This window comes from Caulobacter sp., from assembly GCF_017744445.1.
Lineage (GTDB): Bacteria > Pseudomonadota > Alphaproteobacteria > Caulobacterales > Caulobacteraceae > Caulobacter.
Genome location: NZ_JAGIBH010000011.1, coordinates 55,053 through 108,343 on the forward strand (window position 1 = coordinate 55,053; position 53,291 = coordinate 108,343).

Annotated in this window: 62 protein-coding genes and 2 pseudogenes (2 of these 64 cut by a window edge); 30 read left to right on the plus strand and 34 right to left on the minus strand. The window is 67.9% G+C overall.

Translation table 11 applies throughout. The features are described 5' to 3' along the window. A protein-coding gene (locus J7528_RS16415; protein ID WP_291876506.1) for a DNA translocase FtsK crosses the window boundary here: on the minus strand, nucleotides 1–240 show its start. The gene continues 2,250 nt to the left of window position 1, outside the view; only the first 240 of its 2,490 coding nucleotides appear in the window; its start codon is at nucleotides 238–240; its stop codon lies off the left edge, out of view. A gap of 251 nt (nucleotides 241–491) precedes the next feature. Then, on the minus strand, nucleotides 492–1,340 hold the full coding sequence (locus J7528_RS16420; RefSeq protein WP_291876507.1) for an aspartate/glutamate racemase family protein: 849 nt from the start codon (nucleotides 1,338–1,340) through the stop codon (nucleotides 492–494). A gap of 122 nt (nucleotides 1,341–1,462) precedes the next feature. Between J7528_RS16420 and J7528_RS16425 the strand changes: the two genes are divergently transcribed. After that, nucleotides 1,463–3,589: a M3 family metallopeptidase gene (locus tag J7528_RS16425; RefSeq protein ID WP_291876508.1), complete on the plus strand. Its 2,127-nt coding sequence runs from the start codon at nucleotides 1,463–1,465 to the stop codon at nucleotides 3,587–3,589. Between the two features lie 4 nt (nucleotides 3,590–3,593). Here J7528_RS16425 and J7528_RS16430 read toward each other — a convergent pair. Further along, nucleotides 3,594–3,709: pseudogene (locus J7528_RS16430) on the minus strand (hypothetical protein). Between the two features lie 39 nt (nucleotides 3,710–3,748). On the opposite strand from J7528_RS16430, the gene J7528_RS16435 reads away from it, so the two are divergent. After that, nucleotides 3,749–4,723 (plus strand): TraB/GumN family protein, encoded by a 975-nt coding sequence (locus J7528_RS16435; RefSeq protein WP_291876510.1) that lies wholly within the window; start codon nucleotides 3,749–3,751, stop codon nucleotides 4,721–4,723. Between the two features lie 76 nt (nucleotides 4,724–4,799). Further along, on the plus strand, nucleotides 4,800–5,324 hold the full coding sequence (locus J7528_RS16440; protein ID WP_291876512.1) for an SRPBCC family protein: 525 nt from the start codon (nucleotides 4,800–4,802) through the stop codon (nucleotides 5,322–5,324). Nucleotides 5,325–5,468: 144 nt separating this feature from the next. Here the strand turns inward: J7528_RS16440 and creS are convergent, their stop codons facing one another. Further along, the gene (gene creS / locus J7528_RS16445) at nucleotides 5,469–6,842 is read right to left on the minus strand and encodes a crescentin (RefSeq protein WP_291876513.1); all 1,374 of its coding nucleotides are present in this window, start codon (nucleotides 6,840–6,842) and stop codon (nucleotides 5,469–5,471) included. 145 nt (nucleotides 6,843–6,987) lie between these two features. Beyond that, nucleotides 6,988–7,530, minus strand: coding sequence for a carboxymuconolactone decarboxylase family protein (locus J7528_RS16450; RefSeq protein WP_291876514.1), 543 nt, complete (start codon nucleotides 7,528–7,530; stop codon nucleotides 6,988–6,990). Between the two features lie 239 nt (nucleotides 7,531–7,769). On the opposite strand from J7528_RS16450, the gene J7528_RS16455 reads away from it, so the two are divergent. Next, nucleotides 7,770–8,672: a hydrogen peroxide-inducible genes activator gene (locus J7528_RS16455; protein WP_291876515.1), complete on the plus strand. Its 903-nt coding sequence runs from the start codon at nucleotides 7,770–7,772 to the stop codon at nucleotides 8,670–8,672. Here the strand turns inward: J7528_RS16455 and J7528_RS16460 are convergent. From J7528_RS16460 to J7528_RS16490, 7 genes are all read right to left on the minus strand, one after another. After that, the gene (locus J7528_RS16460) at nucleotides 8,669–9,232 is read right to left on the minus strand and encodes a hypothetical protein (RefSeq protein WP_291876516.1); all 564 of its coding nucleotides are present in this window, start codon (nucleotides 9,230–9,232) and stop codon (nucleotides 8,669–8,671) included. The genes J7528_RS16455 and J7528_RS16460 overlap by 4 nt on opposite strands. A gap of 79 nt (nucleotides 9,233–9,311) precedes the next feature. Beyond that, a complete protein-coding gene (locus J7528_RS16465) occupies nucleotides 9,312–9,692 on the minus strand; it encodes a hypothetical protein (protein ID WP_291876519.1) in 381 nt (126 codons plus the stop codon). A gap of 67 nt (nucleotides 9,693–9,759) precedes the next feature. Then, complete coding sequence (locus tag J7528_RS16470) at nucleotides 9,760–10,530, minus strand: ABC transporter ATP-binding protein (protein WP_291876522.1); 771 nt, start codon at nucleotides 10,528–10,530, stop codon at nucleotides 9,760–9,762. Then, complete coding sequence (locus J7528_RS16475; protein WP_291876525.1) at nucleotides 10,527–11,339, minus strand: ABC transporter permease; 813 nt, start codon at nucleotides 11,337–11,339, stop codon at nucleotides 10,527–10,529. Before J7528_RS16475 ends, J7528_RS16470 begins: the two co-directional genes overlap by 4 nt. 1 nt (nucleotide 11,340) lies before the next feature. After that, nucleotides 11,341–11,859, minus strand: a complete 519-nt coding sequence (mlaD, locus tag J7528_RS16480) for an outer membrane lipid asymmetry maintenance protein MlaD (protein WP_291876528.1) — start codon at nucleotides 11,857–11,859, stop codon at nucleotides 11,341–11,343. A 28-nt stretch (nucleotides 11,860–11,887) separates the two neighbouring features. Then, nucleotides 11,888–12,562, minus strand: a complete 675-nt coding sequence (locus J7528_RS16485; RefSeq protein WP_291876531.1) for an ABC transporter substrate-binding protein — start codon at nucleotides 12,560–12,562, stop codon at nucleotides 11,888–11,890. Further along, nucleotides 12,559–13,452: a VacJ family lipoprotein gene (locus J7528_RS16490; protein WP_291876534.1), complete on the minus strand. Its 894-nt coding sequence runs from the start codon at nucleotides 13,450–13,452 to the stop codon at nucleotides 12,559–12,561. The genes J7528_RS16485 and J7528_RS16490 overlap by 4 nt, the downstream gene beginning before the upstream one ends. 261 nt (nucleotides 13,453–13,713) lie before the next feature. Between J7528_RS16490 and J7528_RS16495 the strand changes: the two genes are divergently transcribed. Then, the gene (locus J7528_RS16495; protein WP_291876536.1) at nucleotides 13,714–14,292 is read left to right on the plus strand and encodes a PadR family transcriptional regulator; all 579 of its coding nucleotides are present in this window, start codon (nucleotides 13,714–13,716) and stop codon (nucleotides 14,290–14,292) included. Nucleotides 14,293–14,306: 14 nt separating this feature from the next. Further along, nucleotides 14,307–14,642, plus strand: a complete 336-nt coding sequence (locus J7528_RS16500) for a DUF2218 domain-containing protein (RefSeq protein ID WP_291876539.1) — start codon at nucleotides 14,307–14,309, stop codon at nucleotides 14,640–14,642. Between the two features lie 38 nt (nucleotides 14,643–14,680). Here the strand turns inward: J7528_RS16500 and J7528_RS16505 are convergent. The 5 genes and pseudogenes from J7528_RS16505 to J7528_RS16525 all read right to left on the minus strand — a co-directional run. Beyond that, nucleotides 14,681–14,815: pseudogene (locus J7528_RS16505) on the minus strand (hypothetical protein); the annotation flags it as partial. Nucleotides 14,816–14,839: 24 nt separating this feature from the next. Beyond that, nucleotides 14,840–15,925, minus strand: a complete 1,086-nt coding sequence (locus tag J7528_RS16510; protein WP_291876541.1) for a GNAT family N-acetyltransferase — start codon at nucleotides 15,923–15,925, stop codon at nucleotides 14,840–14,842. A gap of 204 nt (nucleotides 15,926–16,129) precedes the next feature. Continuing rightward, complete coding sequence (locus tag J7528_RS16515) at nucleotides 16,130–18,277, minus strand: prolyl oligopeptidase family protein (RefSeq protein ID WP_291876544.1); 2,148 nt, start codon at nucleotides 18,275–18,277, stop codon at nucleotides 16,130–16,132. Between the two features lie 89 nt (nucleotides 18,278–18,366). Further along, a complete protein-coding gene (locus J7528_RS16520) occupies nucleotides 18,367–19,143 on the minus strand; it encodes a potassium channel family protein (protein ID WP_291876548.1) in 777 nt (258 codons plus the stop codon). Next, complete coding sequence (locus tag J7528_RS16525) at nucleotides 19,136–19,717, minus strand: hypothetical protein (protein ID WP_291876551.1); 582 nt, start codon at nucleotides 19,715–19,717, stop codon at nucleotides 19,136–19,138. Before J7528_RS16525 ends, J7528_RS16520 begins: the two co-directional genes overlap by 8 nt. Before the next feature lie 58 nt (nucleotides 19,718–19,775). Between J7528_RS16525 and dapF the strand changes: the two genes are divergently transcribed. The 5 genes from dapF (at nucleotide 19,776) to J7528_RS16550 (ending at nucleotide 24,186) form a co-directional block, all read left to right on the plus strand. Beyond that, nucleotides 19,776–20,624, plus strand: coding sequence for a diaminopimelate epimerase (gene dapF, locus J7528_RS16530; RefSeq protein ID WP_291876553.1), 849 nt, complete (start codon nucleotides 19,776–19,778; stop codon nucleotides 20,622–20,624). Further along, nucleotides 20,621–21,442, plus strand: a complete 822-nt coding sequence (locus tag J7528_RS16535) for an SDR family NAD(P)-dependent oxidoreductase (RefSeq protein WP_291876556.1) — start codon at nucleotides 20,621–20,623, stop codon at nucleotides 21,440–21,442. Before dapF ends, J7528_RS16535 begins: the two co-directional genes overlap by 4 nt. Then, on the plus strand, nucleotides 21,439–22,770 hold the full coding sequence (gene mtaB, locus J7528_RS16540; RefSeq protein WP_291876559.1) for a tRNA (N(6)-L-threonylcarbamoyladenosine(37)-C(2))-methylthiotransferase MtaB: 1,332 nt from the start codon (nucleotides 21,439–21,441) through the stop codon (nucleotides 22,768–22,770). The genes J7528_RS16535 and mtaB overlap by 4 nt, the downstream gene beginning before the upstream one ends. An 83-nt stretch (nucleotides 22,771–22,853) precedes the next feature. Continuing rightward, nucleotides 22,854–23,750, plus strand: a complete 897-nt coding sequence (locus J7528_RS16545) for an endonuclease/exonuclease/phosphatase family protein (protein ID WP_291876562.1) — start codon at nucleotides 22,854–22,856, stop codon at nucleotides 23,748–23,750. A gap of 4 nt (nucleotides 23,751–23,754) precedes the next feature. Then, nucleotides 23,755–24,186 (plus strand): GFA family protein, encoded by a 432-nt coding sequence (locus tag J7528_RS16550; RefSeq protein ID WP_291876564.1) that lies wholly within the window; start codon nucleotides 23,755–23,757, stop codon nucleotides 24,184–24,186. Between the two features lie 66 nt (nucleotides 24,187–24,252). Here J7528_RS16550 and J7528_RS16555 read toward each other — a convergent pair whose 3' ends face one another. Beyond that, nucleotides 24,253–24,945, minus strand: coding sequence for a trimeric intracellular cation channel family protein (locus J7528_RS16555; protein WP_291876567.1), 693 nt, complete (start codon nucleotides 24,943–24,945; stop codon nucleotides 24,253–24,255). 91 nt (nucleotides 24,946–25,036) lie between these two features. Between J7528_RS16555 and ftsY the strand changes: the two genes are divergently transcribed. From ftsY to J7528_RS16570, 3 genes are all read left to right on the plus strand, one after another. Then, the gene (gene ftsY, locus J7528_RS16560; protein ID WP_291876568.1) at nucleotides 25,037–25,978 is read left to right on the plus strand and encodes a signal recognition particle-docking protein FtsY; all 942 of its coding nucleotides are present in this window, start codon (nucleotides 25,037–25,039) and stop codon (nucleotides 25,976–25,978) included. Between the two features lie 3 nt (nucleotides 25,979–25,981). Further along, nucleotides 25,982–26,593, plus strand: a complete 612-nt coding sequence (locus tag J7528_RS16565; protein ID WP_291876571.1) for an inner membrane-spanning protein YciB — start codon at nucleotides 25,982–25,984, stop codon at nucleotides 26,591–26,593. Nucleotides 26,594–26,693: 100 nt separating this feature from the next. Beyond that, entirely contained in the window at nucleotides 26,694–27,254 is a 561-nt protein-coding gene (locus tag J7528_RS16570) for a MarR family transcriptional regulator (protein ID WP_291876574.1), read from the plus strand. 192 nt (nucleotides 27,255–27,446) lie between these two features. On the opposite strand, the gene J7528_RS16575 is transcribed toward J7528_RS16570, so the two are convergent. Then, nucleotides 27,447–27,722 carry a hypothetical protein gene (locus J7528_RS16575; RefSeq protein WP_291876576.1) on the minus strand — a complete coding sequence of 92 codons (276 nt, stop codon included), beginning with the start codon at nucleotides 27,720–27,722 and terminating at the stop codon, nucleotides 27,447–27,449. Between the two features lie 106 nt (nucleotides 27,723–27,828). On the opposite strand from J7528_RS16575, the gene J7528_RS16580 reads away from it, so the two are divergent. Continuing rightward, on the plus strand, nucleotides 27,829–28,212 hold the full coding sequence (locus J7528_RS16580; RefSeq protein ID WP_291876578.1) for a hypothetical protein: 384 nt from the start codon (nucleotides 27,829–27,831) through the stop codon (nucleotides 28,210–28,212). Between the two features lie 4 nt (nucleotides 28,213–28,216). Here J7528_RS16580 and J7528_RS16585 read toward each other — a convergent pair whose 3' ends face one another. The 4 genes from J7528_RS16585 to J7528_RS16600 form a co-directional block, all read right to left on the minus strand. After that, nucleotides 28,217–28,729, minus strand: a complete 513-nt coding sequence (locus tag J7528_RS16585; RefSeq protein ID WP_291876580.1) for a DsbE family thiol:disulfide interchange protein — start codon at nucleotides 28,727–28,729, stop codon at nucleotides 28,217–28,219. Further along, nucleotides 28,726–28,893 (minus strand): heme exporter protein CcmD, encoded by a 168-nt coding sequence (gene ccmD, locus J7528_RS16590; RefSeq protein WP_291876583.1) that lies wholly within the window; start codon nucleotides 28,891–28,893, stop codon nucleotides 28,726–28,728. Before ccmD ends, J7528_RS16585 begins: the two co-directional genes overlap by 4 nt. Next, on the minus strand, nucleotides 28,890–29,633 hold the full coding sequence (ccmC, locus tag J7528_RS16595) for a heme ABC transporter permease CcmC (RefSeq protein WP_291876586.1): 744 nt from the start codon (nucleotides 29,631–29,633) through the stop codon (nucleotides 28,890–28,892). The genes ccmD and ccmC overlap by 4 nt, the downstream gene beginning before the upstream one ends. 107 nt (nucleotides 29,634–29,740) lie before the next feature. Beyond that, nucleotides 29,741–30,337 (minus strand): Spy/CpxP family protein refolding chaperone, encoded by a 597-nt coding sequence (locus J7528_RS16600; RefSeq protein WP_291876589.1) that lies wholly within the window; start codon nucleotides 30,335–30,337, stop codon nucleotides 29,741–29,743. Nucleotides 30,338–30,571: 234 nt separating this feature from the next. Here J7528_RS16600 and J7528_RS16605 point away from each other — a divergent pair, with 234 nt between their 5' ends. Continuing rightward, nucleotides 30,572–31,465, plus strand: a complete 894-nt coding sequence (locus J7528_RS16605) for a DMT family transporter (protein WP_291876592.1) — start codon at nucleotides 30,572–30,574, stop codon at nucleotides 31,463–31,465. A 157-nt stretch (nucleotides 31,466–31,622) separates the two neighbouring features. Here J7528_RS16605 and ccmB read toward each other — a convergent pair whose 3' ends face one another. Together ccmB and ccmA are read right to left on the minus strand one after the other, a co-directional pair. Continuing rightward, nucleotides 31,623–32,288 (minus strand): heme exporter protein CcmB, encoded by a 666-nt coding sequence (ccmB, locus tag J7528_RS16610; RefSeq protein ID WP_291876595.1) that lies wholly within the window; start codon nucleotides 32,286–32,288, stop codon nucleotides 31,623–31,625. Beyond that, a complete protein-coding gene (gene ccmA / locus J7528_RS16615) occupies nucleotides 32,285–32,899 on the minus strand; it encodes a heme ABC exporter ATP-binding protein CcmA (RefSeq protein ID WP_291876597.1) in 615 nt (204 codons plus the stop codon). Before ccmA ends, ccmB begins: the two co-directional genes overlap by 4 nt. 183 nt (nucleotides 32,900–33,082) lie before the next feature. Here ccmA and acnA point away from each other — a divergent pair, with 183 nt between their 5' ends. From acnA to J7528_RS16630, 3 genes are all read left to right on the plus strand, one after another. Beyond that, entirely contained in the window at nucleotides 33,083–35,773 is a 2,691-nt protein-coding gene (gene acnA, locus J7528_RS16620) for an aconitate hydratase AcnA (protein WP_291876600.1), read from the plus strand. Nucleotides 35,774–35,940: 167 nt separating this feature from the next. Further along, entirely contained in the window at nucleotides 35,941–36,660 is a 720-nt protein-coding gene (locus tag J7528_RS16625) for a DUF1223 domain-containing protein (protein WP_291876602.1), read from the plus strand. A 552-nt stretch (nucleotides 36,661–37,212) separates the two neighbouring features. Next, on the plus strand, nucleotides 37,213–37,560 hold the full coding sequence (locus tag J7528_RS16630) for a DUF2794 domain-containing protein (RefSeq protein ID WP_291876605.1): 348 nt from the start codon (nucleotides 37,213–37,215) through the stop codon (nucleotides 37,558–37,560). Here the strand turns inward: J7528_RS16630 and J7528_RS16635 are convergent. After that, nucleotides 37,557–37,898 carry a hypothetical protein gene (locus tag J7528_RS16635; RefSeq protein WP_291876608.1) on the minus strand — a complete coding sequence of 114 codons (342 nt, stop codon included), beginning with the start codon at nucleotides 37,896–37,898 and terminating at the stop codon, nucleotides 37,557–37,559. The two genes, J7528_RS16630 and J7528_RS16635, sit on opposite strands and share 4 nt — an antisense overlap. A gap of 97 nt (nucleotides 37,899–37,995) precedes the next feature. Beyond that, nucleotides 37,996–38,745, minus strand: coding sequence for a Bax inhibitor-1/YccA family protein (locus tag J7528_RS16640; protein ID WP_291876611.1), 750 nt, complete (start codon nucleotides 38,743–38,745; stop codon nucleotides 37,996–37,998). A gap of 202 nt (nucleotides 38,746–38,947) precedes the next feature. On the opposite strand from J7528_RS16640, the gene J7528_RS16645 reads away from it, so the two are divergent. Beyond that, the gene (locus tag J7528_RS16645; protein ID WP_291876613.1) at nucleotides 38,948–40,000 is read left to right on the plus strand and encodes an aldo/keto reductase; all 1,053 of its coding nucleotides are present in this window, start codon (nucleotides 38,948–38,950) and stop codon (nucleotides 39,998–40,000) included. A gap of 3 nt (nucleotides 40,001–40,003) precedes the next feature. On the opposite strand, the gene J7528_RS16650 is transcribed toward J7528_RS16645, so the two are convergent. Continuing rightward, on the minus strand, nucleotides 40,004–40,357 hold the full coding sequence (locus J7528_RS16650) for a TonB family protein (RefSeq protein ID WP_291876616.1): 354 nt from the start codon (nucleotides 40,355–40,357) through the stop codon (nucleotides 40,004–40,006). Between the two features lie 100 nt (nucleotides 40,358–40,457). Here J7528_RS16650 and thpR point away from each other — a divergent pair, with 100 nt between their 5' ends. After that, nucleotides 40,458–40,997 carry an RNA 2',3'-cyclic phosphodiesterase gene (gene thpR / locus J7528_RS16655; protein ID WP_291876619.1) on the plus strand — a complete coding sequence of 180 codons (540 nt, stop codon included), beginning with the start codon at nucleotides 40,458–40,460 and terminating at the stop codon, nucleotides 40,995–40,997. On the opposite strand, the gene J7528_RS16660 is transcribed toward thpR, so the two are convergent. Together J7528_RS16660 and J7528_RS16665 are read right to left on the minus strand one after the other, a co-directional pair. Continuing rightward, the gene (locus tag J7528_RS16660; protein ID WP_291876623.1) at nucleotides 40,994–41,428 is read right to left on the minus strand and encodes a hypothetical protein; all 435 of its coding nucleotides are present in this window, start codon (nucleotides 41,426–41,428) and stop codon (nucleotides 40,994–40,996) included. The two genes, thpR and J7528_RS16660, sit on opposite strands and share 4 nt — an antisense overlap. A gap of 586 nt (nucleotides 41,429–42,014) precedes the next feature. Beyond that, nucleotides 42,015–42,395: a DUF2237 domain-containing protein gene (locus J7528_RS16665; RefSeq protein WP_291876626.1), complete on the minus strand. Its 381-nt coding sequence runs from the start codon at nucleotides 42,393–42,395 to the stop codon at nucleotides 42,015–42,017. A gap of 90 nt (nucleotides 42,396–42,485) precedes the next feature. Here J7528_RS16665 and J7528_RS16670 point away from each other — a divergent pair, with 90 nt between their 5' ends. Then, a complete protein-coding gene (locus tag J7528_RS16670) occupies nucleotides 42,486–43,370 on the plus strand; it encodes a CoA ester lyase (protein ID WP_291876628.1) in 885 nt (294 codons plus the stop codon). 20 nt (nucleotides 43,371–43,390) lie between these two features. After that, nucleotides 43,391–44,359 (plus strand): hypothetical protein, encoded by a 969-nt coding sequence (locus J7528_RS16675; RefSeq protein ID WP_291876631.1) that lies wholly within the window; start codon nucleotides 43,391–43,393, stop codon nucleotides 44,357–44,359. Here the strand turns inward: J7528_RS16675 and J7528_RS16680 are convergent. Next, nucleotides 44,356–44,736 (minus strand): HIT domain-containing protein, encoded by a 381-nt coding sequence (locus J7528_RS16680; protein ID WP_291876935.1) that lies wholly within the window; start codon nucleotides 44,734–44,736, stop codon nucleotides 44,356–44,358. The genes J7528_RS16675 and J7528_RS16680 overlap by 4 nt on opposite strands. Before the next feature lie 49 nt (nucleotides 44,737–44,785). Next, a complete protein-coding gene (locus J7528_RS16685; protein WP_291876633.1) occupies nucleotides 44,786–45,832 on the minus strand; it encodes a MaoC family dehydratase in 1,047 nt (348 codons plus the stop codon). Between the two features lie 135 nt (nucleotides 45,833–45,967). Between J7528_RS16685 and mdh the strand changes: the two genes are divergently transcribed. Further along, nucleotides 45,968–46,930, plus strand: coding sequence for a malate dehydrogenase (mdh, locus tag J7528_RS16690; RefSeq protein WP_291876636.1), 963 nt, complete (start codon nucleotides 45,968–45,970; stop codon nucleotides 46,928–46,930). A gap of 60 nt (nucleotides 46,931–46,990) precedes the next feature. Here mdh and J7528_RS16695 read toward each other — a convergent pair whose 3' ends face one another. Next, nucleotides 46,991–47,422 carry a CBS domain-containing protein gene (locus tag J7528_RS16695; protein ID WP_291876639.1) on the minus strand — a complete coding sequence of 144 codons (432 nt, stop codon included), beginning with the start codon at nucleotides 47,420–47,422 and terminating at the stop codon, nucleotides 46,991–46,993. A 119-nt stretch (nucleotides 47,423–47,541) separates the two neighbouring features. Between J7528_RS16695 and J7528_RS16700 the strand changes: the two genes are divergently transcribed. The 6 genes from J7528_RS16700 to J7528_RS16725 all read left to right on the plus strand — a co-directional run bounded on the left by J7528_RS16700 (nucleotide 47,542) and on the right by J7528_RS16725 (nucleotide 52,911). Continuing rightward, nucleotides 47,542–48,048, plus strand: coding sequence for a DUF1993 family protein (locus tag J7528_RS16700; protein ID WP_291876642.1), 507 nt, complete (start codon nucleotides 47,542–47,544; stop codon nucleotides 48,046–48,048). A gap of 403 nt (nucleotides 48,049–48,451) precedes the next feature. Continuing rightward, nucleotides 48,452–49,981 carry a signal recognition particle protein gene (ffh, locus tag J7528_RS16705; RefSeq protein ID WP_291876644.1) on the plus strand — a complete coding sequence of 510 codons (1,530 nt, stop codon included), beginning with the start codon at nucleotides 48,452–48,454 and terminating at the stop codon, nucleotides 49,979–49,981. Nucleotides 49,982–50,008: 27 nt separating this feature from the next. Next, nucleotides 50,009–50,533 carry a 30S ribosomal protein S16 gene (rpsP, locus tag J7528_RS16710; RefSeq protein ID WP_291876646.1) on the plus strand — a complete coding sequence of 175 codons (525 nt, stop codon included), beginning with the start codon at nucleotides 50,009–50,011 and terminating at the stop codon, nucleotides 50,531–50,533. A 57-nt stretch (nucleotides 50,534–50,590) separates the two neighbouring features. Beyond that, entirely contained in the window at nucleotides 50,591–51,178 is a 588-nt protein-coding gene (gene rimM, locus J7528_RS16715) for a ribosome maturation factor RimM (protein ID WP_291876648.1), read from the plus strand. Between the two features lie 16 nt (nucleotides 51,179–51,194). Continuing rightward, complete coding sequence (locus J7528_RS16720; protein WP_291876650.1) at nucleotides 51,195–51,758, plus strand: NUDIX hydrolase; 564 nt, start codon at nucleotides 51,195–51,197, stop codon at nucleotides 51,756–51,758. Between the two features lie 97 nt (nucleotides 51,759–51,855). After that, nucleotides 51,856–52,911, plus strand: a complete 1,056-nt coding sequence (locus J7528_RS16725) for a S41 family peptidase (protein ID WP_291876653.1) — start codon at nucleotides 51,856–51,858, stop codon at nucleotides 52,909–52,911. Nucleotide 52,912: 1 nt separating this feature from the next. Here the strand turns inward: J7528_RS16725 and J7528_RS16730 are convergent, their stop codons facing one another. Next, nucleotides 52,913–53,291: the 3' portion of an acyl-CoA thioesterase II gene (locus J7528_RS16730; protein ID WP_291876655.1), read on the minus strand. 476 nt of this gene lie beyond the right edge of the window; 379 of the gene's 855 nt are visible here — the last part of the coding sequence; the start codon falls outside the window, past its right edge; its stop codon occupies nucleotides 52,913–52,915.

Here is a 53,291-nt window from a genome sequence, read left to right on the forward strand (position 1 = left end):
GATCACCGCGCCGACGCTGCCCAGCGCGTTGCGGGCCGGCTCGCCGGTGGCGGCGTTGATGCTGGGATCGGTGGCGTTGTAGGTGGCGATGGCCAGCAGCAGGCCGGCCCCGATCACGGTGACGACCCCGCCCCGGAACCGGGCGGTCCAGGGCTGGACCCAGCCGTAACGGACCGCATCCCACAGGAGCTCCGTCGTGGATCGCCGCGCGGCTCGCGCCATGAAAGTCTCCGAACTCAACTTCGTATCCCGGGCCCTGCCGAAACAGGGCGAACCGCGATGTTGTGCCCGAAGAGGGTTAAGAGCCGTTTACGGCGTTCGTCAGGAAATGATTCAGAATGTCGCGGATCATTCCAAAACCCGTCTTCCCGGCGAAAGCCGGGACCCAGCTGGAAGAGCGCTGGGGCGGGTTCTATGAGCTCAGCGCTCTTCCGGTCATCCCCAACGCCATGAGATCTGGGCCCCGGCTTTCGCCGGGGAAACGGAGAACGTTAAGCCGCCTCGAAACTCACCGGACCGCCCCAGAACCCCTGCACCAGGCCGTTCTGCGGTCCGGGCGTCCCGGTGGTCAGGAACACGCGCCCGCCGCCCGTCCCCGTCACATATTCCGGATGCCGTTCCAGATAGAGCTCCAGCGCGTCGGCGGTGGCTTCGGGCTGCTGGATCAGCGGCGTGCCGGCCGGCAGGGCGGCGCGGAAGATGTCGGCGATGATCTCGTAGTGGGTGCAGCCCAGCACCACGCGGTCGGGGAAGCGGCCGATGCGGGTCTTCAGGGCCTGGACGTGGCCCTCGACGGCCTTGGCCAGCTCGACGGCGCTGGCGTCGCCCTCGATCAGCGGCACCAGTTCCGGGCAGGCCTCGGAAAACACCGCCAGATCCTGTTTGCGCTTGTCGATTTCGATCTCGTAGACGCGCGAGCGCACCGTGGCCTGGGTGGCGAAGACGCCCAGGATGTCCAGCGCCTGGACCTTGTCGCCGCGCCGCTCGGCCTCGTGCTCCCACGGCAGGCCGGTGGCCTTCTCGATGGTCGGGACGATGATGCCCAGGATGTTGACCGGCCGGCCGATCTCTTTCCGGTAGCCGGGCAGCCAGGTCTGCTGCAGGCGGCGCAGGGCGATGGCCGAGGCGGTGTTGCAGGCCAGGACGACCAGGCTGGCGCCGCGGTCGAACAGGCGCACGCAGCCGGCCTTGGTCAGCGCGACGATCTCCTCGCCGGTCCGCACGCCATAGGGCGCATTGGCCTGGTCGGCCAGATAGGTGAAGTCCGCCTGGGGCAGACGCTGCACGAGGGCGCGGTGGACCGAGAGGCCGCCCACGCCGGAGTCGAAGACGCCGATCATGAGCAAAGCTGTAGCCCGCCAACCGGGCATCGTCCACGCCACACGAAAGGTTACGGTCCTGTCATGTGACGTGATCGGAGCCTTGTCCTAGGGTCGGCCCAAACCTTCACCGGAGACACTCCGTGCAACGTCGTACGTTTCTAGCTTCGGCCGCCGCCACCGGCGCGGTCGCAGCCCTCAATCCGAGCTTCGCATTGGCCCAAAACACCAATCCCCTGCTGCAAAAGTGGACCGGCCCCTATGGCGGCGTGCCGGCCTTCGACAAGGTCAAGGTCGCTGACTTCAAGCCGGCCCTGGAAGCGGCCATGGCCAAGAACCTGGCCGAGATCGACGCGATCACCGCCAACAAGGCCGCGCCGACCTTCGAGAACACCATCGCGGCCTTGGAAGACTCCGGCCGGACGCTGGGCGACATCCAGACCTATTACGGCATCTGGGGCTCCAACATGAGCACCCCGGAATTCCAGGCCGTGGAAGAGGTGATGGACCCGGCCCTGTCGGCCCATGGCGACAAGATCACCCAGAACGCCGCCCTCTTCGCCCGCGTCGAGGCCGTCTACAATTCGCCGGACAAGGCCAAGCTGACGCCCGAGCAGCAGCGCGTCCTCTGGATCTATTACCGCAACTTCGTGCGGTCGGGCGCCAAGCTGTCGCCTGAAGCCAAGGCCCGGGTCGGCGCGATCAACACCGAGCTGGCCGGCCTCTACACCAAGTTCAGCCAGAACCTGCTGGCCGATGAGAACACCTGGATCGAGCTCAGCGACGCTGATCTCGTCGGCCTGCCCGAGGGTCTGAAGGCCGCCGCCGCCTCGAACGCGGAGTCGCGCAAGCTGCCGGGCAAGTTCATCGTCGTGAACACCCGCTCCAGCGTCGACCCGTTCCTGACCGAGAGCCCGGTGCGCGGCGCGCGCGAGAAGGTCTGGCGCGCCTTCGTCAACCGCGGCGATAACGGCGGCGCGACCGATAACAACCTGATCATCAGCAAGATCCTGAAGCTGCGCGTCGAGCGCGCCAAGCTGCTGGGCTACAAGACCCACGCCCACTGGCGCCTCGAGAACGCCATGGCCAAGACGCCCGAAAACGCCATGGCGTTGATGGAAGCCGTCTGGCAGCCGGCCATCGCCCAGGTCGCCATCGACGTGGCCGACATGCAGGCGATCATCGACAAGGAGGGCGGCGGGTTCAAGCTGGAGCCCTGGGACTACCGCTTCTACGCCGAGAAGGTTCGCAAGGCGAAGTACGACCTCGATATGAACGAGGTGAAGCCCTACCTGCAGCTGGACAAGCTGCGCGAGGGCATGTTCTGGGCCTCGGGCCAGCTGTACGGCTTCCAGTTCAAGAAGCTGGAAGGCATCCCCGTCTATCACGAGGACATCACCGTCTATGAGGTGACCCGCGCCGGCAAGCACGTCGGCCTGTGGTACTTCGACCCCTATGCCCGCCCTGGCAAGCGCTCGGGCGCGTGGATGAACGCCTACCGCACGCAAGAGCGGTTCAAGGGCGAGATCACCACGATCGTCTCGAACAACTCCAACTTCATCAAGGGCAAGCCCGGCGAGCCCCTGCTGATCTCGTGGGACGACGCCACCACCCTGTTCCACGAGTTCGGCCACGCCATCCACGGCCTGAACGCCAACGCCACCTATCCGTCGGTGTCGGGCACCAACGTGGCGCGCGACTATGTCGAGTTCCCCAGCCAGCTGAACGAGCACTGGCTGCCGACCAAGGAAGTGCTGAACCAGTTCGCCCTGCACTATCAGACCGGCAAGCCGATCCCGCAGGCCCTGGTCGACAAGATCGAAGCGGCCGGCAAGTTCGGTGAAGGCTTCGGCACGACCGAGTACCTGGCCTCGGCCCTGATCGACATGAAGCTGCACCTAGCTGGCGACGTCGACATCGATCCGGACAAGTTCGAGCGCGAGGAGCTGGCCAAGCTGAACATGCCCAAGGAGATCGTCATGCGGCACCGCACGCCGCAGTTCGGTCACGTGTTCTCGGGCGACGGCTATTCGGCCGGCTACTACAGCTACCTGTGGTCCGACACCCTGACCGCCGACGCGGCCGAGGCCTTCGCCGAGGCCCCCGGCGGCTTCTACGACAAGGCCGTCGCCAAGCGCTTGCACGACGACATCATGTCCAAGGGCAACACCGTCGATCCGGTCGACCAGTTCCGCGCCTTCCGCGGCCGTGACGTCAAGATCGGCGCCCTGATGCGCAAGCGCGGCTTCCCGGTTCCGCCGGGGGCTTAGTGAGCTAGCCCTCTCCCCTTGTGGGAGAGGGTGGCCCACGCAGTGGGTCGGGTGAGGGGTTTCTCGGCGCGTCCGGTGCGACCCCTCATCCGTCGCCCGCGGCGACACCTTCTCCCGCAAGGGGAGAAGGGTTAAGTCAGGACGGGGGCTGAAGGAGTTTTGATGGTCGCGTCCGCCGCTCTGGCTCTGTCCCTGCTGCTTGCCGGTCAAACCACCCCACCCCCGCCGACCGTCGACCTTGGCGCGGCCCCGGCCCAGGACGAGAGCGCGGTGGTCGCCGAGCTGACCATCATGGCCAAGCCGCCCGGCCCCGCCGTCTGGCTGGTCGAGAAGGACGGCGCCAAGCTCTACGTGCTGGGCTCGGCCCAGCCCCTGCCCCATTCCCTGAAGTGGTCCAGTCCGCGCCTGGAAAAGGCCCTGGACAAATCCGACCTCGTTTTAGTGCCGCCCCAGGCCTCGGTGGGCGTGACCCAGATCGCCGGCTTCATCCTCAAGTTCGGCGGCGGCCTGCGCCAGCCGATGGGCAAGAACCTCGAGGACCAGCTGCCGCCCGACCTGAAGGCGCGTTTCATCGAGTCCCGCAACCAGGCTCGCAAAGGCGCCGGCGACTACAAGAACTGGAAGCCGGCCGTGGCGGGTTTCCTGCTGCTGTCGGATTTCCGCCAGGCGGCGGGCCTGTCGGAAGCCAAACCGATCAGCACGATCGAGCGCATGGCCAAGGCCCGCAAGCTCAAGGTCAAGGCCGTCGGCCAGTACCGGATGAGCGCGGTGACGACGATCGCCTCCAAGCTCTCGCCGGAAGATCAGCTCTATTGCCTGAAAGTGGCCCTGGACGAGATCGCCTATGACGGCGCTCACTCGACCACCATCGGCCGCGACTGGGCCGAAGGCGAGCTGGGCTCGGTCCGCGCGCGCTACAGAGAGAGCGCCGCCCAGCGCTGCCTGCTGCGCGCCCCCGGCGGCGCGGCTCTGCTGGACAAGGGCGTCGCCCAGACCACCGACGCCATGACCGAGGCGCTGAAGCGTCCCGGCGTCACCGTGGCGGTGGTGGATCTGGGTTTCCTGCTGCCGGCCAACGGCGTGCTGGACCGGCTGAAGGCCGGCGGCGCGACGGTCAGTTCGCCGGTCGAATAGGCCCCCAAGACAGGGTCAAGTTGACGCCTAGGCTTCCCTGCCCTCACCCTCGCGGCGAAGGTTCGGGAGGAACGCCATGAAGACCAAGATGATCGCCGCCCTGGCGTTGCTGGCCGCCGCCGGCGCGGCGCGGGCCGAGGTGACCGACGCCGGTCCCACCGGCTTTCAGGTCAAGCACGAGGTCGTGGTCGCCGCTCCAGCCAGCGCGGTCTGGGCCATCCTGGTGACGCCGTCGAAATGGTGGGCCTCGGACCACACCTGGTCGGGCTCGGCCGCCAACCTGTCGCTGGGCGCGGCCTCGGGCGGCTGCTTCTGCGAACGTCTGCCCAATGGCGGCTCGGTGCTGCACGCGACCACGGTCTATGCCGCGCCCGGCCAGAAGCTCGTTTTGTCCGGCGCCCTGGGTCCGATGCAGAGTTCCGGCGCCACGGGGGCCCTGACCGTCCTGCTGGCCGAGAAGGACGGGCGGACGACGGTGACCGTCACCTATGACGTCGGGGGTTACTTCCGGGGCGGCATCGACAAGATCGCCGGGCCGGTGGATGGGGTGCTGGGGCAGCAGGTCCAGGGGCTGAAGCGGGCGGCGGAGGTCGCGAGGTAACTCCTCCCCCGTTTCCCCGGCGAAGGCCGGGGCCCAGATCGTAGAGCTGTGAGGCGAACGCAAAAACGCCCGCGATCCTGTCCGGAACGCGGGCGCTCTTGCATCTGGGTCCCGGCTTTCGCCGGGAAAACGGATCTGAAAACTTTACGCGCTCTCGGCGACGCCTTCGTCCGAAGCCCCCAGCAGGGCCATCTGCAGGCGCGAGCGGTCGCGGCGGGCCGCTTCCAGGGCGCCTTCGGCCAGGGCGGCTTCCGAGGTGAGGCGTTCGATCGTGGCTTGCAGGTCGGAGATCTTCTCCTCGTGCTCGCGACGCAGCTGGTCCTGGGCTTCCTGCATGGCGTCCAGGCGCTGGCGCAGTTGCTGCGAGCGTTCCTCGGCGCGCTTGAGGGCCTTGTCCTGGGCGACGGCGCCCTTGGCCAGCTGGTCGGCGCGCTCGATGGCGGTGGCGCGGGCGGTGTCGACGCCGGCGTGGCGCTGACGCAGGCCGTCCGACTCTTCTTCCAGCGTACGGATGCGGTCCAGGGCGCGCTCCAGGGCGACATTGAGGTCGCCAGCGCGGCGCTCGACGGCCTTCTGGTGGGCCGAGGATTCAGCCAGACGGGCCGAGATCTGGCCGTTCATCTCTTCCAGCTTGTCGGCGCGGCCGGTGGCGGTCTCCAGGCGGGTCTGCAGGGCCGAGATCTCGGCGCGCGAGGCTTCGACCTGGCTTTCCAGGCCACGGATGACGCGGCCGCTGTCGGTCTGGGTGGCGTGCAGGGCGTTCTCGATCGCCTGGACGCGGGCGCGCTCGGCGGCGACCTGGGCCTCGAGGTCGGTCTCGATGCGCGACAGGCGGGCCACGTCCAGGCCGGCCTGGTCGACGCGCTTCTTCAGGGTCGCGGCTTCTTCGCCCAGCAGGGCGTTGTCCTGGTTTGCGCGGGCGAGAGCCGCCTCGGCGTCGCCGCGACGGGTATCGATGTCCTGGGCCTGGGTGCGCAGGCCTTCGACGTCCTGCACCAGGTGCTCGATGCGGGCGGTGGCGTCGCGCAAGGAGGCGTCAAGGCTGGAGACCTTCAGGTCCGACTGCAGCAGGGCGTTGCGCAGGCGGTCGATCTCGAGGGCGTTGTCTTCCAGCGCCGCGTCCTGAGTCTGGCGGCGGGCGTCGGATTCGCCAAGAGCGGTTTCGGCGGCGGCCAGGCGGGCGCTGACTTCGCGCTCCTCGGCCTGGATGTGGGCGACCTGGCGCTGGGCCTGGTCATAGTTGGCGCGCAAGGCGATCAGCTCGGCGTGCTCGGCGCGGCGTGCTTCGAACTCCTGGCCGACGGGGCCGCGGATCTCGGCGATCAGCGGCTCGATGGCCTTCAGGTGCTCCATCACGCGGCCGATGCTGTCGAGGCCGCCGTGGATGGTCTCGTAGCGTTGGCCGATGGCCTGGGTGGACTCGATCTGGTGCTGAACGGTTTCGTTCTGGACGTCATCGCCCAGGACGGTCGGCTTGCCGTTCTTGTTCTCGCGCGAATTCTTCGACAGCAGTCTCATCTAGCCCACCTTCGCCCCGTGCGAGCCCGCCGCGTCCTGAACGACGCTCTTGCGGAAGCCGCGAATCTCTTACCCAGAGGTTAACAACTTAGTTTACGGACAAGATGAATGTCGAGGGGCGCACACCGCGACCGGGCGTCGCGGACTAGGTTAAAACGCCCGAAAATGGGGGATGATCCACAGGTTCGGTCGCCAGGACCCGAGCGACGGCGTTCACCACGGCGCCGATTCGTAAGGCGGCCTGGATCTGGACGGGCTCCACGCCCCTTCGCCGCAGCTCCGCTTCGTGGCTGTCGAGGCAGGCGCCGCAGCCGTTGATCGCCGACACCGCCATGCAGCACAGCTCGTAGGCCGTCGAGTGGTCGCGGCTGAAACGCAGGCGCGACGGCAGGTGTTCGTACTCCCGCGCGGTTATCAGATGGACGGCGCGGAAATAGACATTGGTCATCGCCATGGTCGCCGCCGCTGTCTTGGCGTCCTCGAAGGCTTCCGGCGTCAGGCCTGCCTCGTGCGCGGCGTCGTTGACGGCTTTCAGGGTCCTTGGCTCGCCGACCGCGAGGGCGCTGGCGACGAAGCAGCTCCACTTGGCGGTTTCGTCCAGGACGGTCTCTTCGGCCAGGACCTCGAGGTTGCGGGCCATGGCGTGGGCGTAGGCGGGCAGAATGGCGCGCAGGGCCTCGATCGACATGGGAAGACGCTCCGTCCGAATGGGACTTGAGGCTTTAGCATCGTGGGGAGGGTTAGTCCCGGTCCGCGCCAGCTGGGCTGGGGAGGGGGCGGCGCGAACCGGGATCGGGCGGAATGTTTCGGCGTCGGTGGGGGGAGACACGCCGGAACATCACCGTGAAATAGGGATACGCGTGGGCCTCGAACTTATCCAATCGATAGTTTTTGGAAGTTCGATAGAAGCGACCTATATTGCCGGCCATGCTTCTCCCGACCCTTCGCCAGCTGCAATATCTGAAGCTCCTGTCCGAGCACGGCTCGTTCAGTCGCGCCGCCGAGAGCGCCTATGTCACCCAGCCCACCCTGTCGGCCGGGATCCAGGAGCTGGAGAAGATCCTGGGCGCGCCGGTCGTCGACCGGGCCCGCTCGGGCGTGATCCTGACCGCCGCCGGCCAGGAAGCGGTTCGCCGGGCCGAGGACATTCTGGCCCGGACCGAAGACCTGGTTCAGGCCGCGCGCGGCGCCGGCCAACCGCTGGCGGGGCGTTTCCGGCTGGGCGTGATCCCCACCGTGGCCCCCTACCTCTTGCCCCGCGCCCTGCCCGTGCTGCGTGACCGCTTTCCCAAGCTGAAGCTCTTCCTGCGCGAGGACCTGACCCAGCGGCTGATCGCGGCCCTGAAGACCGGGGCCCTGGACGCGGCCCTGATCGCCCTGCCCTATGACATGAGCGGCCTGGACTGGGCCCATGTCGAGGATGACGAACTGCTGGCCGCCGCGCCCGCCAACCACCCGATGGCGGCCCAGGCGCGGGTCGATCCCGACAGCCTGCGGGCCGATGATTTGATCCTGCTGGAAGACGGCCACTGCCTGCGGGATCACGCTCTGGCGGCTTGTGGGCTCGAGCCTCCGAAGGGCCTGGGCGACGAGGAGAGCTTCGCGGCCACCTCGCTGCCGACCCTGGTGCAGATGATCGGATCGGGCCTGGGCGTATCGTTCCTGCCGGCCATGGCCGTCCAGGCGGGCCTGACCGAAAAGACCGCCCTCACCATCCGGCCCCTGGCCACCGAGCATCCCAGCCGCGAGATCGTCGTGGCCTGGCGCGCGGGCTCCAGCCGTGGCGTGGAGGGGCGGCTACTGGCGGAGACGCTGCAAGTGGCGGCTTAGCCGATCAGCCAAGGATAGTAGAGCTGTTGGTCGTTGGCCGGCTCGATGGCGAAGCTGAGGAACGCCAGCGCCACCGTCACGGCATTGGCGCCCAACCAGAGGCCCCATCGCATTCGGCTCCAGGGCAGTTTGAACCCTATGCGCAGACAAGCGGCCTCGATCCCGGTGGTGATGGCGACGGCGAGCAGGAAATTGGCCGTCCAAGTGAACGGATTGAACGTTCCCAGGTCAAAAATGGCGTACAGAACTTGGCCGGGGAAGAACTCCCAGGCGATGCCCGCGAGGGGGATGACGAAGAATCCCAAGGCGGCGGATACGGCGTTGACAACGATCGCCAGCAAAGCGCTACGACGCCAACTCAAGCCGAAGCCAAAACGAAGCATCGCGCTTTCGATCAGCAGGCCAAGCACCACGACGGGCACGCTGAGCAGGCGCGGCTCCAGAAACAGCGCGGGCCAAACCATGTCGGCATGGGCGATGCTCGGCGCTGCTGCGGCGGCAAGGCCCAGCGTCCAGCGGCCTCGCCAAGCGATCTTCCGGGCCCTGTCTTCGCTGTCCATTGCCTGCTCGCGGAGTTTCTCAACACGTCGAGCGATATCACCTAGAAGTTGAGCGTGGGCTACCGATTGCGCATGTCGCCTAGCGTCCCGCCAGCTTGGCGCGGGCTGAGGCCTCCAGGCGGTCCAGGCCCTGCAGCGTGTCGCTGGAGCTTTCCAGTTCGCGGTTGAAGGCGCGCAGGTCACCCAGGTCGATCTTGCGGATGGTCTTGCTGCGCGACCACTCCACCCCGATCAGCTCGCCCACGCGGCAGGCCTTGGCCAGCACCGCCGGGCGCTGGGCCGCTGGGCTGCGGTTCAGCAGCGTGGTGACCATGTTGTTCCAGTTGGGCTGGCCGGGGATGCAGCGCGGGATCTGCGGATCGCAGCCGCCGGTCCAGAACCGCTTGTACCAGAGCGCGTGGTTGGCCGTGTCGTAGCGCGGCGGGGCCGGGGCCAGGTGGCCCTGGCAGTCGCCGCGCACGAACGATTGCGCCTGAGCGCCCGCTCCGAAAAGCAGGCTCGCTGTGAGGAAAAGAGCGCCGGCCGCCCTAGACCGCATGCGAGATCGGCCCTTCGGCGCGACCTTCGACGAACTGGCGGACATAGGGGTTGTCGGTGGTGTTCAGCTCGGCGGCCGGGCCGCGCCAGATGATCTTGCCGTTGTGCAGCATGGCGATCTCGTCGCCGATCGTCTGGGCCGAGGCCAGGTCGTGGGTGATCGACACCGCGGTCGAGCCCAGACGGCGCACCTGGTTGGAGATCAGCTCGTTGATCGCCGCGGCCGTGATGGGGTCCAGGCCCGTGGTCGGCTCGTCGAAGAACAGGATCTCGGGCTGGGCCACCACGGCGCGGGCCAGGCCGGCGCGCTTCTGCATGCCGCCCGACAGCTCCGACGGGAAACGGTCGGCGACGGCCGGGGCCAGGCGCACCTGCTCCAGGGCCTCGATGGCGCGCTCCTTGGCTTCCTTGCGCGGCACGCCGTCGGCATTGATCAGGCGGAAGGCGACGTTTTCCCAGATGGTCAGGCTGTCGAACAGGGCCGCGCCCTGGAACAGCACGCCGATCCGCGAGAACATCTTGCGGCGCTTGCCTTCCGACAGGCCGACGATGCACTCGCCGTCCAGCGTGATGCTGCCGGCGTCGGGACGCATCAGGCCCATGGCAGTCTTGATGGTCACCGACTTGCCCTGGCCCGAGCCGCCGATGATCACCAGCGACTTGCCGGGCGCGACCGACAGGTCGAGGGCGTCCAGGACCGTGCGGTCCTCGAAGCGCTTGGTCACGCCCTTCCAGGCGAGTTTCGGAGTCGCTTCGGTCATTTGGCGGCGTGGGTGAAGAAGGTGGTCAGGAGGTAGTCGGAGGCGAAGATCAGGATCGCCGAGGAGACCACCGCGTGGGTCGTCGCCCGGCCAACGCCGCGCGCCCCGCCCTTGGCGTTGTAGCCGTGATAGCAGCCCATCAGCGCCACGATGAAGCCGAACACGGCCGCCTTGATCAGGCCCGACAGGATGTCCCAGCCCTGCAGGAAGTCGACGGTGTTGCGGATATAGACGGCCGAGCTGAAGTCCAGCACGCGGGTGGCGACCAGCCAGCCGCCCGCGACGCCGATGGTGTCGGCCACGGCGGTCAGCAGGGGCAGCATCAGCACGCCAGCCAGCAGGCGCGGGCCGACCAGGTAGCGGAAGGGATCGGTCGACAGGGTGCGCATGGCGTCGATCTGCTCGGTCGCGCGCATGGCCCCGATCTCGGCGGCGATGGCGGCGGACACGCGGCCGGCCAGCATCAGGGCGGCCAGCACGGGGCCCAGCTCGCGCGTAATGCCCAGGGCCACGATCTGCGGCATCACCTGCTCGGCGTTGAAGCGCCCGCCGCCGGTGTAGATGTTCAGGGCCAGGGCCGAGCCGGTGAAGATGGCGGTCAGGCCCACCACCGGCAGCGAGAAGAAGCCGATGGCCACGAACTGGCGCAGCAGCTGGCTGACGAACCAGGGCGGCGTCAGGGCGGCGATGGTCCCGCGCACGGCGAAGACGCCCACGCCGCCGACCATGCGGACGGCCGACAGGGTCGAGCGGCCCAGGGACTGGATCGGGTGTCTGGCGACCTGCCGGGCCGCCTCGGCCGCGGTCATGCTAGTAGCTCTCGGCCGGTTGCGTGGCCGGGGCGGGGGCCGAAGAGGCAGCAGGAGCCGCCGCGTCGCCGCCGCCTTGCGGACGGATCACCGAGCCGATCAGGCCGAACAGGTCGACCGCGCCTTGCGTGTTCTCGATCTGGCCGCCCGGCTTGAGGTCCTCCAGCGAGGCGCCCGGGGCGATCGAGATGTGCGCGCCGCCCAGGATCCCATCGCTGGTGATCTTGGCGGTCGAGTCGGCCGGCAGCTTGACGGTCGGGTCGATCGAGAGCTTGGCGACGGCCAGATAGGTCTTCGGCTCTAGCGTGATCTCCGAGACCGTGCCGACCTTGACGCCGGCCACGGCCACCGCCGCGCCGGGGGCCAGCGAGCCGGCCTCACCGAACTTGGCGCTGATCTCGTAGTCGCCGCGCTTCATGTGGACGCCGCCCACGCTCAGCGAATAGGTCAGGAACCCCGCCGCCAGGGCGAGGACGACGACGCCCATGGCCGTCTCGGCCCATTGTTCGCGCAATGCCAAATCCCCTTACGTCTGCCCCGGCCGCGCTTTAGCGCTTGCCGCCGGAAGAGCCTGAGCCGCTCTTCTGGAGTTGATTGATCAGAACATCGATGTTGCCGCCGGCATTGTCGATGGTCGACACGAAGTCCTGCTGCTGGGTGATGGCCAGCCAGATGCCCTTGAACTGGACGTCGACGACCTTCCAGTTCTGGCCGCCGCCCAGCACGCGCCACGAGACCGGCAGCGGCGAGCTGAGCTGGCCGCCCGAGATCGTGGTGTTGACGATCACGTCGCCCGGCTTGCGGACGACCGAGCCGGTCACCTTCAGCTGCTCGCCGCGATAGTCGTCGATGCGCGACTGGTAGACGTTCTCGGCGTAGGTGCGGAACACCGGCGTGAAGCGGGCGCGCTGGTCCGGCGAGATGGTGCGGGCGTACTTGCCCAGCACGAAGTTGGTGATGCGCGGCACGTCGGCCAGCTCGTCCACCGCCTGGTGGAAGACCTGCTTCTTCTGCGCGTCGCTCATGCCCTTGTTGGCCAGCACGGTGATGACGCGCTGGGCCTTGGTCTGGACGAAGGCTTCGGCGCCCGGGTCGCGGGCGTTCTGGGCCAGGGCAGGGCTGGCCGCGGCGAAGCTTGCGGCCCCGAAGAAAGCCAAAAGCGCGGCGTTGGCGCCGCGCCGGGTGGGATGAGTGTTTTTCATGTGACTACCGGGAAGGGTCATTGTTTAGGCGCCACCGAACCGGCGGATTGGGCCGGGGAGGGAGGCGGCGCGTCGAAATCGGGGAGGTCCTCGGCCTGGCCGGTGGCCTCGCGGACAAAGGCCTCACGATACTGCGTGTAGGCCGAACGGGTGGTGACGTACGGGTCGGCCGCGTCGTCCAGCGCGCGGAAGGCCGGATCGGTGGCGGCGCGCAGGTCGACGATGGTGACGCCGGTGCGGGCCTTGCCGAAGTCGGTGCTGAAGCCGCCGACATACAGCGAGACCGGGTCGGTGACGATGTCCAGCGTCCGGCCGATGCCGTCGCGGACGTTCAGCGGACCCATGCCGGGCACGTACAGATAAGCGCCGGGACCCGCGCCCCAGACGCCGAAGGTCTGGCCGAAGTCGGCGCCGCGCGGCGGCAAGTGCATCTTGGCGGCCACGTCGAACAGGCCCAGCACGCCGACCGTCGAGTTGACGATGAAGCGGGTGGTCGACCGCATGGCGCGCTTGGGCTTGCCCTGCAGCACGTGATTGATGACCGTGTTGGGCTCGCCGAGGTTATAGACCGCGTTGCTGACGCCGGTGCGCACGACCTTGGGCGTGACAGCCATGTAGCCGTGGGCGATCGGCGCGAAGATGGCCTTGTCCAGGCCCATGCCGACCTTGAACGAGCCGCGGTTGAAGCCTTCGATCGGATCGTGGACGGCAGAGGCGGTGGTGGTGTCGCCACTCGCGGCCGGAGCAGCCACGGCCGGGACCTGATCTTGCGCGTGGGCAGCTGGCGCGAGCACCAGCAGACCGGCGGCCGCGATCGCCCCGGCGGCGATGAAACGCCGACCCTGAGTCGTCAAACGCGGGCTTTGGTCTTGTTCGCGCAACCTGCTGCTCCTGCTTCTCGTACGCGGCATGTATTCACGCCGCCTTCCGTATCAAGATTGAAACCGACTATTTCCAGTCACGCTTCTGTCGTGTTGCACGGAAGTCGCGCTTCCGGGCTACCCAACCCAAGGGGGTGGCGGCCTTAAGGCGCTTTTGTCTTGCACGCTAGCCACGTCGAAACGTGTCAGCATCGAAACGACACATTCAGATATATCGAAAATAGCTCTTGACCATCGATCAATCCGATATATCTATCATTTCGATATAACGGAATAGGATCTAAAACACACATGTTTGGACGACACCATCACCATCATCGTGGCCGCTGGGGCCACGGCGACGAGCATCACGGCCGGCATCCGTTCGGTTTCCATGGCGACCACCGCGGCGGTCCGCGTGGGCGAGGCGGCCGCATGGGCCGGTTCTTCGATCACGGCGACCTGCGTTTCGTGGTCCTGAAGCTGATCGCCGAGAAGCCCAGCCACGGCTACGAACTGATCAAGGCCATCGAAACGGCGGCCGGCGGCGCCTACAGCCCCAGCCCCGGCGTGGTCTATCCGACCCTGACCCTGCTGGAAGAGCTGGGCTACGTCACCGCCAGCGACGCCGGCGGCGGCAAGAAGCTCTACACGATCACCGCCGAGGGCGAGGCCTTCCTGGCCAGCAACGACGCCCCGGTTCGCTCGCTGTTCGAGCGCATGGCCGAGGCCGCCCAGGCCAGCGCCGCCTTCTCGCCGCAGATCCTGCGGGCCCGCGAGAACGTCAAGACGGCCCTGCGCCTGAAACTGCACGGCCAGCTGACGCCTGAGCAGATCGCCGCGGTCGCCAAGGTCCTGGACGACGCCGCCCAGGCCATCGAAGCCATCTAAAGGGAGAAGGGCTCATGGAAAGCCACGCCCGCGTCGCCACCGAAAAGGCGACGCGCTACATGACCCAGCTGGCCAAGCACTGGAGCCACAAGTTCGAGGTCCGTTACGACGAGACCTCGGTCTTCTTCCCGCTGCCGGCCGGAACCTGCCGAATGACGGCCCATCCGGACGGCCTGGACATCACCGTCGAAGCCGCCGACCTGGAGGGCCTGGCCCGCCTGGAAGACGTGGTCGCCAAGCACCTGGACCGCTTCGCATTCCGGGAAGGCGAGCTGCAATACGGCTGGACGAGAGCCTGGGCCGCCGGAACGGTCGATCCGCGCGCCATGCGGATCAACGTGGTGCATTGAGGGTGGATGGGTTGGCCTCGACACCCACCCACTTCCGTCATTCCCGCCCTTGTGGCGGGAAACCCTGGTTCAGCTGACACGTGAGATGCAAGCGGATCGCTGGCGATCCGCCCCTCCTGCACCTGCGGTGGATAGAGGGGTTCCCGCCACAAGGGCGGGAATGACGAGTAAATAAAGGATAGGCGGGAAACCGCCGCCTAGTGCAATCCCCGCAGCAGATCTATCCGCCGCATGGCCTTGCCGGGGATTTCCGAAATGCGGCCCAGCGGCAGGGACTCGGCCAGGCTGCGGACGCCATAGACGGCGTGGCGCACCAGGGTCGGGACCGAGGGCGAGCCCAGGAAGCCGAACACCACGGTCTGGCGGGCGTTGGAAAGCTCGCGCTTGAAGCGGTAGTCGCCGGTGCCGAAGTCCAGCCGCGTATAGGGCGAGCCGTCCATGCTCTTCAGGATGTCCTGGAACAGCATCATGCCCGGCGAATAACGCTCGAACTCGGCATTGTGGGCGATCAGCCAGCCGTGGATCGTATGCTCGCCGCGCAGGTGCAGATGCACGGCGGCCAGCTTGTCGCCCAGGTGCAGGGTGTAGAGCCCGCCGCCAAAGCCCGGCGCGCGGTTTTCGAACACCGCCTCGACCAGGCTATTGACCCACGGCGTCTTGAAGAGATCGGTCTGGCCGGTGGCCAAGAGCTGGCCGCGCTTCCATTCGATCAGCTGGTCGAAGTCGGCGCGGTCGGTCGACATGGCCGTGAAGCGGCAGGGGCCGACCTCGCGCTCGGCCTTGCGGCGCTTCTTATCGATGTCCTTGAGCACGCCCGAGCCCGAGGCCTTGCGCTCGGCGGCGTAGGCTTCGTAGCCGTCGGGGATCTCGACGATCCAGCTGTCGGCGCGGCCGCGGCCGTGGCGAGCCAAGGTCTCGTCGTCGGCCATCATGTGGCAGAAGTCGATGCGCGAGACCCCTAAGGCGATCAGCATGTCGCGCGGATTGACCGCCACGCCGGGGGCCGAGATCAGCGCCTGGTAGTCGCACATCGGCGAGCCCACCGGCATGGCCACGCCGTGGCGGATGCGGGCGGGCATGAAGGCCTCGGCCTCTCCGCCCGCGTCGCGGAAGATCGCCACCTTCACGTCGGCGCCCTTGTCGGCCTGGGCCGTGGCCACCGTCTGGGTCCAGCGCGGCGACAGGAACGGCGAGTCCAGGCGCGTCTGGCCACGCTGCAGCGCTTCCCACCGCGCGACGTCGGCGGGCGTCAGATCCAGGGCTTTGACGACTTCGATGGACAAGGAACGGCGTCCCGACGGGAGGTTTCGCGGCGCATCCTGACGCCGATAACTTTCCTTAGGGTTGACGAGACGGTGTTCTCTGAAAAACCAAACCTGTCATCCCGGGCGAAGCGCAGCGCAGACCCGGGACCTCGGAAAGCTCGGCGTTTCCGGCGGTCCCGGCTCAGCGCGCTTCGCGCTTGGCCGGGATGACAGGTTCTAAGGTCAGTCCATCAGCTTGCGGGTCAGGTAGATGAACTCCAGCGCCTGGCGGCGGGCGGTTTCGGCCAGGTTGGCGCTGGCCGCGTGACCGCCGTCGGTGTTCTCGTAATACAGCACCGGGTAACCAAGCTCTTCCAGCCGCGCCGCCGCCTTGCGGGCGTGGGCGGGGTGGACGCGGTCGTCCTTGGTCGAGGTTTCGATGAACACCTCGGGATACTTCTTCCCGGCCTTCAGGTTCGAATAGGGGTCGTACTTGGCGATCACCGCCCGCTCGGACGGGATCTGCGGGTCGCCATACTCGCCCATCCAAGACGAGCCGGCCCCGATCTGGCTGTAGCGGATCATGTCGAACAGCGGCACCTGCACGACGATGGCGTTGTAGAGCTCCGGACGCTGGGTCAGGGCCACGCCCATCAAGAGGCCGCCATTCGATCCGCCCATGATGCCCAGTCGGCGCGGCGAGGTGATCTTGCGGGTGATCAGGTCCTGCGAGACGGCGAAGAAGTCGTCATAGGCCTTCTGGCGGTTTTCCTTCAGCGCCGCCTCGTGCCAGGACGGGCCGAACTCGCCGCCGCCGCGGATATTGGCCACGACATACGTGCCGCCGCGCTCCAGCCACAGCTTGCCCATCACGCCCGAATAGCTGGGCGTCATCGACACCTGGAAGCCGCCATAGGCGTAGAGCAGGGTGGGGTTCGAGCCGTCGTATTTCACGCCCTTGGGGCGCACGACGAAGTAGGGGATCTTCACCCCGTCCGACGAGGTCGCCTCGAACTGCTCGACCACGTGGGTCGAGGCGTCGAACTTGGCCGGGGCGGCCTTGACCTGGTCCAGCTTGCCGGTGGCCGCGTCGGCCAGCCAGTAGGTGGTCGGGGTCAGGTAGCCGGTCACGCTGACGAAGAAGCGGTCGTCCTTGTCCGAGGCCGAGCCCAGGGTGACGGTCGCGTTGGCCGGCAAATCGAGCTTCTTGCGGGTCCAGGCGCCGTTCTTGACTTCATAGGCATAGGCCGCGCCCTTGACGTTCTCGGTCACGGCCACGACCAGCCGGTCGCGGGTGGCGTTGACGCCCTGCACCGCTTCGCGAGCGGTCGGCCGCAGGATCAGGGTCGCCTTGGCCTTTTCCGGATCGGCCTTCAGGGCGGTCAGGTCGAAGGCGGCCAGGTCGCCAGTCTTCAGCCCCTTGGCGGCCCAGTCCTGCTCGACGCTGAACACCAGCTGGCCCTGGACCAGGGCCTGGATCGACGACTTCAGCGGGAAGGGCAGCTTCACCGTCTTGTCGCCGACGACCAGATGGGTCTCGGCGTTGAAGGTGTCGAGCGGGCGCAGCACCAGCACCGCCTGCACCACGCCGTCATGGTCGCGCAGCACGAACGGGCTGACGCCGTAGCCGCCGTCGTCCTTGGCGCCGCGATAGATTTCCTTGGCCGCCGACAGGGGTTGGCCGCGTTTGACCAGCTTGACCACGTAGGGATAGCCCGAGGTCGTCACCTCGCCCGGTGTCCAGTCGGTGGCGACGATCAGGGTGTCCTTGTCGACCCACTCGAAGCGGTGCTTGCCTTCGGGCAGTTCGAAGCCGCCGGCGACAAAGCTCTTGGTCTCGGCGTCGTACTCGCGCACGACCACGGCGTCCTTGCCGCCGTTCGACAGCGACAGCAGGCAGTAGCGCGCCTCGGGCGCCAGGCAGTCCGAGCCCTTGAAGACCCAGTTCTTGCCTTCTGCTTTTGCCAGGGCGTCCATGTCCAGGATGGTCTCCCACGCCGGCTGGGCGGTGCGGTAGCTCTCCAGGGTCGTGCGGCGCCAGACGCCGCGCACGTGGTCGGCGTCCTGCCAGTAGTTGCGCAGGTTATTGTCGTCCAGGAAGGTCACGCCGGGGATGCGGTCCTTGGCGTTGACGATGGTCAGGGCGGCGTCGTGAAGCGCGGCGTAGCGCGCGTCACCCTGCAGCACCGGCAGGGTCTTGCCGTTCTGGGCCTTGGCCCAGTCGAGGGCGCGGGCGCCTTCGATCTCTTCCATCCACTGGTAGGGATCGTCCTTGCCCAGTTCGGTCAGCGGCGTGCGGGCTTCGGCCGGCTTCGGAGTATCGGCGGCGATCGCGGGGGTCAGGGTCATCAGACTCGTGGAAGCGAGGAGGGCGAGAAGGAGCTTACGCATCTAGGCATCCGGCTACGGCCGCGATAGGGGCGGCGAAGCCGGGGACGGTAACGGAAAATCCGCCCTGCGCCAGAGCTTGGCTGGAACGATCAGACCCCGTCGTCGGGAATGTTCAGCAGGACGCCACAGGCCTTGCAGTGGACCGCGTCCGGATCGTGCCGGCGCAGGCCGCAGTCGTGGCACTGATAGATCACCTTGTGCGGCCGCAGGATCGACTGGATCAGGCCGATGAACAGCGACACCCCGCCCAGCATCACCGCCATCGACAAGAGCTTGCCCCACACACCCGGCAGGGTGACGTCGCCGTATCCCGTGGTCGTCAGGCTGGTGACGGTGAAATACAGCGCATCGACATAGCCGCCGATGCCGTCGTGGCGGCCCACGAAGCTGGTATAGACGAAGCCCGTCACCACGAAGATGAAGGTCAGCAGCGAGCTGGCCGCCCGGGTGATGTCCTCGACCCGGGTGTCGTCATAGCGCCGGCCGACCGTGCGCCAGAAGAACTCGCTGTGGATCAGGGTCCACAGGCGCAGCACCCGCAGGAAGCCGAAATTGAACAGCCAGGCCGGGAACAGCAGGGTGGCCAGGACGAACAGGTCCAGCCAGACGATCGGCTTCTTCAGCCACGACTTGAAATCACCGTGGGCGATGGCTCGCGCGGCGAGATCCGCGCCCAAGAACGCCGCCACGCCATAGTCGATCAGGTAGAAGGTCAGGCCGTGATGCTGCATCAGCGGCGCGGCGATGAAGAAGGCGATGATCGCCAGGTCGATCAGGATGATCGCATAGCGGAACCCCACCGCCGTCGGCGAGGCGCCGTGATAGAGCGCCCGCAGGCGTGCGCGGATACGAAGGTCCTCAGCCATTGTCGGAGACCAGGCGCAGCACGGGGGCCTCGACCGGGATGGGCGGCGACCCGCCGACCAAGGCCAGGGCCGTCTCGTAGGCGCCGCCGAAGTCGATGCGGGTCAGGTCGTCCAGACGCCGGGCCGAGGGTTGCGGATCCCAGGCCGCGTCGGGGCCGATGTCGCGCATCCAGACCACCCCGCCGTCCAGGCTGACCACCGCGCCGATATGGACCTCGGCGTCGCTATAGGCGGTGATGACGGGGAACAGGTTGCCGGCCGTCGTCAGGATGTCGTCGATGCTGTTGAGGGCCACGGCGGGTGTCTCGGGCTGGATCTCGCCCAGCTTGTCCAGCGCGGTCTCGACGAACTCGGGATAGGGCGCGGGCTGCAGGTTCTTGACCTGCGCCAGGCTGTAGCAGCCGAAGCCGTTGAAGCGCAGGTGGTCGCTGACCTCGCACAGCATCAGGAACTCCGGCCCGATCCCGACCACATAGCCGCGCACCCAGCCGTCCTCGAAGCGCCGATGGAAACGCATCAGCAGCCGCTCGCGCATCGCCTGCGCCAGCTGCTCGCGAACATCCGGGGTCGTCATCTATTGCGTCGCCTTGCTGCGGTGCATTTCGCACTGCTTTCCACTATATAGCCGCGTCATGAGCCGCACCTTCCTGAAGATGAACGGGCTCGGCAACGACTTCGTCGTCATCGAGACCCAGACCCAGAGCTTCGAACCGACCCCCGAGGAGATCCGTGCGATCGCCAAACGCGGGGACGGTGGTGTGGGCTGCGACCAGGTCATCGCCATCGATCCGCCGCGGGCGGAAGGCGCATCGGCCTATGTGCGCTTCTGGAATTCGGATGGCGACGAGATCGGCGCCTGCGGCAACGGCACGCGCTGCGTGGCCTGGCTGTTGATGCAGTCGTCCGGCAAGGACGCCGTGGCCTTCGACACCGAGGGCGGCCGCCTCTCGGGCGTGATGGCCGGCGAGAACCTGGTGACCGTCGACATGGGCCCGCCGGGCCTGGACTGGACCCAGATCCCCCTCTCCGAAGAGATGAACACCGAGCGGGTCGAGTTGCAGGTCGGTCCGATCGACGCGCCGCTGGTCCACACGCCGGTCTGCGTCTCGATGGGCAATCCGCATGTCGTCTTCTTCGTCGACGCCCCGGTGACCGACGAGTTCGCCACCAAGACCGGCAGCCTCGTGGAGCATCACCCGCTGTTCCCGGAAGGCGTCAATGTCGGCTTCGCGCACATCGCGTCGCGTGACCACATCCAGCTGAAGGTCTGGGAACGCGGCGCAGGCCTGACGGCCGCCTGCGGCACCGGCGCCTGCGCGGCCCAGGTCGCCGCCGTGCGCCGCGGCCTGACCGACCGCAAGGCGCGCGTAGAGTTCGAGAGCGGTTCGCTGGTCATCGAATGGCGCGAGAGCGACGGCCACGTGATCATGACCGGCCCGGTCAGCATGGACTTCGCCGGTAAGCTTCCGGAGGCCGCATGACGCATCCGGCTATCGCGAGCGGCCACACCGCCGTCATCACCGGCGCCGCCGACGGCATCGGCCTGGCCGCCGCCAAGACGTTCCGGGAGCTCGGCCTCAACGTCGTCATGGCCGACGTCACCGGCCGCAAGCTCAAGGCAGAAGCCGAGGTCATCGGCGCCCTGGCCGTGCCGACCGACGTCGCTGACCGCGCCGCCGTGGAAGCCCTGAAGGCCGCCGCGTTCGAGGCCTATGGCTGCGTCGACATCCTGATGAACAATGCCGGGGTCGGCGGCGGCGGCGACGCCTTCGCCGGCGACGACGCCTGGAAGCGCATCCTCGACGTCAACCTGTGGGGCGTGATCAACGGCGTCCAGGTGTTCGGCGAGGCCATGGCCGCCTCGGGCGAGCCGGGCCTGATCATCAACACAGGCTCCAAGCAGGGCATCACCCAGCCGCCGGGCGACACGGCCTATAACGTCTCCAAGTCGGCGGTGAAGTCGCTGACCGAGGGCCTGGCCCACACCCTGCGCGAAACCGAGGGCTGCCAGGTCACGGCGCACCTCTTGATCCCCGGCTACACCTTCACCGGCATGACCAAGCGCGGTCCGGGCGACAAGCCCGCCGCCGCCTGGACCGGTGAGCAGGTCGTCGACTTCATGCTGGAAAGCATCGGTCGCGGCGACTTCTACATCCTGTGTCCCGACAACGACGTGCCACGCGAACTCGACGAGAAGCGCATGGCCTGGGCCATCGGCGACATCATCGAGAACCGCCCGGCCCTGTCGCGCTGGCACAAGGACTGGAAGGACGCCTTCGCGGCGTTTGTCGGCAAGTGACCACCTACACCGTCATCAAGGCGGCCCCGAAGCCCAAGCCTGAGATTGGGGAGGAGGGCGGTCCGGCGACCACGATGTCGGGTCCGGACGGCGTCGACGTCGTCACCTTCGGCTGCCGCCTGAACGCCTATGAGAGCGAGGCCATGCGCGCCCGCGCCGCCGCCGACGGCCTGGCCGACGCGGTGGTGTTCAACACCTGCGCGGTGACCAACGAGGCCGTGCGCCAGGCCCGCCAGGCGATCCGCAAGGCTCGCCGCGAGCGTCCGGGCGCAAGGATCATCGTCACCGGCTGCGCCGCCCAGGTCGATCCGGCCGCCTTCGCCGCCATGCCCGAGGTGGACCTCGTGCTGGGCAATGCCGAAAAGGCCGCGCCGGGCGCGCTGATCGAGACCACCACCCGCGTGCGGGTCAACGACATCATGTCGGTCAAGGAAACCGCCGGTCACCTGATCGACGGCCTGAAGGATCGCGCCCGGGCCTATGTCGAGGTCCAGAACGGCTGCGACCACCGCTGCACCTTCTGCATCATTCCCTATGGCCGGGGAAACTCGCGCTCGGCCCCGGCCGGCGAAGTCGTCGAACAGGTGCGCAAGCTGGCCGCCGAGGGTTATCGCGAGGTCGTGCTGACCGGCGTCGACGTCACCTCGTGGGGCGCGGACCTGCCGGGCCAGCCGACCCTGGGCCAGCTGGTCGGCCGCATCCTGCGCATGGTCCCCGACCTGCCGCGCCTGCGCCTGTCCTCGATCGACGCGGCCGAGATCGATCCCGATCTCTTCAAGCTGCTCGAGACCGAGCCGCGCCTGATGCCGTACCTGCATCTCTCGCTCCAGGCCGGCGACAACATGATCCTCAAGCGCATGAAGCGCCGTCACAGCCGCGAGGACGCGCTGAAACTGGTGGCCGAGGTGCGCCGCGTGCGTCCCGACACCGCCTTCGGCGCCGACCTGATCGCCGGCTTCCCGACCGAGACCGAAGAGGCGTTCCAGAACACGCTGAAGCTGGTCGAGGAGGCGGGTCTGGCCTTCCTGCACGTCTTCCCCTACAGCGCCCGCCCCGGCACGCCCGCCGCGCGGATGCCGCCGGTGAAGGGCCCGCTGATCAAGGACCGCGCCCGCCGCCTGCGCGAGGCCGGCCAGCGCGGCCTGGAGCGTCATCTGCAGCGCCAGGTCGGTCGCACCCTTCCGGGCTTGGTCGAACGTGAGGGCGTCGCCCGCGCCGACGACTTCACCGAGATCCGGTTTTCCGGCGAGGCCCCGCTGGGCGAGATCGTAGCCTTCACAATTACCGGCCACGATGGCGCTCACGTCATCGCGGAGCGCGTCGCCTGATTCGACCGATCTGGACCCTGCTGGCCCTGGCTCTGCTGACCGCCGCTCCGGCGCAGGCGGCGGAGCCCGTGTCCGTGGAGCCCGTGACGTTCAGTGTCATGACCTACAATGTCGAGGGCTTGCCCTGGCCGGTCCGCAGCGGTCGGGGCTCGGCGCTGAAGAAGATCGGCTTCGAGCTGGCCGCCATGCGGTCCAAGGGCGAGGAGCCGGACGTCGTCCTGATCCAGGAAGGCTTCCGCGACGAGGTCTGGGACCTGATCGACGAAAGCGGCTACCCCTATGTGGCGCGGGGTCCGCGCAAGGGTCAGCGCGATCCGAACTACTTCCAGAAGGGCGAGCGTCCCGACTTCCGGCGCGTGAAGTATCGCCGCAAGGGCGAGGGCCTGGGCAAGTGGGGCTCTTCGGGCCTGTGGGTGCTGTCCAACCACCCGATCGAGTGGGTCAAGTCGCACGCCTATCGCTACTGCGCGGGCCTGGACTGCCTGGCCAACAAGGGCGTGATGCTGGTCGCGGTCCAGGTTCCCGGCCTGCCCGTGCCGGTTGAGATCGCCGACACCCATCTCAATTCCAAGGGCGCTTCGGGCGTGCCACGCAAGCGGGCGACGGCGGCGCACCACCTGCAGGCCGACGAGCTGAAGCGCTTCATGAAGGCCGACCGCACGCCGGGGGCGCCGTTGATCGTGGGCGGCGACTTCAACGTCATGCACTCGCCCGAGCGCTTCGACCACGTGATGAGCGACTATCCGTTCGAGGTGGTCAGCCGCTGGTGCCACCAGCGGCCCAAGGCCTGCGACACCCAGATCTCGTACGACGGCGACGCGCCGTGGCTGGACACCCAGGACCTGATCGGCTTCCTCGATGGCGATGCGGTCCAGGTGACGCCGATGGCGGTCGAGGCCACGTTCGACGGCGCCGGCGAGCCCGTGCTGTCGGACCATGACGGCTATAAGGTGACGTTCAAACTGACGCCGAAAGGGTAGGGCGATGCTGAGCGGCGGCTGCCAATGCGGCGCGGTGCGGTTCCGGGTCGAGGGCGAACCGGGGCGGGCCTCCATCTGCTGGTGCCGCATGTGCCAGAAGGCCTTCGGCGGGCCGTTCGGGGCGCTGGTGACGGTGAATGTCGCCGACCTGGCGTGGACGCGGGGCGAGCGGTCGACGTTCCAGAGCTCGGACGCGGTCAAGCGCGGCTTCTGCGCGGCCTGCGGGACGCCGCTGACCTACGAGTACAGCGACGAGAAGATCGATCTGTCGGTGTTCGCCTTCGACGATCCGTCGGCGGTGGAGCCGGGGGTGCAGTTGGCGGTCGAGAGCCGGCCGGCGTGGATGGAGCACCTGGCGCGGATGCCGGTGCGGCCGCCGATGGGCGGGTCCAGCGTGGCGGTGGTGTCGCGGCAGCATCCGGATCGGGATACCTAGTTCCTTCTCCCCTTGCGGGAGAAGGTGGCCCGAAGGGCCGGATGAGGGGTCGATAGTTCTGTCGGGTTAGTGCGACCCCTCACCCGACCCGCTTCGCGGGCCACCCTCTCCCGCAAGGGGAGAGGGAGACTCATCGCCCTCCGCGAACCCCGGCAAGCTCCACCCGAACCTGATCGCCGCCGCCCGCAGCCCGAACGCCGCGACAAACCCCGCGATCCCGGCCGGCCAGAACGGCGCGCCCAGCAGCTGCAGAACCGCGAACACCGCCGCGCCCAGCAGCGCCGCCGTGATGTAGATCTCCCGCCGCAGCAGCAGGTTCGGCTCCTCGGCCAGCACGTCGCGGATCACCCCGCCGAAGGCGGTGGTCAGCACCCCCATCACCACGGCGCTGAACGGATGCACGCCCAGGCTCAGCGCCTTGGCCGTGCCCACGACCGCGTAGGCCGCCATGCCCAGGGCGTCCAGCCACAGCAGCGCCCGGAACCGCCAGCCGCGCTTGCCCAGCAGCCAGACCACGGTCGCCGCCGCCAGGCACGCCAGGATGTAGCCCGGCCGCTGCACCCAGAAGACCGGCGCTCCGATCAGGAGGTCGCGCAGCGTGCCGCCGCCCACACCCGTGATGGCGGCGAAGAATCCGAACGTGATGATGTCATGCTTGCGCCGAGCCGCCGCGAGGGCGCCCGTTGCCCCGAAAACGGCCGCGGCGGCGTAGTCGAGCCAGAAAAGCGCGGTCCCGAGGGGGTCTAGGTGCACGTCCATGCCCCGTCATGCCACGGCTGTGCCGGGTCCGTGAACCATGTGGCGGTAATATCCGATTTACACTTTCGCCCGTTCGACTAAAGGGGCGCGGATGAGCGATAAGCCCGAGCAGAAAAAAGGCTGGTTCCAGCGCCTGACGTCTGGCCTGACCCGGTCCTCCCAGCAGATGACCGAGCAGGTCACCGGGGTCTTCACCAAGAAGCCCCTGGACCAGGAACAGCTGGACGCCCTGGAAGAGATGCTGATCGAGGCCGACCTCGGTCCGCAGATCGCCGCCCGTATCACCGAAGCCTTCGGCAAGGCGCGCTTCGGCAAGTCGTCGACCGACGACGAGGTCAAGGAAGCCCTGGCCGAGCTGATCGCCGCCGAGCTCTCCGACCGCCAGGGTGACTTCGATCCCCTGAACGGCCCGCGCCCCTATGTCGTGCTGTTCATCGGCGTCAACGGCTCGGGCAAGACCACGACCCTGGGCAAGATCGCCGCCGACCTGACCGAGAAGGGCGCCCGCGTCCTGATCGCCGCCGGCGACACCTTCCGCGCCGCCGCCGTCGAGCAGCTGAAGGTCTGGGCCGACCGGGCTGGGGCCGACTTCATGTCCAAGCCCACCGGTTCGGACGCCGCCGCCCTGGCCTATGAGGCCGTCGAGCGCGCCAAGGCCGAGCACTATGACGTGGTGCTGATCGACACCGCCGGCCGCCTGCAGAACAAGCAGGGCCTGATGGACGAGCTCCTGAAAGTCATCCGTGTCGTGAAGAAGGTCGATCCCGACTATCCGCACGAGACCCTGCTCGTTTTGGACGCCACGGTCGGCCGCAACGCCCTGGCCCAGGAGAAGATCTTCGGCAACCAGGTCGGCGTGTCCGGGATTGTCATGACCAAGCTGGACGGCACCGCGCGCGGCGGGGTGCTGGTGCCGGTGGCGCGCGCCTCCGACAGCCCGATCAAGCTGATCGGCGTCGGCGAAGGCGTCGACGACCTGCAACCGTTCGACGCCCGCGCCTTCTCGCGCTCCCTCGTCGGCCTGAAGGACTGATCCGTGAGCGAAGCGCCTGCCGAGACTCCGAAAAAGAACAATGGCTGGGTCCGGACGGTCGTCGACTACGGCGCGGCCCTGGCGTTCGGCGCGACCTATTTCATCACCAAGGATTTCCAGAAGGCGACCTGGGTGCTGGTCGCCGCCTCGGCCGCGGCCCTGGCCATCGGCTACGCGGTCGAGCGCCGCCTGGCCCTGCTGCCGCTGTTTTTCGGCGGCATGGCCCTGGTGTTCGGCACGCTGGGCCTGATCTTCCACAGCGACGTCTTCGTGAAGATCAAGGTGACGGTGATCAACCTGGCCCTGGCCGCCTTCCTGTTCGGCGGCGTACTGACCAAGCGCCAGCCGCTGAAGCTGATCATGGGCGAGGCCCTGCACCTGCCCGACGCGGCCTGGCGCACCCTGACCCTGCGCTATGGCGGCTATTTCGCGGTCGTCGCCCTGCTGAACGAGATCGTCCGCAACACCCAGGGCACAGACACCTGGGTGAAGTTCCGCATCGGCCTGCTGCCGCTGGCGCTGGTGTTCGTCGCCACCCAGGTGCCCTTCATGATGAAGCACATGGCCAAGGGCGATGAGCCGACGGCGGCCGAACCCCCGGACGCGGGCTTCTAGGTTTCCGCCGTCCACGGACCGTTGTCGTCAAATCGACGTGTTAGGGTGCTAGCGTTCGCCCGTCGGCCGAGTGAGGCCGTGCGGAATTGGGGACGCGAGCATGGCCAAGAGCAAGGGTGAGAAGACGGTCGGGGGTCTCCTGGAGCGCTCGCCCAGCCACCTGCTGCACCGGGTCCTGCAACTGGCGCTCGACATCTATGCCGAGGAGTGCGGCGAGGCCGGGGTCACCCAGCGCCAGTTCGCCGTGCTGGCCGCCGTGGCCGAGAACGAGGGTGTCACCCAGACCGCCCTGGTCCGCGCCACCGGCATCGACCGCTCGACCCTGGCCGACATGGTCGCCCGCATGATCACCAAGGGCCATCTGGAACGTCAGCGCTCCAGCGAGGACGCCCGCGCCAACAGCGTGCGCCTGACCGACGCCGGTCGCGAGGCGCTGGAGACCATCCGCCCGATGGTCGGCATGGCCGACGCCCGCATCCTGGCGCTGCTCAAGCCGGGCAAGCGCGAAGGCTTCCTCGACCTCCTCTCCGACATGGCCGGCGCCGAGCTGCACCCGGCCGAAGCCGAGCCCAAGGCCAAGAAGCTGAAGGCGCCCAAGGCCGAAAAGCCGAAAAAGGACAAGAAGCCCAAGAAGGACAAGGCCGCGAAGAAGGCGGCTTAAAGGGCTTTTCTCGCTTTCCCTTGATTGCCTTCCTCGCCCTTGTGGCGAGGATCCATGGTTCTGCCAGGTTCGGAATTTCAGGAGGGGGCGCCGCCGAGGTTGGCGCGCGCCCACAGTGGCTCTGGACGCTGGACCCTGGGTCCTAGGCACAAGGCCTAGGAAAACAGAATTGGAAGGCTTGGGGCCGGAGCCCTAGACCACGATATTCAGTAGCGAGCCCGGGCGCAGGATCTTCTGCGGCTGGGCGTCGGGCTGCACGAACGGCTTCTGCGGCGCGGGGCGGTGCTGCGGCTGAGCCATGGTCTGCATCTGCACCGTCGACGGCGCGGCGGCCGGACGGGTCGGGGCCGCGTCGCCCAGGGCCTGCTGGAAGAACGCCGCGCGCGTCGACGCGGCCGGACCCGAGGCGGGGGCGGCGGCGGGCTTCGACGGGACGGACGGCCAACCGGCGGGACGGACGTTGCTCATGACGCGGACTGTAACATGGTTAACGGAACTTCGGCGAGTATGGTCAACGCGGAGTTAACAGGATAGGTCCGCGACCAGTGAGCGCACCTTGTCCTCTGGAGACCCCGTGAACCGGCAGAAGATTATCTTCCTGGTCGTCCTGATCGCGGTCGGGCTGTTCATCGCCGCCATGGTCGGCTCGATGATGCCGAGCAAGGAGACCCTGCCGAACGGCTACCAGCTGTCGATGGGCGGCAAGGGCGAGACCTGGATCCGCTCGCCGGACCGCCAGACCCTGGTGACGGATGTGAGCGGGGTCTGGACCTCGGCCGACAGGATGCTGGTCGAGCGCCACCAGACCGACGACAAGCCGCCGTTCGAATTGCTGGACTGCGACTACCAGGTCGCGGAAGGCAAGGGCGCCCTGAAGCCGGTCGCCAAGGCCGAGGCCCTGGCCATGCTGGCCAGGCTGGAGCGCCAGGCGGCCTCGCCCAAGACCTGCGTGAAGTAGCGGCCTACTTCGCCTGCTTGAGCAGGTCCTCGGCCGCGTCGGGCGTCAGCGGGCCGGTGTGCTTGGCGATGATCATGCCGTCCGAGCCGACCAGATAGGTCTCGGGCACGCCGGTGACGCCGAACTCGAAGCCCGCGCGGCCGTCGCGGTCGACCAGGCGCTCGGCGAACGGGTCGCCCAGGCGGGTGAGGAAGGCCTGGGTGTTGGCCGGGGCGTCCTTGTAGGCGATGCCGACCACCTTCACGCCCTGGGCCTTCAGGGCCATCAGCTGCGGGTGCTCGACCTCGCAAGGGGCGCACCACGACGCGAAGAAGTTGACCAGGATCGGACCGTCGGCCGCGTTGCGGATCGGCGCGTCGCGGCCGCTGGCCAGCTCGGGCAGGGCCAGCGGCGGCGCAAGCTTGCCGACCAGGGCGTGCGGCTGGACATGCGGGTCGCGCTTGAGCGCATAGCCCGCGAACAGGGCCGCCAGGGCGATCAGCACCAGCAGCGGGGCGAAGGCCAGGACGCGCTTCACGACTTCAGCTCGTCGAGTTCGGCCTGCAGGCGCTCGGCTTGTCGCTTCCAGCGGCGGGCGCCGGCCAGGCTGTCGGCGATCAGCCAGGCGAAGGCGACCGCCGAGATGGCGAAGGCGGGCCACAGATAGGCGGCGTACTTGCCGGCGTCGAAATCGAAGCTCATCGGGCGGTCTCGGCCAGTTTCAGCGACAGGCCGCGGGCCTTGCGCCGCCAGACGAGAGCCCGGATGCGCACCAGCCACAGCGCGCCGAAGCCGCCCAGATAGGCCAGGCCCATCAGCGCCGCCGGCCAGGCATAGATCGCCGGCAGGCCATCGCCCTTGGCGGCCATGAAGGTGGACGAGCCCTGGTGCAGGGTGTTCCACCAGTCGACCGAGAACTTGACCACCGGCAGGTTGATCACGCCGACCAGGGCCAGGATCGCGGCGGCGCGAGCGGCCTTCTGCTCGTCCTCCAGCGACCCCCGCAGGGCCATGTAGCCGAGATAGAACAGCAGCAGCACCAGCACCGAGGTCAGGCGCGCGTCCCACACCCACCAGGTCCCCCACATCGGCTTGCCCCACAGCGAGCCGGTGATCAGGGCCAGGGCGGTATAGACCGCGCCGATCGGGGCGCAGGCCTGGGCGGCCAGGTCGGCCAGGGCTTGCCGGAAGACCAGGGCCAGGAAGCTGGCGACCCCGAGACAGACATAGATGAACATCGACAGCACGGCGGCTGGGATGTGGATGAACATCATCCGCACCGTATCGCCCTGCTGATAGTCCTCGGGGACCAGGAAGGTCATGACCAGGCCGGCGATGGCGGCGAGGGTCGACAGCACGCCCAATAGCGGCGCGGCCCATCGCGAGAAGGTCATGAACCGCTCGGGATTGGTCAGGAAATCGAACGTGTGGCGCGCGTCCATGTCCACGCTCTAGAGCGGCGCGTCGGCGCGGGCAATGGCCGTATCGCTACTGAAGCGGAGAAGACGCGACGTGTGCAGGCACGCCGCGCCTTCACGCCCGATCGGGGTCAGCCGACCTTGCGCTGGATGATGACCTTGCGGTCGCCGCTCTTGAAGACCTGCGGACCGCGGGTGTCGAAGCGGTGCACGTGGAAGCCGCCGCCGTCGCGACCGCCGTCCATGCCCAGCACGTCGAAGGTCTTCTGCTGGCTGGGGGTCAGGGCCAGGTAGAAGGCGCGGGTGGCTTCGGCGCGGGCCTTCATGGCGTCGGCGGCCTTGGCCATATGGTCCAGGCGCTCCAGCGTGGTCGGGGGCGCGGGCTCGGCGCCGTCCTTGGCCTCTTCCTTCTTGATGACCATGGGCTTGGGCGCGGTGGCCTCGACGAAGGCCTTCAGGGCGCGGTCCTGGTCGGGGCGCAGCTGCAGGACGTCGCGCAGGCGCTGGGCGCGCTTTTCCGGATCCGGGGCGCGGAAGTGGTGGCTCATCATGCCCATGTCCGGGCCCATGGCCATCAGCATGTCCAGCGGCGGCAGCGGCGGGGCCGGGGGCGCTGGCGGAGCGGGCGGCGGCGGCGGGGCGGGGATCTGGGCCGAGGCGGCGCCAGCGGCTGCCAAGACGGTGACGGCGGCGCCCGCGAGCGCCAGGCGAACAAGCGATTTACGCATGGGTTGTGAGCTCCCTGAAGTGTTGATGGGCGAGAGCTTGGCCATCTGGATATGGCGCGAAAATGTCCGGATTCATGAACAATGTTACATGATTGGCGGGGTTCGAAAGGCGCCGCGCCTTGCGCTCAAGCTGGCGCGCGTTATGTCAGCTGCCACATCCGGGATCGTCATCCTCTAGACAGCGCGCAGGGCTCGCCAGGCGCGCGCCTGCCCGCCTACGCCATTGGAGTCCGCATGAAGTCGCTCGCTTTCGTTGCCTTGGCCGTTGCGGGCGTCTCGTGGGGTCTGGGCTTTCCGACCGGGAAGCTGATCCTGACCCAGACGGACTCCAGCCACATGGTGCTGCTGCGCTTCGCCGTGGCCGCCCTGGCCGCCGCGCCGTTCGCCCTGCGCCGCGCCGAGGTGCGGGCGTTGTTCAAGTCGCCGATCGTGCTGCTGGCCGGCGTGCTCTACGGCGTGGCGTTCATGGTCCAGTTCGAGGGCCTGGCGCACGTGTCGGTGACGGTGGCGGCGCTGCTGGTCGGCGCCATGCCGGCCCTGATCGCCGTCAGCGCCAAGGTGCTGGGCGAGAAGGTCTCGAAGATGTCGTGGGCCGGCGTGGCGGCGGCGACCTTGGGCGCGGCCTGCATCGCCGGCAAGCCGGACGGGGCCAGCTCGCCCTACGGCGTGGCCCTGTCGATCGGGGCGCTGTTCCTGTTCCTGGCCTGGCTGCTGACCTTGCGGAGGGCGCCGAAGGCCCCGAACGCCATGGCCATCCCGGCGGTGTCGATCATCGTGGCGGCCGCGACCATCCTGCCGATCGCCTTCTTCATGCACGGTCCGCCGAAGCTGGATCTGACCGCGCCGGTGTGGGCCGCGATCCTGGCCCAGGGCGTGCTGGCGACCTTGCTCGCCACCGCCGCCTGGCAGTACGGCGCGGCCCGGGTCGGAGCGGCCAGCGCCGGAGTGTTCATCAATATCGAGCCCCTGATCGGCGCGGCCTGCGGCGTGCTGCTGTTCGGCGACCACCTGACCGCGGCGCTGTTCGCTGGCGGGGCGCTGATCATCGGCGGCAGCTTGCTGGTGGTGCTGGGAGAGAAGAAGGCGGCGCTGGGGGATGTGCAGGCGACGGTGGCGTCGACGGCGTAGTTCTCAGCTGCAAATTCCTCGTCATCCCGGCCGAAGCGGAGCGTAGAGCCGGGACCCAGGGGCGGCCGGCACGGCGTTCACGCACCCCCTGGGTCCCGGATCACGCCTGCGGCGCGTCCGGGATGACGAGTTTAAGTGGGCCTGGCAGGAAGTTAAGTTAATCCAACGCGTTCCGGCACGCCGCGCCCATCGCCACCGGCGACAGCGCCACCGCCGCCACGCAGTAGGCCAGCAGCAACATCAGCCCGCCCGTCCACGGCAGCCCCGCCGAATACCCGTCCAGCGCCCCCGCCCCGAAGATCACCGGCGGCGCGAACAGCGGCAGGACGATCACCGCCACCAGCAGCCCGCCGCGCTTGGACCCCAGCGCCAGCGCCGCGCCCAGTCCGCCCAGGAACGCGAACGCCAAACCCCCGGCCAGGGCGCACAGCACCAGCAGCGGCACGACCTTCACATCCGCGCCCAGCATCAGCGCGGCGACCGGCGCCGCCAGGGCCAGGGGCGCGCCGGTGGCCAGCCACTGGGCCAGACACTTGGCGACGGCGACGGCTTCCAGCGGCGCGGGGCCCAGCGCCAAGAGGTCCAGGGTCCCGTCCTCGTAGTCGCGCTCGAACAGGCGCTCGAGTGACAGCAGCGCCGCCAGGGCCAGGGCCAGCCAGGCGATGCCCGGCGCGATCGCCGCCAGCCGCTCGGGCGCGCGGCCAGACGCCATCGGCAGCAGCACGACGACGCAGGCATAGAAGGTCAGCGCCAAGAGCGGTCCGCCGCCTCGGCCCCAGGCCAGGGCCAGTTCCCGCCGCAGGAGAACGCCGAACGCCTTCATGCGCCGACCTCCACATTGCGAGCTGGAATGGGTAGCGGATCGTGCACCGAGGCCAGGATCATGCCGCCGGCCGCCAGATGCTCGGCCATCACCGCTCCGAACGCCGCACGCTGGGCCGCGTCCAGCGGGGCCATCGGCTCGTCCAGCAGCCACAGCGACCGGGGGCTGGCCGCCAGTCGCGCCAGGGCCAGGCGTCGGCGTTGGCCAGCCGACAGGCGGCGGACCTCCAGGTCCAGCAGGCGGTTCAGGTCGAAACGCTTGGCGGCCGCGCGGGCGCTGTCGTCAGTGCCGCCGGTCCACAAGGTCTGGAACCGCAGCTCCTCCCAGGCCGTGCGGCTGGATTTCAGCCCGTCCTGGTGACCCAAAAGATGCAGGTGCTCGGCCCGCGCCGTCTCGGCCTCGATCGGTCCGGTCTCGCCCTGGAAGGTCACGCCACCCTCGGCCGGTCGCAGCAGGCCCGCGACGGCGCGCAGCAGGCTGGTTTTCCCCGCCCCGTTGCGTCCGACCAGCGCCGCGGCCTGGCCCGCCTCAAGCGTCAGATCCAGCTTGGAAAACAGCCTTCGCTCGCCACGCGAAATCGCCAGATCCTTAATGAGAACAACTCTCAACATGCCAAGACCCCGCGCGCGACATGGACGTTGCGCGGCAGCAGCGCTAAGAAGCGGCCGGTCGCCCCCCTCCAGTCGTTCAGGGTGGTACGCGGCGCGGAGGCGGAACCTGTGTGTCCCTTCCGATTAGCGCGTGATCCCGGGAGTGGTTTTCGGGCGGCCGTGGACAGAGAAGGATCCTCTAAAATGGCGTCTGTTGACAGCCTGAAAGCCCGCCGCGAGCTCAAAGTCGGCAACAAGTCCTACGTCTATTACAGCCTTCGCGCCGCCGAGGAAGCCGGTCTTGCCGGAACGTCGTCGCTGCCGGTCTCGATGAAGGTGCTGCTGGAAAACCTGCTGCGCAACGAAGACAGCGTTTCGGTCAACGAAGACGACCTGAAGGCCGTCGCGGCCTGGCTGCAGAACAAGGGCTCGGTCGAGCACGAAATCAGCTTCCGCCCGGCGCGCGTGCTGATGCAGGACTTCACTGGCGTTCCCGCCGTCGTCGACCTGGCCGCCATGCGCGACGCCATGGTCGCCCTGGGCGCCAACCCGGCCAAGATCAACCCGCTGAACCCCGTCGACCTGGTCATCGACCACTCGGTGATGGTCGACAACTTCGGCAACCCGAAAGCCTATGACGACAACGTCAAGCGCGAGTACGAGCGCAACATCGAGCGCTACCGCTTCCTGCGTTGGGGTTCATCGGCGTTCAACAACTTCCGCGTTGTCCCGCCCGGCACCGGCATCTGCCACCAGGTGAACCTGGAATACCTGGCCCAGACCGTCTGGACCAACGAAGTCGACGGCGCCGAAGTCGCCTATCCCGACACCGTCGTCGGCACCGACAGCCACACCACCATGGTCAACGGCCTGGCCGTCCTGGGCTGGGGCGTCGGCGGCATCGAGGCTGAAGCGGCCATGCTGGGCCAGCCGATCCCGATGCTGATCCCGGAAGTCATCGGCTTCAAGCTGACCGGCGCCCTGCCGGAAGGCGCGACGGCCACCGACCTGGTGCTGACCGTCACCCAGATGCTGCGCAAGAAGGGCGTGGTCGGCAAGTTCGTCGAATTCTACGGCGACGCCCTGGCCAACCTGACCCTGGAAGACCAGGCGACCATCGCCAACATGGCGCCGGAATACGGCGCCACCTGCGGCTTCTTCCCGATCTCGGCCGCCACCGTGGCCTTCCTGAAGGGCACCGGCCGTTCGGCCGAGCGCGTCGCCCTGGTCGAAGCCTACGCCAAGGAACAAGGTCTGTGGTGGGAGCCCGGCGTCGCCGAGCCGACCTTCACCGACACTCTGGAACTGGACCTGGCCTCGGTGCAGCCGTCGCTGGCCGGCCCCAAGCGCCCGCAGGACCGCGTCCTGCTGGCCGACGCCTCGGTCAAGTTCCAGGAGTCGCTGGTCGGCGAGTTCGGCAAGGGCGAGCAGCCCGACCTGCGCGCGCCGGTCGAGGGTGAGAACTTCGACGTCGGCCACGGCGACGTGGTCATCGCCGCCATCACCTCGTGCACTAACACGTCGAACCCCTCGGTCCTGATCGCCGCCGGCCTGCTGGCCAAGAACGCGGTCGCCAAGGGCCTGAAGACCAAGCCGTGGGTGAAGACCTCGCTGGCGCCGGGCTCGCAGGTGGTCACCGACTACCTGGCCAAGGCCGGCCTGACCAAGCACCTCGATGCTCTCGGCTTCAACCTGGTCGGCTACGGCTGCACCACCTGCATCGGCAATTCGGGCCCGCTGCCGGAAGCCATCAGCAAGACCATCAACGACGCCGACCTGGTCGCGTGCTCGGTGCTGTCGGGCAACCGCAATTTCGAAGGCCGCGTGAACCCGGACGTGCGGGCCAACTACCTGGCCTCGCCGCCGCTGGTGGTGGCCTATGCCCTGGCGGGCTCGCTGAAGATCGACCTGGCCACCCAGCCGATCGGCCAGGACAAGAAGGGCAACGACGTCTTCCTGAAGGACATCTGGCCTTCGAACGAAGACATCGCCGCCCTGCAGCGCAAGGCGATCAACGAAAAGATGTTCGCCACCCGCTACGGCGACGTCTTCAAGGGCGACAAGAACTGGCAGGGCATCAAGGTGACCGGCGGCCAGACCTACGCCTGGGAAGGTGACTCGACCTACGTCCAGAACCCGCCGTACTTCCCGAACATGTCGATGACCCCGGCCCCGGTCACCGACATCGTGGAAGCCCGCATCCTGGCCGTCTTCGGCGACTCGATCACCACCGACCACATCAGCCCGGCCGGTTCGATCAAGACGTCCAGCCCGGCCGGCAAGTTCCTGGTCGACCACGGCGTCGAGCCGGTGGACTTCAACGGCTACGGCGCGCGTCGCGGCAACCACCAGGTGATGATGCGCGGCACGTTCGCCAACATCCGCATCCGCAACAAGATCACGCCGGAGATCGAAGGCGGCGTGACCAAGCACTTCCCGACCGGCGAAGTGATGCCGATCTACGACGCGGCCATGAAGTACCAGGAAGAAGGCCGCCCGGCGGTCGTCTTCGGCGGCAAGGAATACGGCACCGGCTCGTCGCGTGACTGGGCCGCCAAGGGCACCAAGCTGCTGGGCGTCCGCGCGGTGATCTGCGAAAGCTTCGAGCGCATCCACCGCTCGAACCTGGTCGGCATGGGCGTGCTGCCGCTGCAGTTCGTGCAGGACGGCTGGCAGAAGCTGGAGCTGACCGGCGAGGAGATCGTCTCGATCCGCGGCCTCACCGACCTGGCGCCGCGCAAGCAGCTGATCGTCGAGCTCTACCGCCCGACCGACGGCCGCATCGCCCGCTTCCCGGTCCGTTGCCGCATCGATACGCCGACCGAGCTCGAGTACTTCAAGAACGGCGGCGTCCTGAACTACGTGCTGCGCAACCTGGCCAAGTCCGAGGGCTAAGCAGCGCTCAGGCGTCTGAAAAAGGCGGCCGGTCCCCTCGGGGGCCGGCCGTTTTTCGTTGGAGAGGGGCGTGACAACGTTTTCTCCGCGTTTTCTCCCCATGGACCGGCGCTATTCACGGCCTCGTGAACGGATATCCGGGGCGTTCTTGGCTTAAGTGACCCGCAATGCGTAAGGCCGTCCTCCCCCTGCTCGCCCTGGCCCTGTCCGGCGTTCTTGTTCCCGCCGCCGCCTGGGCCCAGAAGGCTCCGGTGGTGGTCGAGCTGTTCACGGCCCAGGGCTGCTCGTCCTGCGGCAAGGCCAACCAGGTCGCGGCGGACCTGGCCAAGGACGACGGCGTCCTGGCCCTGACCTATTCGGTCGACTACTGGGACTACCTGGGCTGGAAGGACACCTTCGCCAAGCCGGTCTTCGCCGAGCGCCAGCGGGCCTACGCCAAGAAGTTCGCCCTGCGCGACGTGCCCACGCCCCAGGTCGTGGTCGCCGGCCGCGTCCAGGCCTCGGGCGCCAAGGCCGAGGCGGTGCAGGACCTGGTCAAGACGGCCAAGCGCACCCCGCTCAACGCGCCGGACATGGAATTCATCGGCAAGAACCGCGTCGCGGTCGGCTCGGGCCCGGCTCCGCGCGGCGGCGGCGAGGTCTGGCTGGTGCGCTACGACCCGCGCGAGCAGGACATCGCCGTCAAGCGCGGCGACAACAAGGGCCAGACCCTGGTCCACCGCAACGTGGTGCGCGAGCTGGTCAAGCTGGGCCCCTGGACGGGCCGGCCTAAGCTCTATCGCCTGCCGGTCGCGGCCGACGACAATCTGGAAAGCGTCATCCTGGTGCAGGGCGCCAAGGGCGGCCGCATCCTGGGCGTCCTCGAGACGACCAAGACCGAGCGCTAGGGCTCCCGGGAACTCCACACAAAGAAAAACCCGCGTGACCGGAGGGGACGGGCCACGCGGGTTCCTTTTGCATGTCGGCGAGAAGCGTCTCGTGACCGGGCGGGCTGGGGGGCTGGACAGGAACCCGGTCCGCTCTTCGTCGACGCTTTCTTTATCGCGGCCGGTTCGGGCGAGGTCTGGGCCGAACCAAGGTCGTTTTGCGGCGGGCTTTTTTCAAAACTTGGAATGCAAAAAGCCCGCGCGGTGGGGGAGAACCGCGCGGGCTAATTGGGGGAGGGGATATAGAGTTTGTCGGCTGACCGGCCCGCGATCTGGGGGGCTGGGGGGGCTGTTCAGGATCCGAGACCGTGGGGTTTCCGATCAGCCGACGATGTTGTTATCGACCCGCAAACAGGCGGGCGAAGGACCGAAATAAGGTCATATCGGGGCGCACCATGGCCATGCGGTGTCATTTTCGTCCGGCGTGACTGTCGCGACACGGATCGTTTCCCGTCCGCGAAAACGGGGCCGGCCGGCTGTTCCATTCGGGCGATTTGGGCTTAGATTCACGAGATGGCCCTGGACTCCCATCCCACCGCACCTGTCGGCGGCCCAACTGGCGGCGTCGTCTTTTTCGAGCGCCGCGAGCTGGATCAGCTGATGCGCCTGTACGGCCGGATGGTCGCGGCGGGCGAGTGGCGCGACTACGGGATCGCGGGTCTGTCCGATCGGGCCGTGTTCTCGATCTTCCGCCACGCCGCCGAAGCGCCGCTCTATCGGGTCGAGAAGCATCCGGCCCTGGCCCGCAAGCAGGGCGCCTGGGCGGTGTTCGGCCAGGGCGGCCAGATCCTCAAGCGCGGCCACGAACTGCCGGTGGTCTTGAGGGTGTTCGAGAAGGGCAAGTTCTCGGTGGTCGACTAAAAGCTGAAGCCCAGCTTGGCGCCGACGAAGCGGCCGTCATTGTCGTAGCCGCGCGCCGTGCCGATGCCGCTGCTGTCCGCGCTGGGCTGGATGCCGCACAGCACGCCGACCCCGCCCGAGACCGCGCCGTCGCGCCGCTCGATCGCCGTCCGCGCCACGCCTCGGGGCAGCGGCGCTGGAGCCTGGGCGTAGCGCAGCTCCACCGGGCCGACCGGCTTGAGGTTCAGGGGCGCGGAGAGATTCGGCGCTTTGGGCATCGGCGGATAGGCCGGGATCGCCTGGGCGTAGGCGCCGGTCGCCGCCATCAAAGCGACTGTCAGGGCGAAGGCTCGGATCATCGTCGTCTCCATCCCACCAATGTGGGTGCGAACCGGCCAAAGAAAAAGCCCCGACGGTTTCCCGCCGGGGCCCGGTCTTTCGACCCTTCCGCCCGTCTTAACGACGGCTGCCCAGGATGCTGAGCAGGAATTGGAAGAGGTTGATGAAGTTGATGTACAGCGACAGCGCGCCGAAGTTGGTCGCCACGCTCTGGCCGGCGGCGTCGCCGCCCAGGGCGTAGTAGGTCATCTTCAGGCGCTGGGTGTCATAGGCGATCAGGCCCGCGAAGATGAACACGCCCAGCACGTTGATCATCAGCATCAGCATGCTGTTGTGCAGGAACATGTTGACGATCGAGGCGATCAGGATGCCGACCACGCCCATGATCAGGAAGCTGCCGAAGCCGGTCAGGTCCTTCTTGGTGGTGTAGCCCACCAGGCTCAGGCCACCGAAGGCCGCGGCCGTGATGAAGAAGGTCGAGGCGACCGACTGGCCAGTGTAGCGCAGGAAGACGCTGCCCAGCGAGGCGCCGATCAGGGTGACGATCGTCCAGTACAGAGCGCCGGCGGTGCGCGGCTGCGGGTTGCGCAGCGCGAAACCGGCCACCAGCATCAGCACGATCGGCGCGAAGGCCACGATCATGTAGATGGGGGTCACGCCGACCAGGACGCCGCCCTGGACGACGAACATCAGGTCGCGCACGGCCGGGACCGACGAGGTCACGAAGGCCAGGGCGCCGGACAGGACGAGACCCAGCGCCACCTTGTTGTAGACGCCGAGCATGAAACTACGCAGGCCGGCGTCAACCGACATGTCGGCGCGATCCGCCGGGATCGAGCGCGCGTAGTCGCGGTTGAAGTCGTTCATCGAATTAAGCCCTTGAGCTAAGAGCGTCCACGGTGGACGCGATCCTGAATATCGGGTGTCCCGGCCCGCCGCGCAATCCCCCTCCGCGATGCGTTCATGGTATGCATTCGGGAATGCGGCTGTTCGGCGCCGCGCCTTGCGGGACAACGGCAGACGCCCTTAGAAAGCTCCCCACACAAGGCAAAACAGGGGCGCGTCGCCGATGGAATACGTCAAGCTGGGCCGCACGGACGTGTCCGTCTCGCGCTGCTGCCTGGGCACCATGACCTGGGGCTCGCAGAACACCGAGGCCGAGGCGCACCAGCAGATGGACTACGCGCTGGGTCGCGGGGTCAATTTCTGGGACACGGCCGAGATGTACGCCAGCCCGCCCAATGCCGAGACCCAAGGGCGGACCGAGAGCTACATCGGCTCGTGGCTGGAAAAGACCGGCAAGCGTCACGAGATCGTGCTGGCCTCCAAGGTGGCCGGTCAGGGCGCGGCCTTCGGCGGCCTGCCGTGGATGCGCAAGGACGGCTCGGTCACCCGCCAGACCAAGGCCCAGATCGACGAGGCCGTCGAGGGCTCGCTGCGCCGCCTGAAGACCGACTATCTGGACCTCTACCAGCTGCACTGGCCCGACCGGCAGGTGCGGGTGTTCGGCGGCCAGGCCTACAAGGATTACGACCAGAACTTCGAGGCCTTCGGCGACATTCTCCAGGCGCTGGACGCCCACGTGAGGAAGGGCTCGATCCGCCATCTGGGCGTCTCCAACGAGTTCCCCTGGGGCGTGATGAAGTTCCTGTCCGAGAGCGAAACGCGCGGCCTGCCCCGCATCGCCTCGATCCAGAACGCCTACCACCTGGCCAACCGCACCTTCGAATACGGCCTGGCCGAGATCGCCATGCGCGAGCAGGTGGGCCTGCTGGCCTATTCGCCGCTGGCCCAGGGTCAGCTGACCGGCAAGTACCTGGACGGCGCCCTGCCGGCCGGCTCGCGCAAGGCGCTCTACAACCGCATGCAGCGCTATGAGGGTCCCGGCTCGCAGGAGGCGTTCCGCGCCTATGTCGACCTGGCCAAGGCCCAGGGCATCGATCCGGCCCAGCTGGCGCTGAAGTTCTGCGACACCCGCCCGTTCGTGACCGCCACCATCATCGGCGCCACCTCGATGGCGCAGCTGACGACGGCGATCGACGCCTTCGACCTGGCCTGGACCGACGACCTGGAGACGGCGGTCAACGCCATCCACGCCCAGCACCCCAACCCCTGCCCGTAACGACTAGGGTTCCTGCGAGGGCTCCGTCTCCGGCGGAGCCTTGAAGATCAACGGAATGATGACCTTGCCGCCGTCGACGGGCTTTCCATTGACGGTCTTGGGCTTCATGCGGAACTGGGCGCTCAGCCTCAGGGCGGCCGCGGACAGTCCCAGGTCCTTGGGGGTCTCGCTCAGGACCTCGCAGTCCTTCAGTGTGCCCTGAGCGGTGACGAAGCAGCGCATCATCACCTTTCCCCAGGGCGCCTGGTTGGGATAGGGGTCCTCGCCCTGGACCTGGGCCGCCGCCGGCCAGGCCAGCAGCAGGCCGGTGGCCAGCGCCAGGCCGGCGCGTCCCGTTCGATGATGGCCTCGCGTCACGTCCCCGCCCCCAGTTCGGCGCAACCGATAGCAGTCGCTCTTCGCCGATTGCAACGTCCGGCGGACTTGCCGCCGCTCCGGAGCGCGGTACATCAGACACATGATCCGTCTGTTCACCGCCATCGCCATCCCGCCCGACATCGGCCAGGGCCTGCTGCCCCGCCAGCACGGCATCGAAGGCGCGCGGTGGCGGCCGCTGGAGGCGTTCCACATCACCCTGCGCTTCATCGGCGACGTGCAGGAGCCGGTCGCCGCCGACCTGGACGAGGCCTTGGCGGAAATCACCGCGCCGGCCTTCGACCTGACCCTGGCCGGCGTCGGCCATTTCGGCGAAGGCCCCGACATCCACGCCGTCTGGGCCGGGGTCGAGGACAGCGCGCCGCTGCGGCGTCTGCAGAAGGCCAATGAAAGCGCCGCCCGCGCCGCCGAGCTCAAGCCTGAAAGCCGGCTCTACACGCCGCACGTCACCCTGGCCTATCTGAAGCGCGCCGCCGCGCCCGAGGTCGGCGCCTGGATCCAGGCCAACAACCTGCTGCATGCGCCCAGCTTCCATGTCGACCGGTTCGGCCTCTATTCCAGCTGGCAGACCAGCCAAGGCTCGGCCTATCGGCTGGAACGGGAATACCCGCTGGCCGGCTAGTTCGGGAAGGCCGGCGGCGGAGGCGGTCCCGCGTCGCGCGGCAAGTACAGACCATAGGCCGAGGGCGTGACTGGGCCGCGATAGGTGTCTAGCGGCCACGGGCCTGCGATGGGATCGCGCCAGCCGACATATCTCACGCGACTGGTCTCGGCCGTATATTCGTTCACCCAGCCGGCGCGCTTGCAGCTGCTGTACCGGGCCGAGGTCTCGGCCCGGCAGCGGAAGCCGCCGTCGACGGCCTGACAGTCATCGACCTGGCGGGCGGGATGGTAGCATTGGGCCAGTTGCCTGGCGGTCGCCTTCGCCTCGGCCGTCGCCTGGCGCTTGGCGTCCTTCTGGGTCGGCGCGGTGGCGTAGTGCTGGCCGTCGGCGACCGCGGTTCCGGCGACCAGAGACAATAACAGGCTGAACGCGACGAGACGCTTGTCCATCACCCGACCTCCCGAAACTCGACCTCCTGGCGATTTCGATTTGTCGTATATTTCAGGGGTTGTGGCAAGGCGCTCAAAACGATCCCCTCTCTCGCAAGGGAAGTAGAGGATACAGCGTGCTCTATCCTCGGCGTTCGCGAGGTCGACCTCAATGAAATCAACGCCTTGTCGATTTTACGCGCCGCTGAATGATCCGCGCTAAATTCCGCCGCACAATCATAGCCATCCCCGTCGCGGGGGAGGGCGTTTGGATCCGGCCCAAAACGGCGGCGGGGATAGGCTGAGCGGGGCCGCTTCATCCACGGATGTGAGCGGAGCGACAGGGCGGTGATCGTGAAAACCGCCTATCGTGGATTGTCGGGCTGGAGCCGGTAGAGCCGATCCAGTGGGTCCACGCCCGTCCGCGGGGAACGGAGGCCCGAGCAGACAATGCTCACGCCCGCCGTCCTGATGGAAACAACAGCCTGGCGGAGCGGACGACGAGCCGAAACGCAAAACAAACCCTACGGTCTCCGGGTTCGCCCGGCCGCTCCGTCGCCTCCCCACACACCTTCAGCGGCTGGCCGCGTGAGGCCGAAACGCCGTGTCACGCCACCGCGTGGTCCTTCAGCACCCCCAGGGTGACAATGGCCAGCATCTCCTCGTGGGTGGCTTCCAGCACCACCTGGGGGGCCATGCCGGCGTCCAGGGCTTCCTTCCAGCGACCGGCGCAGAGGCACCAGCGGTCGCCGGCCTTCAGGCCCGGAAAGGCCAGTTCGGGACGCGGGGTGGACAGGTCGTTGCCCTGGGCCTTGGAGAAGGCCAGGAAATCGTCGGTCATCACCGCGCAGACGGTGTGCAGGCCCAGGTCGTGCGGACCCGTCTCGCAGCAGCCGTTGCGATAGAAGCCGGTGACCGGGTCCATCGAGCAGGCGGCCAGTTCGCCGCCCAGGACGTTCCGGGCGCTCTTGTCGTAACGGGTGCTCATGTCGGCGACCCTACGCCCGCACGCGCCCAAGGGAAGGCTTTTGTCGCGGCGCGGCGATGCTTAGGGTCGAGGGGCCAAGGGAGTTCTCGCATGTCCGACACCGCTATTCGTCCGCGCCGCAGCGCGCTTTACATGCCCGCCTCCAACGCCAAGGCGGTCGAGAAGGCTCGCACCCTCCCCGCCGACATCATCATCCTGGACCTGGAGGACGCCGTCGCGCCCGAGAGCAAGCCTGCGGCGCGCGAGGCGGCCGTGGCGGCGGTCAGGGCCGGGGGCTTTGGGCCGCGCGAGGTGGTGATCCGGGTCAACGGCCTGGATACCCCCTGGGGCGCCGAAGACCTGGCCGCCGCCCGCGAGGCCGGGCCGGACGCGGTGCTGGTCCCCAAGGTGGACGATGCGGCCGATGTGCGCCTGTACGACCAGCATCTGAACGGCGCGCCGCCGCATACCCGCCTCTGGGCCATGATCGAGACCGCCAAGGCCGCCTTCCACCTGTGGGAGATCGCCGGCGCGGTCCATGGCACGCGGCTGTCGACCTGGGTCATGGGCGTCAACGATTTCGCCAAGGAGATGCGGGCCCGCCAGACCCCGGATCGCGCGCCGTTCCTGCCGCTGCTGACCCTGTCGGTGGCGGCCGCCCGCGCCCATGGCCTGACCATCCTGGACGGGGTGCACAACGACATCGAGGACCTGGCGGCGCTGGAGGCGGTCTGCGTGCAGGGCGTCGACTTCGGTTTCGACGGCAAGACCCTGATCCATCCCAAGCACCTGGAGATCTGCAACCGGGTGTTCTCGCCCTCGCCCGAGGACCTGGCCTGGAGCCGTGCGGTGATCGCCGCCTTCAACGCGCCCGAAAATTCTGGCAAAGGCGCCTTGCGGGTGGACGGCAAGATGGCCGAACGTCTGCATCTGGCGCAGGCCGAGCGCCTGGTCGCGGTGGCGGAGGCTATCGCGGCGAGGTCGGCGGGCGCCTAGGGGGCAGTTGAAGGTTTCTGATGCGGGCTATCGTTCTCTCCGTCGTCATGGTCGCCAGCCCCGCGCTGGCGCAGACCCCGGCAGCGCCCGCACCGGTTCCGCAGGTGGCGACGCCTCCGGTCAGTGACGCGCCTGTCAGCACGGCGCCGGCTCAACCTGGTCCCGAGGTCCCGCAGGCGATCGACCCGCTGGCCGACCTGATCTCGCAGAGCGCCCAGACCACCGACGAGGAAGAGGCCGAGACGGCCAACAAGCCCGCGCCCAAGCATCGCGGCACGATCCTGCCGATCCCGCCGCCCGAAGCGACCGTGGCCCCGGACGGAAGCCCGACCCGAGCCCAGGTCTACGAGATGCGGGTCAAGGGCTCGGTGGCGGCCGCCCAGAGCCTGCAAGGTCCGCTGGACGGCGGCTGGAACGTCAACGGCGCGAACGGCGGCCAGATCTACGCCTTGCAGATCGTCGACAAGGCCGGCGGCTATGGCGAGCTGGAAGGCGCCTGGCGCGACCTGCGCCGGCCCGGCAGCGTCGGCTCGACCGGCCTGGTCGAGGACCTGCGCCGCGAGGGCGACGCCGTCGTCGCGCGCTTCAGCCCCAAGGTCGGCCAATCCTCGGTCCTGACCCTGCGGCCGTCCGGCTATGAGCGCTGGTCCGGCGAGCTGGTCGAGGACGGGGCGACCGTGGCGGTGGTGGCCGAGCACATTCTCCCGCAGGCCCCGCCCGGCTATGAGACCGATCGGCGCGGACCCTATGTCTGGCCGGTCGCCCAGCGCGCCGCCGTCAGCCGTCCGGCTCCCGCCGCCCCGGCCTGCTCGACCAAGGGCAAGAAGGGCAAGGCGCTGAAGGCCGCCAAGGCCAAATGCGCGGCGGCGGCCAAGAAGTCCAAGGGCTCGACCGCCAAGAAGGGCAAGGGCGGCAAGGCGTCCAAGGCCACCGCCGCCAAGCGCGGCAAGGCGACGGCCAAGAAGAGTTCAGCGAAGAAGCGGCGCTAGGCCTTCAGGGCCTTCCGCGCCGCCGCGATCGGCGCGGCCAGGGCTTCGGTCGAATAGACGTCGGCCGGGCTGTGGCCCCAGACGGGACCGGGCCAGGCCGGATCGGCTTTGCGGCGACCCACGACATGGACGTGCAGCTGGGCGGTGACATTGCCCAGGGCGCCGACGTTCAGCTTGTCGACCGCCAGGCCCAGCGCCGCCCCGACCGCGCGGACGGCGGTTCCGGCCAGGACGATCTCCTCCATCAGCTGGATCCGATGGGCGGTGTCCAGCTCCTCGATCTCGCGGAGATCGGGCTGACGGGGGATCAGCACGAGCCACGGATAACGGGCGTCGTCCTGCAACCTGGCCTGGCAGAGCGGCAGGTCCGCCACCATATGCGACGTGGCGGCGAAGGCGGGGTCGAGAATGAAAGCTTGCTTGTCTTCAGCCACGTTTCGGAACCGCCGCCCAATAGTCGAAGTCGAGAATGACCGCCGGATCGTAGACCCCTTCGCCATCCTTGTCCGGGAAGTCCGCGCAGGGCCGGTCCTTCGTGGCGACCAATCGCAGCCGCAAGGCCCCGACCTCACCCAGGTCGGCCTTGTCCAGCACCTCGCTCCAGGCGAACACCGTGCCGCCGGCGAAGAACGGGGCCACGTGCCGCCCGCCGTTGATGGCCAGGATCAGGCCAGCGTTCTGCAAGCCGTTGAACGACAGCGCCTTGGCGGTCGAGATCACCACCCCGCCATAGATCAGCCGTTTGCCCGACGGGTCCTGGCTGCGTTCGAAGGCGTTGAAATGGACCTTGGCCGTATTCTGCCACAGCCGCGTGGCCATCTGGTGTTCGGCCTCTTCCACCGCCATGCCGTCGACATGGTCGATCTTCTCGCCGACCGCATAGTCCTCGAAGGCGTGCGGCGCGCCGGCCAGGGCCCAGTCATAGCCGCTGAAATCCAGGCCTGGCGGGATCACCAGATCGGCCGGCGCCACCGCCGCCGACAGGGTCGGGACCGCCTGCTCGGCGACCTGCGCCGCCGGATCGCGTTTTCGCACCATCACCCAGCGCACATAGCTCAGCACCGCCTCGCCACGCTGGTTGGTCCCGGTCGTGCGCACATAGACGACGCCGGTCTTGCCGTTGGAGTTCTCCTTCAGACCGATCACGTCCGAGACGGCGCTCAGGGTGTCGCCGGGAAAGACGGGCGCCAGGAACCGGCCCTCGGCATAGCCCAGATTGGCCACCGCGTTCAGGCTGATATCCGGCACGGTCTTGCCGAACACGACGTGGAAGGCGATCAGCGGATCGACCGGCGCGGCGGGAAGGCCACAGCTCTTGGCGAATTCATCGGACGAGAACAGCGAAAAGCGCGGTCCATAAAGCGCCGTGTACAGCGCGACATCGCCCGCCGTGATCGTCCGCGGCGTGGCGTGGACCAGTCTCTGGCCCAGCTTGAAGTGCTCGAAGAAATGGCCCGGATCGGTCTTGCTCATGTCCGGTTCCTCTTATCGTTGTTCACCCATCATTGCCGCAGTGCAGCGAAACCGGAAAGAGGGCTTGAGACTGAGCCGCTACGGGTCTAGACCGCGCCGCGACATTCCACTGTCCACAGCCTTGATGGAGACCCCATGGCTCGCGCGAAGATCGCCCTTATCGGCGCCGGCATGATCGGCGGCACCCTGGCCCACATCGCCGCTCGCGAAGAGCTGGGCGACGTGATCCTGTTCGATATCGCCGAAGGCACCCCGCAGGGTAAGGCGCTCGACATCGCCGAAGCCTCGGCCGTGTTCGGCAAGGACGTGGCCCTGAAGGGCGCCAACGACTACGCCGACATCGCCGGCGCCGACGTCTGCATCGTGACGGCCGGCGTGCCGCGCAAGCCGGGCATGAGCCGCGACGACCTGCTGGGCATCAACCTGAAGGTCATGAAGGCCGTCGGCGAAGGCATCAAGGCCCACGCCCCGAACGCCTTCGTCATCTGCATCACCAACCCGCTGGACGCGATGGTCTGGGCCCTGCAGCAGTTCTCGGGCCTGCCCAAGGAAAAGGTCATCGGCATGGCCGGCGTCCTCGACTCGGCCCGCTTCGCCTACTTCCTGGCTGAAGCCACCGGCGTGTCGGTCGAAGACATCCACGCCTGGACCCTGGGCGGTCACGGCGACGACATGGTGCCGATGGTCCGTCACTCGACCGTCGGCGGCCTGCCGCTGCCGGAACTGGTCAAGCAAGGCTGGCTGACGCAAGAGAAGCTGGACGCCATCGTCGAGCGCACCCGCAAGGGCGGCGGCGAGATCGTCGCCCTGCTGAAGACCGGCTCGGCCTTCTACGCCCCGGCGGAAAGCGCGATCGCCATGGCGACCTCGTACCTGAAGGACAAGAAGCGCGTCCTGCCGTGCGCCACCTTCCTGACCGGCCAATACGGCCTGGACGGCCTCTATGTCGGCGTGCCGGTCGTCATCGGCGCCGGCGGCGCCGAGAAGATCGTCGAGTTCGAAACCAACGACGCCGAAAAGGCCATGTTCGCCAAGTCGGTCGAGTCGGTTCAGGGCCTGATGGAAGCCTGCAAGTCCATCGACAGCTCGCTGGTCTAAGACTTCAGACTCAAGCTGATACGAGAAGGGCGGCTCCCCATGGAGCCGCCCTTTTTGTTTCTAGTGCGCCGCGTCGCCCGGCTCCTGGGAGATCTCTTCCAGGGTCTTGCCGACCTGCTTGGCGCCATAGTCCTTGGCCACGTCGCCCAGCGACAGGATGCCGGTCAGGTTGCCGGAGTCGTTGAGCACGACCAGGCGGCGGACCTGATTGTTGGCCATCTTGGCGGTGGCGTCGGCCAGGATGTCGTCTTCCTTCACGCTCAGCACCTCGCCGTCGGACATGACGTCCGAGACGGCGCTGTCGAAGCTTCGGCCTTCGGCGACCACGCGCAGGACGATGTCGCGGTCGGTGACCAGGCCGACGACCTTGCCGTTGTCGACGACCGGCACCACGCCGCTGTCGACCTTGGCCATGGTCTCGGCGACCTTGCGGATGCTGTCGGTAGGACGGGCGACCGAGACCTGGCTGGTCATGGCGTCGCTGACTTTCATGGCAAACCTCATGGGTTGGGAATTCCGAGGCTCTAAAACCCACAGCTTGCGCCAACCGTTCCGCTTCCGGTCGTCACACGCCCGTCCTATCTAGGCGCATCTTCCTTTCGGAGCTTTCCATGTCGATCTCGATCCACCAGGCCAGCGTGCCCGTCTTCGTCCAGGGCCTGAAGGGTCTGAAGGGTGTGCTGACCAAGGCCGCCGCCCTGGTCGAGGCCAAGAAGTGGGACCCCGACGCCCTGCTGAAGGCGCGCCTGTACCCCGACATGTTCCCGTTGATCCGCCAGGTGCAGATCGCCACCGACTTCGCCAAGGGCGGCGCCGCGCGCCTCGCTCAAGCCGAGGTGCCGGCTTGGGACGATGTCGAGACCTCGTTCGAGGACCTGATCGCCCGCGTCGACCGCGCCATCGCCTTTGTCGAAGGCCTGGATGTCGCCGCCTTCGAGGGCGGCGAGGCGCGTGACGTCCAGCTGGTCCACCGTGGCGAGACCAAGACCTTCAACGGCCTGGACTATCTGCAGGGCCAAGCGATGCCGAACTTCTTCTTCCACATCACCACCGCCTACGCGATCCTGCGCCACAACGGCGTCGAGGTCGGCAAGCGCGACTTCCTGGGCACGGCGTAAGCCTTTACCCCACACCCATCCGTTTCCCCGGCGAAAGCCGGGGTCCAGATCCCAGGGCGTTGGGCTGATTGGAAAAGCTCATCGCTCTTGGAGTCCGCCACAGCGCTTTTCCATCTGGGTCCCGGCTTTCGCCGGGAAGACGGATTTGAGGGTCTCTTTTGACTCTTTCAGCTTTTTGAGACATAAGCCCCGGCTTCCGGCGCTTTATCAGCAGCGCCTCCACCGTCACGACCCCGGCCTGTTAGCGCAGGATTCATCCGGACGAGGACGGCGAGGACCCCCGTCGACGTGATCGTCCACGGGGGCTGATCGCGTTTGGCCACCGCCTGCTTGCGAGCAGGCGGCGTCTTAGGAATCGAGCATGACGTCCGTCATGCTCGGGTGTTTTTACTCAGGGTTCGACATGTTCGACGGCCTTACAGAGCGACTTTCAGGCGTCTTCGATCGCCTCGGCGGTCGCGGCGTGCTGTCCGAAAAGGACATCGACGAGGCGCTGCGCGAGGTCCGCGTCGCCCTGCTCGAGGCCGACGTCGCCCTGCCGGTCGTCAAGGACTTCATCAGCAAGGCCAAGGAACTGGCCGCGGGCGAGTCCGTCATCCGCTCGGTCAAGCCGGCCGACCAGGTGGTCAAGATCGTCTATGACGGCCTGGTCGAGATGCTGGGCGGCGAAGCGCCGACCGGCCTGACCCTGGCGCTGAACCCGCCGTCGGTCATCCTGATGGCCGGCCTGCAGGGCTCGGGCAAGACCACCACCACCGGCAAGCTGGCCCTGCGTCTGAGCAAGACCGAGCGCAAGAAGGTGCTGGTCGCCTCACTCGATACCCGTCGTCCGGCCGCCATGGAGCAGCTGGCGACCCTGGCCAAGCAGGTCGAGGTCGAGAGCCTGCCGATCGTCGCCGGCCAGAGCGCGCCGGACATCGCCAAGCGGGCCATGAGCGTGGCCAAGCTGGGCGGCTACGACGTCCTGATCCTAGACACCGCCGGCCGCACCACGCTGGACGAGGCGATGATGAGCGAAGCGGCGGAAATCGCCCGCATCGCCACGCCCACCGAGACTATCCTGGTCGCCGACAGCCTGACGGGTCAGGACGCCGTGCGCACCGCCAAGGCGTTCCACGAGCGCCTGCCGCTCACGGGCCTGATCCTGACCCGCGCCGACGGCGACGGCCGGGGCGGCGCGGCGCTGTCGATGCGCCACGTCACCGGCCTGCCGATCAAGTTCCTGGGCGCCGGCGAAAAGATCGACCAGCTGGACGTGTTCGACGCTCGCCGCGTCGCCGGCCGCATCCTGGGCCAGGGCGACGTCGTGGCGCTGGTCGAGAAGGCCGCGGCCGACCTCGACCATGCCGAAGCCGAGCGCATGGCCAAGAAGCTGGCCAAGGGCAAGTTCGACCTGGACGACCTGGCCGCCCAACTGCGCCAGATGCAGAAGATGGGCGGCATGGAAGGCATCATGGGCCTGCTGCCCGGTGTCCAGAAGGTCAAGAAGCAGATCTCCGAGAGCGGGATCGACGACAGCATCTTCCGTCGCCAGCAGGCGATCATCAGCTCGATGACCAAGGAAGAGCGCAAGAAGCCCGACATCCTGGCCGCCTCGCGCAAGCGCCGCATCGCCGCCGGTTCGGGCGTCGACGTCGCCGAGATCAACCGCCTGCTCAAGCAGCACCGCCAGATGGCCGACATGTTCAAGGCCATGTCCAAGGATGGCGGCAAGGGCCTGGCCCGCATGGCTCAGATGATGGGCGGCGGCGACATGGCGCGCATGAAAAACATGGGCGGCGGCAAGATGCCCGCCGTCGATCCGAATGCAGCGGGAGGCCCTGGCGGCGTCCCGGGGCTGCCCGGTCTGCCGGGCCTCGGGGGCGGCGGCGACGCCAAGCCCAACCCTCTCTCCGGCCTGGGCCTGCCCGGCTTCAACCCGTTCAAGAAATAGAACTTTAGACCTTAAGGACTACCTCAAATGCTGAAGATCCGTCTCGCCCGTGGCGGCGCCAAGAAGCGTCCGTACTACTCGATCGTCATCGCCGACAGCCACTCGCCGCGCGATGGCCGCTTCATCGAGAAGGTCGGCACCTACAACCCGCTCCTCAAGAAGGACGACGCCAACCGCGTCACCCTGAAGGTCGAGTCGATCCAGGAGTGGCTCAAGAAGGGCGCCCAGCCGACCGACCGTGTCGCCCGCTTCCTGGCCGCTCAAGGCCTGGTCGCCTGGACCCACGGCAACAACCCGCAAAAGGGCGCTCCGGGCAAGAAGGCGCAAGAGCGCCTGGCCGAGCGCGCTCAGCGTGAAGAAGAGCGCAAGCAAGCCGAAGAAGACGCCAAGGTCGCCGCCGCCGAAGCCGCTGAAGCCGCCAAGGCCGCCGCTGCTGAAGCCGCCGCCGCCGCTGCTGCTGCTCCGGCCGCCGAAGAAGCTCCTGCTGAAGAGGCCCCGGCTTCTGAAGAAGTGGCCGCTGAAGCTCCGGCTGAAGAAGCCTCGGAAGGCTAATCAGGGTTCCAGCGCCGCCGTCTCTTTCCGAGGCGGCGGCGCGACTCTGTCTGCATCATGGCCGCGACCTCTCCCGATGACCCGATGATCCTGGTCGGCCGCGTGGCCGGCGGCTTCGGCGTGCGCGGCGAGGTGCGGATCACGACCTATACCGAAGACCCGCTGAGCATCGCGGCCTTCAAGACGCTGAAGCGCCAGGACGGCTCGGCCGCCCTGACCATCGCCTCGGCCCGCAAGACCAAGGACGGCGTCGTCTGCCGCTGTCCGGGCGTCGAGACCAAGGAAGCGGCCGACGCGCTTCGGGGTCTTCGCCTGTACGTCCCCCGCTCGGCCCTGCCCGAGCCGGACGAGGACGAATTCTACCTGACCGACCTGGTGGGCCTGTCGGTCCGCCACATCCAGACCGACGTCCTGCTGGGCCGCGTGAAGAGCGTCCAGAATTTCGGCGCCGGCGACATTCTCGAGATCACCCCCGACCTGGGCGGCCCCACCTGGTACTTGCCGTTCACGCGGGCGGCTGTGCCGGAGGTCAAGATCGGCGAAGGTCTGATCCTCGCCGACCCGCCGGCTCTGGTCGGCGAGCATGAAGGGCCCTCCGTGGAAGAGGGCTCGGCCGACGACGAAGAGCTGGGCGAGCGCGACTAATCAGAGGTCTACGGCGATGTCGGACGGAAAGTGGCGGGTCACCGCCTCGCGCATCGTGCATCAGGATCGCTGGATTCATCTGCGCGCCGACGACTGCGTGACCGACGAGGGCGCGGTGGTCGCGCCCTACTACGTCCTGGAATATCGCGACTGGGTCGAGGTCGTGGCGCTGGACGCGGCCAACAACGTCCTGCTGGTCCGGCAATATCGCCACGGCTATGGCGACATCTCCACCGAGCTGCCGGCGGGCAACATGGACCCTGGCGAGACGGATCCGGTCGGCGCCGCGGCGCGCGAGCTGCTCGAGGAAGCGGGCTGCGCTGGGACCCTGAGCAAGATCGGCGAGAGCCGCTCCAACGCCGCCAGCCACAACAACCGCACGCACATCATCCTGGCCCGCGACGTCGTCCGCGTGGCCGAGCCGCACGACGACCCTGGCGAGCGCATCGAAAGCTTCTGGGTCACGCCCGCCGAGGCGATCCGCATGGCGCTGGATGGCGAGCTGACTAACGGCATGCAGGCGGCGGCCCTGCTGCGCGGCCTGGCGGTCGCCGGGGTGGCGCGGATCGAGCCGGTCTAGCCAAACCCGTCGACGGCGGGGCGGGGCTCATCGCATAGGCTTGGACATCACAGCGCCGCCACGGTTTGTGGCGCATGATCTTTTCCAGGAAAGCCTGATGCGCACGCTGACCCTCGCTCTCGCCACCGCCGCCCTGCTGGGCCTGTCGCCGACCCTTGCTTTCGCCGCCGAGGAGCTGACCGCCAAGCAGGCCGGCCAGGTGGTCGACACGCTGGTCACGGACATGAACGGCTATTTCGACCCGGCTCGCGCCGCCAAGGTCCAAGCCGCGCTGAAGGCGCAGCGTGGCCAGCTCGTCAAGATCCACGACCGCCAGGCCCTGGCCGAGGCGCTCAGCGCCATCACCCTGAAGGTCTCCGAGGATCTGCACTTGAGGGTTTCGGTGGCGACCACCAGCGCCGCGTCGGCCTCGATCAGCGACGCGGACCAGGCCCTGGTCGACCAGCGGCTGGCCTATGGCCTGATGGCCGCCCGGCGGCTGCCCGGCAATATCGGCTATCTGAAGCTGCGCTACTTCGAGCAGGAGGCCGAGGGCGCACGGATGATCGACGCGGCCATGGGCCTGCTGCAGCACACGGACGCCCTGATCATCGACCTGCGCGAGAACACCGGCGGCGGTGGGGCCTCGGACGCCCGCCTCATCGGCCACCTGTCGAAGACGCCGCTGGTCATGGCTCAGCTGCACTGGCGCAAGGCCGATGGCGGCGAGGAGATCCAGCAACGCGAGGCCGACACGCCGCAGGCCGGACCTCTGTACGCCGACAAGCCGATCTTCGTGCTCACCGGAACGCGCACCTTCTCGGCGGCGGAGGGCTTCGCTTACGACATCCAGGCCAACAAGCGCGGCCTGTTGATCGGGACCAGGACCCGCGGCGGCGGCAACCCGTCCAATCGCCCGGCCCCGGCGCTGGGCTTTGGCCTGGTGGTTTTCGTGCCCAACGGCCAGGCGATCCATCCGTTGACCGGCAAGGGCTGGGAGGGCGTGGGCGTTCAGCCCGACGTCGAGACCCCGCTGGAAGGCGCTTTGACCGAGGCCTACCGCCGCGCGCTCGCGGCCGCCAAGCCGCTGGTCTCGACCCCGAAGTCGGAAAAGGAGCGCGCCGACGCCATCGCCGACCCGGCGGCGGCGCTGGCGGCGGATCAGAGGCTCTAGATTATTTGCGGACCCGCATCAGACATTCCTGGGCCACCGACGCCACCAGCCGGCCGTCCTTGCCGAACATCTGGCCGCGCACCAGGCCGCGGCCTTGCGAGGCGCTGGGGCTGTCCTGGGCGAACAGGGTCCAGTCGTTGAAGTCGAACGGGTGGTGGAACCACATGGCGTGATCCAGGCTGGCGGCCTGCAGGCCAGGCGTGGTCCAGATCAGGCCGTGCGGGCGCAGGGCGCTTTCCATGAAGGCCATGTCCGAGGCGTAGGCCAGGGCCGCCTGCTGCATGCGGATGTCGTCGCCGAGCGGGGCCTTGGCGCGCATCCACACCTGCTTGGTGCCGGACTTCTTCACCGGGGCCATCGGGTTCTGCATGTCGACCCAG

Coding starts and splice junctions, on each gene's coding strand:
- J7528_RS16535 (WP_291876556.1), top strand. CDS start 20,621: ATGACGCATCCGGCTATCGCGAGCGGCCACACCGCCGTCATCACCGGC.
- J7528_RS16515 (WP_291876544.1), bottom strand. CDS start 18,277: ATGCGTAAGCTCCTTCTCGCCCTCCTCGCTTCCACGAGTCTGATGACC.
- ccmA (WP_291876597.1), bottom strand. CDS start 32,899: ATGTTGAGAGTTGTTCTCATTAAGGATCTGGCGATTTCGCGTGGCGAG.
- J7528_RS16500 (WP_291876539.1), top strand. CDS start 14,307: ATGGAAAGCCACGCCCGCGTCGCCACCGAAAAGGCGACGCGCTACATG.
- J7528_RS16455 (WP_291876515.1), top strand. CDS start 7,770: ATGCTTCTCCCGACCCTTCGCCAGCTGCAATATCTGAAGCTCCTGTCC.
- ccmB (WP_291876595.1), bottom strand. CDS start 32,288: ATGAAGGCGTTCGGCGTTCTCCTGCGGCGGGAACTGGCCCTGGCCTGG.
- J7528_RS16675 (WP_291876631.1), top strand. CDS start 43,391: ATGCGGGCTATCGTTCTCTCCGTCGTCATGGTCGCCAGCCCCGCGCTG.
- J7528_RS16605 (WP_291876592.1), top strand. CDS start 30,572: ATGAAGTCGCTCGCTTTCGTTGCCTTGGCCGTTGCGGGCGTCTCGTGG.
- J7528_RS16520 (WP_291876548.1), bottom strand. CDS start 19,143: ATGGCTGAGGACCTTCGTATCCGCGCACGCCTGCGGGCGCTCTATCAC.
- J7528_RS16550 (WP_291876564.1), top strand. CDS start 23,755: ATGCTGAGCGGCGGCTGCCAATGCGGCGCGGTGCGGTTCCGGGTCGAG.
- J7528_RS16660 (WP_291876623.1), bottom strand. CDS start 41,428: ATGGACAAGCGTCTCGTCGCGTTCAGCCTGTTATTGTCTCTGGTCGCC.
- J7528_RS16450 (WP_291876514.1), bottom strand. CDS start 7,530: ATGTCGATCGAGGCCCTGCGCGCCATTCTGCCCGCCTACGCCCACGCC.
- J7528_RS16525 (WP_291876551.1), bottom strand. CDS start 19,717: ATGACGACCCCGGATGTTCGCGAGCAGCTGGCGCAGGCGATGCGCGAG.
- J7528_RS16670 (WP_291876628.1), top strand. CDS start 42,486: ATGTCCGACACCGCTATTCGTCCGCGCCGCAGCGCGCTTTACATGCCC.
- J7528_RS16600 (WP_291876589.1), bottom strand. CDS start 30,337: ATGCGTAAATCGCTTGTTCGCCTGGCGCTCGCGGGCGCCGCCGTCACC.
- J7528_RS16490 (WP_291876534.1), bottom strand. CDS start 13,452: ATGCCGCGTACGAGAAGCAGGAGCAGCAGGTTGCGCGAACAAGACCAA.
- ccmD (WP_291876583.1), bottom strand. CDS start 28,893: ATGAGCTTCGATTTCGACGCCGGCAAGTACGCCGCCTATCTGTGGCCC.
- J7528_RS16470 (WP_291876522.1), bottom strand. CDS start 10,530: ATGACCGAAGCGACTCCGAAACTCGCCTGGAAGGGCGTGACCAAGCGC.
- J7528_RS16625 (WP_291876602.1), top strand. CDS start 35,941: ATGCGTAAGGCCGTCCTCCCCCTGCTCGCCCTGGCCCTGTCCGGCGTT.
- rpsP (WP_291876646.1), top strand. CDS start 50,009: ATGCTGAAGATCCGTCTCGCCCGTGGCGGCGCCAAGAAGCGTCCGTAC.
- J7528_RS16570 (WP_291876574.1), top strand. CDS start 26,694: ATGGCCAAGAGCAAGGGTGAGAAGACGGTCGGGGGTCTCCTGGAGCGC.
- J7528_RS16495 (WP_291876536.1), top strand. CDS start 13,714: ATGTTTGGACGACACCATCACCATCATCGTGGCCGCTGGGGCCACGGC.
- J7528_RS16475 (WP_291876525.1), bottom strand. CDS start 11,339: ATGACCGCGGCCGAGGCGGCCCGGCAGGTCGCCAGACACCCGATCCAG.
- J7528_RS16665 (WP_291876626.1), bottom strand. CDS start 42,395: ATGAGCACCCGTTACGACAAGAGCGCCCGGAACGTCCTGGGCGGCGAA.
- J7528_RS16575 (WP_291876576.1), bottom strand. CDS start 27,722: ATGAGCAACGTCCGTCCCGCCGGTTGGCCGTCCGTCCCGTCGAAGCCC.
- J7528_RS16725 (WP_291876653.1), top strand. CDS start 51,856: ATGCGCACGCTGACCCTCGCTCTCGCCACCGCCGCCCTGCTGGGCCTG.
- J7528_RS16440 (WP_291876512.1), top strand. CDS start 4,800: ATGAAGACCAAGATGATCGCCGCCCTGGCGTTGCTGGCCGCCGCCGGC.
- mdh (WP_291876636.1), top strand. CDS start 45,968: ATGGCTCGCGCGAAGATCGCCCTTATCGGCGCCGGCATGATCGGCGGC.
- thpR (WP_291876619.1), top strand. CDS start 40,458: ATGATCCGTCTGTTCACCGCCATCGCCATCCCGCCCGACATCGGCCAG.
- ftsY (WP_291876568.1), top strand. CDS start 25,037: ATGAGCGATAAGCCCGAGCAGAAAAAAGGCTGGTTCCAGCGCCTGACG.
- J7528_RS16460 (WP_291876516.1), bottom strand. CDS start 9,232: ATGGACAGCGAAGACAGGGCCCGGAAGATCGCTTGGCGAGGCCGCTGG.
- J7528_RS16720 (WP_291876650.1), top strand. CDS start 51,195: ATGTCGGACGGAAAGTGGCGGGTCACCGCCTCGCGCATCGTGCATCAG.
- acnA (WP_291876600.1), top strand. CDS start 33,083: ATGGCGTCTGTTGACAGCCTGAAAGCCCGCCGCGAGCTCAAAGTCGGC.
- J7528_RS16420 (WP_291876507.1), bottom strand. CDS start 1,340: ATGATCGGCGTCTTCGACTCCGGCGTGGGCGGCCTCTCGGTCCACCGC.
- J7528_RS16685 (WP_291876633.1), bottom strand. CDS start 45,832: ATGAGCAAGACCGATCCGGGCCATTTCTTCGAGCACTTCAAGCTGGGC.
- creS (WP_291876513.1), bottom strand. CDS start 6,842: ATGAGACTGCTGTCGAAGAATTCGCGCGAGAACAAGAACGGCAAGCCG.
- J7528_RS16700 (WP_291876642.1), top strand. CDS start 47,542: ATGTCGATCTCGATCCACCAGGCCAGCGTGCCCGTCTTCGTCCAGGGC.
- J7528_RS16630 (WP_291876605.1), top strand. CDS start 37,213: ATGGCCCTGGACTCCCATCCCACCGCACCTGTCGGCGGCCCAACTGGC.
- J7528_RS16645 (WP_291876613.1), top strand. CDS start 38,948: ATGGAATACGTCAAGCTGGGCCGCACGGACGTGTCCGTCTCGCGCTGC.
- dapF (WP_291876553.1), top strand. CDS start 19,776: ATGAGCCGCACCTTCCTGAAGATGAACGGGCTCGGCAACGACTTCGTC.
- J7528_RS16485 (WP_291876531.1), bottom strand. CDS start 12,562: ATGACCCTTCCCGGTAGTCACATGAAAAACACTCATCCCACCCGGCGC.
- J7528_RS16695 (WP_291876639.1), bottom strand. CDS start 47,422: ATGAAAGTCAGCGACGCCATGACCAGCCAGGTCTCGGTCGCCCGTCCT.
- ccmC (WP_291876586.1), bottom strand. CDS start 29,633: ATGGACGCGCGCCACACGTTCGATTTCCTGACCAATCCCGAGCGGTTC.
- J7528_RS16680 (WP_291876935.1), bottom strand. CDS start 44,736: ATGGTGGCGGACCTGCCGCTCTGCCAGGCCAGGTTGCAGGACGACGCC.
- J7528_RS16555 (WP_291876567.1), bottom strand. CDS start 24,945: ATGGACGTGCACCTAGACCCCCTCGGGACCGCGCTTTTCTGGCTCGAC.
- rimM (WP_291876648.1), top strand. CDS start 50,591: ATGGCCGCGACCTCTCCCGATGACCCGATGATCCTGGTCGGCCGCGTG.
- ffh (WP_291876644.1), top strand. CDS start 48,452: ATGTTCGACGGCCTTACAGAGCGACTTTCAGGCGTCTTCGATCGCCTC.
- J7528_RS16635 (WP_291876608.1), bottom strand. CDS start 37,898: ATGATCCGAGCCTTCGCCCTGACAGTCGCTTTGATGGCGGCGACCGGC.
- J7528_RS16640 (WP_291876611.1), bottom strand. CDS start 38,745: ATGAACGACTTCAACCGCGACTACGCGCGCTCGATCCCGGCGGATCGC.